The 57,671-nt window shown below is 68.3% G+C and carries 53 protein-coding genes and 1 pseudogene (1 of these 54 running past the window's edge); 24 read left to right on the forward strand and 30 right to left on the reverse strand.

Annotated elements, in window-relative coordinates; translation table 11 throughout:
• The first annotated feature begins 1,006 nt into the window (after positions 1-1,006).
• Genes A5767_RS12010 through A5767_RS23730 form a run of 9 tightly spaced genes read left to right on the forward strand, consistent with a single transcriptional unit; the run spans position 1,007 to position 8,726 of the window.
• Entirely contained in the window at positions 1,007-1,819 is an 813-nt protein-coding gene (locus A5767_RS12010; RefSeq protein ID WP_197483241.1) for a ThiF family adenylyltransferase, read from the forward strand.
• 25 nt (positions 1,820-1,844) lie between these two features.
• A complete protein-coding gene (locus tag A5767_RS12015; RefSeq protein WP_230826425.1) occupies positions 1,845-2,819 on the forward strand; it encodes an iron-containing redox enzyme family protein in 975 nt (324 codons plus the stop codon).
• Positions 2,816-3,526 (forward strand): 2OG-Fe dioxygenase family protein, encoded by a 711-nt coding sequence (locus A5767_RS12020; RefSeq protein WP_006551232.1) that lies wholly within the window; start codon positions 2,816-2,818, stop codon positions 3,524-3,526. The genes A5767_RS12015 and A5767_RS12020 overlap by 4 nt, the downstream gene beginning before the upstream one ends.
• A 22-nt stretch (positions 3,527-3,548) precedes the next feature.
• Positions 3,549-4,496 (forward strand): N-acetyl-gamma-glutamyl-phosphate reductase, encoded by a 948-nt coding sequence (gene argC / locus A5767_RS12025; protein ID WP_006551231.1) that lies wholly within the window; start codon positions 3,549-3,551, stop codon positions 4,494-4,496.
• Complete coding sequence (gene dapF, locus A5767_RS12030) at positions 4,483-5,343, forward strand: diaminopimelate epimerase (protein ID WP_019289094.1); 861 nt, start codon at positions 4,483-4,485, stop codon at positions 5,341-5,343. The genes argC and dapF overlap by 14 nt, the downstream gene beginning before the upstream one ends.
• Positions 5,340-5,849 carry a GNAT family N-acetyltransferase gene (locus A5767_RS12035; RefSeq protein ID WP_006551229.1) on the forward strand — a complete coding sequence of 170 codons (510 nt, stop codon included), beginning with the start codon at positions 5,340-5,342 and terminating at the stop codon, positions 5,847-5,849. The genes dapF and A5767_RS12035 overlap by 4 nt, the downstream gene beginning before the upstream one ends.
• A complete protein-coding gene (locus A5767_RS12040; RefSeq protein WP_019289092.1) occupies positions 5,846-6,946 on the forward strand; it encodes a pyridoxal phosphate-dependent aminotransferase in 1,101 nt (366 codons plus the stop codon). Before A5767_RS12035 ends, A5767_RS12040 begins: the two co-directional genes overlap by 4 nt.
• Positions 6,943-8,427: an MFS transporter gene (locus A5767_RS12045; protein WP_006551227.1), complete on the forward strand. Its 1,485-nt coding sequence runs from the start codon at positions 6,943-6,945 to the stop codon at positions 8,425-8,427. The genes A5767_RS12040 and A5767_RS12045 overlap by 4 nt, the downstream gene beginning before the upstream one ends.
• Positions 8,424-8,726 carry a hypothetical protein gene (locus A5767_RS23730; protein ID WP_231913179.1) on the forward strand — a complete coding sequence of 101 codons (303 nt, stop codon included), beginning with the start codon at positions 8,424-8,426 and terminating at the stop codon, positions 8,724-8,726. The genes A5767_RS12045 and A5767_RS23730 overlap by 4 nt, the downstream gene beginning before the upstream one ends.
• 467 nt (positions 8,727-9,193) lie before the next feature.
• Here A5767_RS23730 and A5767_RS12055 read toward each other — a convergent pair whose 3' ends face one another.
• Complete coding sequence (locus A5767_RS12055) at positions 9,194-9,499, reverse strand: hypothetical protein (RefSeq protein WP_231913180.1); 306 nt, start codon at positions 9,497-9,499, stop codon at positions 9,194-9,196.
• A 248-nt stretch (positions 9,500-9,747) separates the two neighbouring features.
• Here A5767_RS12055 and A5767_RS24010 point away from each other — a divergent pair, with 248 nt between their 5' ends.
• On the forward strand, positions 9,748-10,005 hold the full coding sequence (locus tag A5767_RS24010) for a hypothetical protein (protein ID WP_264721985.1): 258 nt from the start codon (positions 9,748-9,750) through the stop codon (positions 10,003-10,005).
• A gap of 297 nt (positions 10,006-10,302) precedes the next feature.
• Positions 10,303-10,536 carry a hypothetical protein gene (locus A5767_RS24015; protein ID WP_052039964.1) on the forward strand — a complete coding sequence of 78 codons (234 nt, stop codon included), beginning with the start codon at positions 10,303-10,305 and terminating at the stop codon, positions 10,534-10,536.
• Between the two features lie 76 nt (positions 10,537-10,612).
• On the opposite strand, the gene A5767_RS23090 is transcribed toward A5767_RS24015, so the two are convergent.
• The gene (locus A5767_RS23090) at positions 10,613-10,768 is read right to left on the reverse strand and encodes a hypothetical protein (RefSeq protein ID WP_024100467.1); all 156 of its coding nucleotides are present in this window, start codon (positions 10,766-10,768) and stop codon (positions 10,613-10,615) included.
• Between the two features lie 190 nt (positions 10,769-10,958).
• Here A5767_RS23090 and A5767_RS23095 point away from each other — a divergent pair, with 190 nt between their 5' ends.
• A complete protein-coding gene (locus A5767_RS23095; RefSeq protein ID WP_156665151.1) occupies positions 10,959-11,255 on the forward strand; it encodes a hypothetical protein in 297 nt (98 codons plus the stop codon).
• Between the two features lie 335 nt (positions 11,256-11,590).
• On the opposite strand, the pseudogene A5767_RS12070 reads toward A5767_RS23095, so the two are convergent.
• The 11 genes and pseudogenes from A5767_RS12070 to A5767_RS12120 form a co-directional block, all read right to left on the reverse strand.
• Positions 11,591-11,881, reverse strand: a pseudogene (locus A5767_RS12070) (amidohydrolase family protein); the annotation flags it as partial.
• Between the two features lie 87 nt (positions 11,882-11,968).
• Positions 11,969-13,537 (reverse strand): signal recognition particle protein, encoded by a 1,569-nt coding sequence (ffh, locus tag A5767_RS12075; protein ID WP_024100624.1) that lies wholly within the window; start codon positions 13,535-13,537, stop codon positions 11,969-11,971.
• A 128-nt stretch (positions 13,538-13,665) separates the two neighbouring features.
• Positions 13,666-16,179 (reverse strand): [protein-PII] uridylyltransferase, encoded by a 2,514-nt coding sequence (locus A5767_RS12080; protein ID WP_024100623.1) that lies wholly within the window; start codon positions 16,177-16,179, stop codon positions 13,666-13,668.
• Positions 16,169-16,507 carry a P-II family nitrogen regulator gene (locus A5767_RS12085; protein WP_006551220.1) on the reverse strand — a complete coding sequence of 113 codons (339 nt, stop codon included), beginning with the start codon at positions 16,505-16,507 and terminating at the stop codon, positions 16,169-16,171. The genes A5767_RS12080 and A5767_RS12085 overlap by 11 nt, the downstream gene beginning before the upstream one ends.
• A 63-nt stretch (positions 16,508-16,570) precedes the next feature.
• The gene (locus A5767_RS12090) at positions 16,571-17,878 is read right to left on the reverse strand and encodes an ammonium transporter (RefSeq protein ID WP_006551219.1); all 1,308 of its coding nucleotides are present in this window, start codon (positions 17,876-17,878) and stop codon (positions 16,571-16,573) included.
• Positions 17,879-18,099: 221 nt separating this feature from the next.
• A complete protein-coding gene (ftsY, locus tag A5767_RS12095) occupies positions 18,100-19,707 on the reverse strand; it encodes a signal recognition particle-docking protein FtsY (RefSeq protein ID WP_064852394.1) in 1,608 nt (535 codons plus the stop codon).
• 12 nt (positions 19,708-19,719) lie between these two features.
• Positions 19,720-23,346: a chromosome segregation protein SMC gene (gene smc, locus A5767_RS12100; RefSeq protein ID WP_064852395.1), complete on the reverse strand. Its 3,627-nt coding sequence runs from the start codon at positions 23,344-23,346 to the stop codon at positions 19,720-19,722.
• A gap of 36 nt (positions 23,347-23,382) precedes the next feature.
• On the reverse strand, positions 23,383-24,327 hold the full coding sequence (locus A5767_RS12105; RefSeq protein ID WP_082937680.1) for an SMP-30/gluconolactonase/LRE family protein: 945 nt from the start codon (positions 24,325-24,327) through the stop codon (positions 23,383-23,385).
• 88 nt (positions 24,328-24,415) lie between these two features.
• Entirely contained in the window at positions 24,416-24,703 is a 288-nt protein-coding gene (locus A5767_RS12110) for an acylphosphatase (protein WP_019289083.1), read from the reverse strand.
• A gap of 3 nt (positions 24,704-24,706) precedes the next feature.
• Positions 24,707-25,144 (reverse strand): OsmC family protein, encoded by a 438-nt coding sequence (locus tag A5767_RS12115; protein ID WP_064852397.1) that lies wholly within the window; start codon positions 25,142-25,144, stop codon positions 24,707-24,709.
• Entirely contained in the window at positions 25,137-26,108 is a 972-nt protein-coding gene (locus tag A5767_RS12120; protein WP_006551213.1) for a LysR substrate-binding domain-containing protein, read from the reverse strand. Before A5767_RS12120 ends, A5767_RS12115 begins: the two co-directional genes overlap by 8 nt.
• Positions 26,109-26,202: 94 nt before the next feature.
• Between A5767_RS12120 and pcaH the strand changes: the two genes are divergently transcribed.
• Complete coding sequence (gene pcaH, locus A5767_RS12125) at positions 26,203-26,934, forward strand: protocatechuate 3,4-dioxygenase subunit beta (protein WP_006551212.1); 732 nt, start codon at positions 26,203-26,205, stop codon at positions 26,932-26,934.
• Entirely contained in the window at positions 26,931-27,614 is a 684-nt protein-coding gene (gene pcaG, locus A5767_RS12130; RefSeq protein ID WP_006551211.1) for a protocatechuate 3,4-dioxygenase subunit alpha, read from the forward strand. Before pcaH ends, pcaG begins: the two co-directional genes overlap by 4 nt.
• 37 nt (positions 27,615-27,651) lie before the next feature.
• Here pcaG and mutM read toward each other — a convergent pair whose 3' ends face one another.
• The 10 genes from mutM to A5767_RS12180 form a co-directional block, all read right to left on the reverse strand.
• Positions 27,652-28,515, reverse strand: coding sequence for a bifunctional DNA-formamidopyrimidine glycosylase/DNA-(apurinic or apyrimidinic site) lyase (gene mutM / locus A5767_RS12135; protein WP_006551210.1), 864 nt, complete (start codon positions 28,513-28,515; stop codon positions 27,652-27,654).
• A gap of 6 nt (positions 28,516-28,521) precedes the next feature.
• Positions 28,522-29,325, reverse strand: a complete 804-nt coding sequence (rnc, locus tag A5767_RS12140; protein WP_064852398.1) for a ribonuclease III — start codon at positions 29,323-29,325, stop codon at positions 28,522-28,524.
• An 11-nt stretch (positions 29,326-29,336) separates the two neighbouring features.
• Complete coding sequence (gene rpmF / locus A5767_RS12145) at positions 29,337-29,519, reverse strand: 50S ribosomal protein L32 (protein ID WP_006551208.1); 183 nt, start codon at positions 29,517-29,519, stop codon at positions 29,337-29,339.
• Positions 29,520-29,521: 2 nt separating this feature from the next.
• A complete protein-coding gene (locus tag A5767_RS12150) occupies positions 29,522-30,136 on the reverse strand; it encodes a YceD family protein (protein WP_006551207.1) in 615 nt (204 codons plus the stop codon).
• A gap of 101 nt (positions 30,137-30,237) precedes the next feature.
• The gene (locus A5767_RS12155; protein WP_006551206.1) at positions 30,238-30,996 is read right to left on the reverse strand and encodes a DivIVA domain-containing protein; all 759 of its coding nucleotides are present in this window, start codon (positions 30,994-30,996) and stop codon (positions 30,238-30,240) included.
• 138 nt (positions 30,997-31,134) lie between these two features.
• Positions 31,135-31,626 carry a pantetheine-phosphate adenylyltransferase gene (gene coaD, locus A5767_RS12160; protein ID WP_006551205.1) on the reverse strand — a complete coding sequence of 164 codons (492 nt, stop codon included), beginning with the start codon at positions 31,624-31,626 and terminating at the stop codon, positions 31,135-31,137.
• Positions 31,623-32,189 carry a 16S rRNA (guanine(966)-N(2))-methyltransferase RsmD gene (rsmD, locus tag A5767_RS12165; protein ID WP_064852399.1) on the reverse strand — a complete coding sequence of 189 codons (567 nt, stop codon included), beginning with the start codon at positions 32,187-32,189 and terminating at the stop codon, positions 31,623-31,625. The genes coaD and rsmD overlap by 4 nt, the downstream gene beginning before the upstream one ends.
• Positions 32,186-35,587 (reverse strand): pyruvate carboxylase, encoded by a 3,402-nt coding sequence (locus A5767_RS12170; RefSeq protein ID WP_064852400.1) that lies wholly within the window; start codon positions 35,585-35,587, stop codon positions 32,186-32,188. Before A5767_RS12170 ends, rsmD begins: the two co-directional genes overlap by 4 nt.
• 182 nt (positions 35,588-35,769) lie before the next feature.
• Positions 35,770-38,061 (reverse strand): ATP-dependent DNA helicase RecG, encoded by a 2,292-nt coding sequence (gene recG, locus A5767_RS12175; protein ID WP_033096481.1) that lies wholly within the window; start codon positions 38,059-38,061, stop codon positions 35,770-35,772.
• A 45-nt stretch (positions 38,062-38,106) separates the two neighbouring features.
• A complete protein-coding gene (locus A5767_RS12180) occupies positions 38,107-39,795 on the reverse strand; it encodes a DAK2 domain-containing protein (protein ID WP_033096480.1) in 1,689 nt (562 codons plus the stop codon).
• Between the two features lie 233 nt (positions 39,796-40,028).
• On the opposite strand from A5767_RS12180, the gene rpmB reads away from it, so the two are divergent.
• Together rpmB and A5767_RS12190 are read left to right on the forward strand one after the other, a co-directional pair.
• Positions 40,029-40,220, forward strand: coding sequence for a 50S ribosomal protein L28 (gene rpmB, locus A5767_RS12185; RefSeq protein ID WP_006551201.1), 192 nt, complete (start codon positions 40,029-40,031; stop codon positions 40,218-40,220).
• An 88-nt stretch (positions 40,221-40,308) separates the two neighbouring features.
• Positions 40,309-41,124 carry an enoyl-CoA hydratase/isomerase family protein gene (locus A5767_RS12190; protein WP_006551200.1) on the forward strand — a complete coding sequence of 272 codons (816 nt, stop codon included), beginning with the start codon at positions 40,309-40,311 and terminating at the stop codon, positions 41,122-41,124.
• A gap of 22 nt (positions 41,125-41,146) precedes the next feature.
• Here A5767_RS12190 and A5767_RS12195 read toward each other — a convergent pair whose 3' ends face one another.
• From A5767_RS12195 to A5767_RS12205, 3 genes are read right to left on the reverse strand one after another with little or no spacing between them, the layout of a single operon-like run.
• A complete protein-coding gene (locus A5767_RS12195) occupies positions 41,147-41,875 on the reverse strand; it encodes a uracil-DNA glycosylase (RefSeq protein ID WP_024100611.1) in 729 nt (242 codons plus the stop codon).
• Between the two features lie 3 nt (positions 41,876-41,878).
• On the reverse strand, positions 41,879-42,406 hold the full coding sequence (locus A5767_RS12200) for a gamma carbonic anhydrase family protein (protein WP_064852401.1): 528 nt from the start codon (positions 42,404-42,406) through the stop codon (positions 41,879-41,881).
• Between the two features lie 45 nt (positions 42,407-42,451).
• Complete coding sequence (locus A5767_RS12205) at positions 42,452-43,423, reverse strand: thiamine-phosphate kinase (protein ID WP_024100609.1); 972 nt, start codon at positions 43,421-43,423, stop codon at positions 42,452-42,454.
• A 96-nt stretch (positions 43,424-43,519) separates the two neighbouring features.
• Between A5767_RS12205 and A5767_RS12210 the strand changes: the two genes are divergently transcribed.
• Positions 43,520-44,134, forward strand: coding sequence for a DUF3515 domain-containing protein (locus A5767_RS12210; RefSeq protein WP_039586923.1), 615 nt, complete (start codon positions 43,520-43,522; stop codon positions 44,132-44,134).
• 75 nt (positions 44,135-44,209) lie between these two features.
• On the opposite strand, the gene A5767_RS12215 is transcribed toward A5767_RS12210, so the two are convergent.
• A complete protein-coding gene (locus A5767_RS12215; RefSeq protein WP_033096702.1) occupies positions 44,210-45,751 on the reverse strand; it encodes an acetyl-CoA hydrolase/transferase family protein in 1,542 nt (513 codons plus the stop codon).
• A 349-nt stretch (positions 45,752-46,100) separates the two neighbouring features.
• Between A5767_RS12215 and A5767_RS12220 the strand changes: the two genes are divergently transcribed.
• The 5 genes from A5767_RS12220 (at position 46,101) to A5767_RS12245 (ending at position 51,804) form a co-directional block, all read left to right on the forward strand.
• Positions 46,101-48,287 (forward strand): RecQ family ATP-dependent DNA helicase, encoded by a 2,187-nt coding sequence (locus A5767_RS12220; protein WP_064852402.1) that lies wholly within the window; start codon positions 46,101-46,103, stop codon positions 48,285-48,287.
• A 216-nt stretch (positions 48,288-48,503) separates the two neighbouring features.
• Positions 48,504-49,010, forward strand: coding sequence for a diaminobutyrate acetyltransferase (ectA, locus tag A5767_RS12230; RefSeq protein WP_006551193.1), 507 nt, complete (start codon positions 48,504-48,506; stop codon positions 49,008-49,010).
• 61 nt (positions 49,011-49,071) lie between these two features.
• Positions 49,072-50,361 carry a diaminobutyrate--2-oxoglutarate transaminase gene (gene ectB, locus A5767_RS12235; RefSeq protein WP_039586920.1) on the forward strand — a complete coding sequence of 430 codons (1,290 nt, stop codon included), beginning with the start codon at positions 49,072-49,074 and terminating at the stop codon, positions 50,359-50,361.
• Positions 50,362-50,420: 59 nt separating this feature from the next.
• Positions 50,421-50,819 carry an ectoine synthase gene (locus tag A5767_RS12240; RefSeq protein WP_006551191.1) on the forward strand — a complete coding sequence of 133 codons (399 nt, stop codon included), beginning with the start codon at positions 50,421-50,423 and terminating at the stop codon, positions 50,817-50,819.
• Between the two features lie 49 nt (positions 50,820-50,868).
• Positions 50,869-51,804: a D-isomer specific 2-hydroxyacid dehydrogenase family protein gene (locus tag A5767_RS12245; RefSeq protein WP_024100603.1), complete on the forward strand. Its 936-nt coding sequence runs from the start codon at positions 50,869-50,871 to the stop codon at positions 51,802-51,804.
• A gap of 38 nt (positions 51,805-51,842) precedes the next feature.
• Here the strand turns inward: A5767_RS12245 and ligD are convergent, their stop codons facing one another.
• Positions 51,843-52,781: a non-homologous end-joining DNA ligase gene (ligD, locus tag A5767_RS12250; RefSeq protein ID WP_064256379.1), complete on the reverse strand. Its 939-nt coding sequence runs from the start codon at positions 52,779-52,781 to the stop codon at positions 51,843-51,845.
• A gap of 135 nt (positions 52,782-52,916) precedes the next feature.
• Here ligD and A5767_RS12255 point away from each other — a divergent pair, with 135 nt between their 5' ends.
• A complete protein-coding gene (locus A5767_RS12255; RefSeq protein WP_064852412.1) occupies positions 52,917-54,455 on the forward strand; it encodes an ATP-dependent DNA ligase in 1,539 nt (512 codons plus the stop codon).
• Between the two features lie 5 nt (positions 54,456-54,460).
• A complete protein-coding gene (locus tag A5767_RS12260) occupies positions 54,461-55,306 on the forward strand; it encodes an NAD-dependent protein deacetylase (RefSeq protein ID WP_064852404.1) in 846 nt (281 codons plus the stop codon).
• Positions 55,307-55,311: 5 nt separating this feature from the next.
• Here the strand turns inward: A5767_RS12260 and proB are convergent, their stop codons facing one another.
• Together proB and obgE are read right to left on the reverse strand one after the other, a co-directional pair.
• Positions 55,312-56,415: a glutamate 5-kinase gene (proB, locus tag A5767_RS12265; RefSeq protein ID WP_006551186.1), complete on the reverse strand. Its 1,104-nt coding sequence runs from the start codon at positions 56,413-56,415 to the stop codon at positions 55,312-55,314.
• Between the two features lie 51 nt (positions 56,416-56,466).
• Positions 56,467-57,671, reverse strand: the 3' portion of a protein-coding gene (obgE, locus tag A5767_RS12270) for a GTPase ObgE (protein ID WP_019289071.1). It continues 253 nt past the right edge of the window; only the last 1,205 of its 1,458 coding nucleotides appear in the window; its start codon lies off the right edge, out of view — the gene reads right to left on this strand; the stop codon is at positions 56,467-56,469.

Genomic DNA, 57,671 nt, shown 5'->3' on the forward strand with positions numbered 1-57,671 from the left:
ATACGAGACCATCATGACCACACCAGCCACTCAGGCTGCGTGACCGAACCTGTCACCTGATCGTGCAGCAGTCCCGCGGGACGGCGCTGTGACCTTCAGGGAGGTCACGGCGGTTAGGGCAGAAACGTCCGCGAAAGACGAATGGAATCGTGAGTGGGTCCGACCGCCTGTAATGCCTAGGTACGGGCTGTGCGCAAGCGAACCTCGGAACTCGAACCGAACTGACGATCATTCGACAGGCATCGAGTTTCCTGGGCCAGGGACACACCTAGCTCTCCGCATCGACCCGCTCATCGACCGACGTCGGGACTCCCCTCGACATATGCTGCAGAGCGCTCGGAGTATCCCAGCGGGGCCCCTGTCGATCCAGGTGGCGGCCCGCGTCGGCAGCCGAGTTGCACCGGCATTAGCCGCCCGGTTTGATCCGGGAAATCCACGTCGCCCCTCGCGGTGCCTACAGCCACCGCCGCATGCCCGCCGACCCAACCATGGCTATGGGTGTCACGTGCAGCTCGGTTGCGACCGAACGAGTTGTAGGTCAGCAGCAGTCCCCTGAGCGCTTCGTGCCAGGTGGTTCCCCCACCGAACATACGACGCGCGCGGGAAGGTGTTCTGTGTCGTGATCCCGGACGCGTTCAGTCGGCGGATCAGAGTGGAAGAGCGACTCGCGACACTGTTCTGCATCCGTCATCTGGTGGGTGCGCCTTTGTTTCGGAAACAGCCTGTCGGGCGCCTCACCTTGAGTCCGGTGGGTTATCCGGTCAGCGATCCGTGACGAGTCACCAACTACAACTGAGGGCGAAAGCCCGAGCCTAGCGATCCGTTTTGTTGCACTTGCGAAGCCCCGATCGGGCGCTATAGTTGCCCGAAAGAAACCGCTCGGATGGTTTCTTTTCGATGTCCGGGGGCCATCACCACAGCATCTGTTCCGCCTGCTCGTGCACGTCTCGACGCAGGTTTGGTCCATGCCGGGTTCTTTGCCTTCGACGTGATCAGAGGGGGAAATGTGTATTCAAGGGAAGTGCTGTTCGGGCGCATGCTGGGGTTGGTTACAGAGGAACAGCTGCGCGCACTGGGCAAGGCCACAGTGGCGATACCCGGTTGCGGCGGAACGGGGTACACGTATGCGGAGTGCCTCGCACGGATGGGCATCGGCAACTTCCGCCTCTCGGATACGGACCGTTTCGGGCCGGAGAACATGAATCGCCAATTCGGTGCGACAGTGGACACCGTCGGACGTCTGAAGTCCGAGGTGCTGGAAGAGCGCTTGCGCTCGATCAATCCGGAGATCACCGTCACGCGGTTCCCGGACATCGACGAAGACAATGTCTCCGACTTCGTCGCCGGCGCCTCGGCGCTCTGCGACACCATCGACTTCTTCGCCATGAACGAGCGTCGGATGCTGCACCGTCAGGCTCTCATTCACAAGGTGCCCACCGTTTTGTGCTGCCCGGTCGCCTACGGCGTGACGGGGCACTACTTCAACTATCACGAGAACGATCGAATCGACTTCGACGTCCTGTTCCACCAGTCCGATTCGAACGACGAGCAGCAGAACCTCGAGAACTTCGGAAACACACTCGCTCCGAACGCGTTGCATCGCGCCTATCTCGACGATCCGAATCTCGACTTCGAGAACCACAAGGTCGCCTCAGTGAGCGCCTCGTGCCTGCTGGCCACCTCGTGGGGGTCGATGCAGGCCGTGTGCGCAATCCTCGGACTGCCGTCCCAGTTCCGTCCCGTTCCCGAGATGTACGAGTTCGATCTTCGTGCAATGCAATTCGTTTCCAGCTCCATGTCCACGGCTGTTCTCGGCTGATCCCTTAGCGACCTTCGGAGATCTCATGGCATCACTCTCTTCTGGCCTGCTCGAGCAGCCCGCCGAAATCAACGACCTACCCGAACTCCTCGACCGCGCATACACGTATGGCGACAGTGACGCCTTGCTGCGGGTTCAGCAGCGCCTTGCGGACGTTCATGCGCGTTCGTTCGAAATTCCTTCTTCCGTGCCCCGGACCGGCTTGGACACCTTGCGTTCCGACCTGCACTGTGCGTTGCAGATCGAAGAGCGCATGCTCTCATACGAGGACCGATTCATCGACCACGCCGCATGCCCGTCAACGTCCGGGGGCGGGCTCGAATTCGTGCGCAGTCTGAAATCGATCGTTCGCGAGCACCCAGCGAACCGGCACCCGTTCTACATCGAATTCCTGCCCGACAGTGCTGAAATCGGCGACATCGCCTACTACCTTGCGCAGGAGTCGGCGCTGGATCCGCGGTTCGACGACTTCATCGCTCTGATGCAAATCGGGATGTCCGTACGCCCGAAACTCGAACTGGCCGGCAACTACTGGGACGAGATGGGAAACGGTACCGAACCGCGCGTGCACACCGTGATGTTCCAGAACGCTCTCAACGAGGTCGGTGCCACCGACGACTTCATCCGCGAGAATCTCAGTGTCGACGCCATGGTATGCGGGAACCTCTCAGCCATGCTGGCATTGCGCAGGCCTTTGATCTTCCGTGCCGTGGGCAGCTTCGCCGTGACCGAATTCCTGTTTCCGCGCCGGTGCGCGCAGCTGCTCGAGGCGTGGCGGCGTAACGCGCTCTCCGTCGAGGGAATCGAGTACCACCGCGAGCACATCGGCATCGATGCGCGCCATGCGTCGGGGTTTTTCAAGAACGTCATCATTCCCTTGGTCGAGGAACGTCCCGAGGTGGCACCCGAGATCTATTGGGGCGCCGTGGCGCGCCTCAACTCGTCGCAGCGCTACCTCGACTCCACTCTGCAGACCCTGACCTACGGAAGTGCCCGATGAACACAGATCTCGCACAGCGCGGCTACGCACTCGTGGACGGCTTGTTCGCCACCGCCGAGCAACTGATCTCCTATGAGAACTGTCCGCACGATCCGTTCATGGGCAACGGCACCCGATACAAGCGGTTTTCCCAGTTCAAGCTCGTCCACGATAGCGATGGTTGGGGCACCGAGTTGCTGCCGGCACGCGCCTACACCGCGCCAAAGGAGTTCAACCCGGTCGGTGGCGGATTCAAGCGCCCGTACGAGCCGCTCGAGGTGGACTTCAGCGGGATCGTCACCGAACTGGCGGACCAGCTCGGCCTCGACCGCACGACCGCCTGGCAGATCAACGTGCACCAGAACCGGAGCATCGCCGAACCCCGGCGCTCCGGCCAGCTGACTCCGGAAGGCCGGCACAAGGACGGTCACGAGTTCGTCACCATCAGCGCGTTCGCCCGTTCGAACGTCACCGGCGGCTGCACTCGGGTGTGGAGTGACGAGGAGGCCGGACAGCCGCTATGGGAACACACGATGACCCCCGGTCAAACGTTGCTGCTCGACGATCGGGCGGTCCTGCATGATGTGACCGACATCCAGGCGGCCACCGATGTCCGCGGCACCCGGGACATCCTCATCGTTGCCTACTCACGGTGGGACGAACGGTGGTACGGCGACGAGCACGACACGGCCGTGCTCGAACCGCACGTTGTCCCGGGCCGGATGTGATCGGCCGGCGAGGACATCACTTATGAGCATCTCCTTGTTCCTCGACGGGGCAGCCGGCACCACAGGTCTTCTGATCGAAGACCTGCTGCGACGCCATCACCCCGAGTTCGAAATCCTGCACTTGTCGGAGGACGATCGAAAGGATCTCGCCGCCAAGCGCGCTCTCCTCGCCGAGGCCGAATGTGCGGTGCTGTGTCTTCCCGACGCCGCTGCGATGGAATCCGCTGCTCTGGCAGACGAACTGGGTGTGCGCGTGCTCGACGCCAGCAGTGCACACCGGGTGTCGGACGGTTGGGCATACGGGCTGCCCGAACTGGACCGCGGTGCCCAGCGACATCGGATCAGTGGTGCGTGGCGGGTAGCCAACCCCGGGTGCTACGCCACTGGGGCGCTCCTGTTGCTCAACCCGCTCTCGCGCGCCGGTCTCCTCCGCCGGAATGCGCACGTTCCCATCTTCGGAATCTCCGGCTACAGCGGAGGCGGTCGCGCGATGCTGCAGCGCTTCGAACGCGCCGGCGAGACCTTGCGCACCGGCAGCTACACCCACGACCACGAGCACAAGCACGTGCGCGAGATCGTGAGACACAGCCCACTCGGCCGCAAGCCACAGTTCGTACCGTCCGTCGGTGCCTTCGAACGCGGGATGTCGGTGACGATCACCCTCGGTCGCGAAGCCCTGACCGACGAGACCGACGCCGTCGCCGTCCTGAAGCAGTACGAACAGTCCTATGCGGACGAGCAATTCGTCCAGGTGCGCACCGCGCAACCGGATGACCCGAACGGTCTGCTCATGGTCGACGACGTTGTGGGCACCAATAACGCTGCCGTCTACTGCTTCGACGACGGCACCGACCTGACCTTGGTGTGCCACCTGGACAACCTCGGCAAGGGCGCGTCGCTGGCCGCAATTCAGAATCTGAACATCATGTTCGGCTACCCGGAAGGGCTCGGTATCGATGACCAGCACTGAGCATCTCCCTTTCACGAAGTACACCGCGCTGGGCAACGACTACCTCGTCTTCGACGGCGGTCACTTCGGCACGACCTTGGACGTACAGCAGATCGTCAGGCTGTGCGATCGCCGATTCGGTGTGGGCGCCGACGGTATTCTCGTCCACTGCCCGTCCCTGGCGAGCGGGCCGTTCCGAGTGCGCATCTTCAATTCCGACGGCAGCGAATGCGAGCGCAGCGGCAACGGATTGCGCATCTATGCTCAGTGGCTGCTCGATATCGGCGCAGTCGATCGCGATCGATTCGAGATCGACTGCCTCGCCGGAACGTCCCCGATCGAGGTCAACAACGATGGCACGCTCACTGTGGCAATGGGACCGGCGGTGTTCGAGCCCCACGCGATCGGGCTGACCGACCCCTCGATCGATCCACAGCGGTTCGTGCTCGATACTTCCGCCGGCGCTCTCGACGTGACCGCATTGTCCGTCGGAAATCCACATACGGTCGTGTTCACCCCGGTCGAGCCCCATATCCAGAACACCCTCGGACCGCAGATCGCCACTCATCCTCTGTTCGCCTCCGGCACCAACGTCCAGTTCGTCGCACGGAACGACGCAGCCGGGATGGACATCGACATCTGGGAGCGTGGATCCGGCCGTACTCTCGCCTCGGGTAGCAGCGCGTGCGCCGCCGCGGCGGCCGCACTGTCGCGCGGTTCGACCACCGCCCCGGTGACCGTTCGGATGCCCGGTGGCCAGCTCACCGTCGATCGGCGCGGCACACAAATTTGGCAGACCGGACGGGCGCACCATGTGTTCGCGGGCACCGTCCGACCCCCCTCCCCGAAGGCGGTAGCTGCATTATGACCACACTGACCGTCCGTCACGCCACAGTCGCCGACGCGCAGCGCATATGCGAGATCTACAATCACGCAATCGAATCGCGTGCCAGTACGTGTGACCTCGAGTCGCGTGGCGTGCACGATATCGAAGGATGGTTCTCCGGAAGAGATTTCGGGTCCCGACCTATTTATGTGGCTGTCGACGATGGCACGGTCACCGGATATCTGTCCGTATCCGATTTTTGGAACGATCGTCCCGGTTACCGCGTCACCGCAGACTGCGGCGTCTATCTCGATCCGGCCTTCCAAGGTCGCGGGATCGGATCGACGTTGCTACGCACCTTCCTGGACGACGCTCCTCGCCTAGGCATCCGCACGGTCGTCACCAGCATGTTCGCCGACAACGCTGCGAGCGTCCAGTTGTTCGCCAGATTCGGTTTCGATCGCGTCGGCATGTGCACGGGGGTGGCGGACCTCGAAGGTGTCCGGAAGGACCTCGCTATCGTCCAACGAAGGATCACACCAGCATGACACTGACGATGCAGCAATGGATCTTCGTCGAGAGCTACGGTCGTTACACCCTCGATCTTGGTGACAGCAACGTCGAACTCGCGGACATTACCACTGTCCCGGGCTTCGCCGAGATCACCACCGTGCCACTCGGATATGGTCACCAGGCCGGGCTGCCCGAACTGCGTGCAGCTATCGCTGCGCGCTACCACAATGTCGACCCGGCAGACGTTCTTGTCTGCCACGGTGCCCAAGAGGCATTCTCCCTTCTGGTCCGCAGCCTCGAAATCACCGATCGCAGCGAAGCGGTAGTGATCGGGTCGGGCTGGAGCCAGCACACCTATTATCCGGCCGAGGTCGGGCTCTCGGTTGTGACGGTCGCACTCGATCCGTGTGAGCACACTCTGCTGGCTGCGGTCGCGGAGGCCGTGACCTGGCGAACGAAGGTCATCGTCGTCGCCACACCGGAGAACCCGACCGGTTGGACCGCGTCCCGCGACTTCATCGAAGCGGTCGCCGACATCGCCGATGCCTACGACGCCGTGCTCGTGGTCGACGAGGAGTATGTTTGCGATCCCGATATGTCGGCGGCGGGGATCTCCGACTGCGTTGCCGTCATCAGCGGGTTGTCGAAGCTGCACGGTCTGCCGGGGCTTCGTATCGGTTGGTGTATCGCCACTGCTGACCTGGTCGACCGCTGTACGCAGCGGAAGCACCTGACCACCATCTCCAACTCGGTACTGTGCGAGTCCATCGCGACGGCCGTCCTGCGCGACGGCGACCGGTTTCTCGCCCGAGCCCGCACCCTCTGTCGAAGTGGTGCTCGCACTCTGCAGGAATGGGCGTCTGTGCTCCCGCAGGTCAGCATCGTCAATGCTCGGGACGATCTGCCATTCGCGTGGCTTCGGATCGACAAGTCCCTCGACAGTCTCGCCGTGGCCCGACGGGCGCTTGATGAGGGTGTACTCGTCATCCCCGGGGAGGTGTTCGATCGGCCCGGGTATCTGCGTGTCGCCATCGCTCGGCCTCCCGTAGATCTCGACCGCGGCTTGAAGGTTCTGGCCCGAGCCGTGTGCGGTCCTCGATTGGATCTCCTCACGGCCGGAGGCCGCGCATGAACGATTCGGAACCGACCGCGTCATCCGGGACCATCGAACCAAGCGAGTCCGGCTGGGACATACGTTTATGGGCAGTCCTCGTCGTGGTGTGTGGTGCGTTGTTCCTCGATGGCCTCGACAGCGCCATGATCGGTGTGGCTGTACCGTCGATACAATCCGAGTTTGCGACATCAGCCAGCGCCGTGCAGTGGACCGTCAGCGCCTACGTTCTCAGCTTCGGCGGTCTGCTGCTGTTCGCCGGCAGGCTCGCCGATGCGATCGGCCGCCGTGTGGTCCTGCTCGTCGGCGTGGCGATCCTGCTTGCTGGATCTCTGCTCGGAACGTTCGCTACCACCGTCGAGTTGATCATCGTTGCCCGGTTCGGTATGGGTGTGGGCGCAGCGCTGACCGCACCAGCCGGGCTCGCGATCATCACCACGACTTTCCCTGAAGGACCAGCCCGAAATCGTGCCGTCGGCATCTACACGGCCTGCGGAGCCGTCGGCTTCTCGGCCGGCCTTCTCGGTGGCGGCCTGCTCAGCAGTGTCGGGTGGCGCTGGGTATTCGCGCTGTCAGTGGTGATGGCCGCTGTAGTCTGGGCCGGCGCAGTGACCTTCGTCCCCCCTGATCGACCAATCCGCACCGAGCGGAGAACATTGAACCTGCCCGGATCGCTCGCTCTTACTGCGACGATGCTGCTGCTTGTCTACACCGTGGTTGAAGCGCCACAAGCAGGCTGGACCTCGACGTCGACACTCGCCCTGGCAACCGGTGTGCTCGTTCTCGCCGCAGGGTTCGCATACACGGAACGGCGTAGCGTCGCACCTCTGTTCCCCCGGCACCTGTTCCGCGGGGGGGACTTGCTCTCCGCCGCTCTGTTCAGCGCTGCAATCATGGGAACCTACACAAGCTTTCAGTTCCTCAGTGCGCTATATCTGCAGCAGAACCTGCACTGGTCACCGCTGCAGATGGCGCTTGGGTTCCTCCCGTTGAGTGTCCTGGTGGCAATCATCGGACCTAAGGTCGGCGTATTGATCAGCGCTGTGGGAACCCGCCTCGTCATCGCTACCGGTTTCGGCATCTATGCAGTCGCGTACCTGTTGTTCCTGCGAATCGGCGGTGGGGGTTCGTTCTGGGATCTCGTCCTTCCCACTGTGGTGCTTGTCGGTTTCGCTTTCCCGATGAGTTTTACCGGCGCTTATGTGCAAGCCACCTCCGGAGTTCCCGATCGGGACCAGGGCGTGGCTGCCGCGGTTGCCCAGACCGGCTATCAGTTGGGCTCAGCGCTTGTGCTGGCGGTCGTGACACTCCGGCTCCCGCAGGGAACTTCGGTCGGTGTCGTAGCCACACCCGCCGACTATCGCGACGGGATGATTGTCGTCTGTGCTGTCGCTTTTGCTGCCTTCGCCTGTGCAGTTCTCCGCGTGGTCCGACCTCACCGGCGGGCTCACGCCGTCAGGGTGTCGGAGGACGTGTCCGCAGCAAAGGTGATGCCACGATGACCAACGAGCCGCTCTGCCACGTGCTGTCCGTGTTCGACATCGAGGCCGAACCGGTCACCGACGGCATTCTGCGGCGGCGCATTCATCGTTCGGATTTCGCGTCGAGTTGGCTGATCGAATTCGCCCCCGGCAGTTGTTGGCCCGAGGTCGGTTGTCACACCGGGAGGAATGGTACTACGTTCTTCGGGGCGAAATCCTTGAAGGAAATCGGTGTCATCCCGCAGGAACGTACGTCCGGTTCCTTCCCGGCTCCTCCCACCGTCCCCGCAGCCGTACCGGAGCTGTCATTCTCGGGATAACCCAGGAGCAAGCGGACTATCGGTCGGAGTAGTCACGGTACCTCTGAAAATCGCGAAACCGGCGGAGCACTGTTCGATCGGGTGCCCGTTGAGCGATCCCGACCTCTGGAGCCGCGTTGTAGGGGTCCCACGCACGAGTCGTGAACTCGTACCGGCCGGAATCGCTGGACACCGGGGAAGATGATCATCCGGGGAGACGACATCATGAAGCGCAGTACATTCATAATGCAACGCCATTTAACTGCATCGATGACACGTCCCCGCGCCATCGACGGTGGCAGTGCGGTCGCGTGCGCGGCACCCGCACGCCACGGCGATGAGCCGAATCACGGTCAGCAGACCCGCGCCGACACCGGGACCTGCCTGACCGGAAGCGGCGAACCACATCGCGAAGGCGACCTACAGCACCGCGATCATCATTCCGGTGGCGGTACGCGGCCGGAGCGGCGTCACATCGTCGGTGGGCATCACCACGGTTCCGGATGGGCTCGGGACGCAGCAGGGACATCGAGATCACGGGGCGGTACGGCGGTTTCCGTCACCGGGGGAACAGCGCGCACGGTCGAGGACCACCGCAGCCGACCGGCGCGCACCCCTTCATACTTGCGGCCTTGGGCGCGGGTGATCTCCCGCAACCGGTCCGCCTCGGCGAAGTGCACTAGCTGCCAGTCGCCGGTGACGAGTTCGGCGATCACCGGCGCCGGACCCCGACCGACACCGCCTATGCGGCGCGCGGTCTCGGCGAGAGCGTGCACATCGACCGAGTTTGCCACCGGATTCGATCCGGGTACCGAGAAGTGCTCCCGGCTCGTCCGCATTCCGTACATCCCCGCTCCTCGCTCCACGGACTCGACCGGAGCCGGGCCGTCTCCGGTCTGCACTTGCAGGTGCACAGTGTCGCCTCCACAGTCCTGCCGAGACGAGGGCGGGTCGATACCCGATCCGCACCGCCGCCGACAGCGCCTCTCTCGGTCCATGTCTGCATCGTGCACGACGTCGTTGTTCGCTACCGTGCCGAAGCATGGGCACGACCCTGCACGCACCTCACCCCTGGCCTGCCATCACCGCGGCCCTGCGCCGGCCCGGACCCCGGCGCGTCGCCATCGCCTACCTCGACCACACCGCGCCAGACCTGCTGCCGCTGCGCAGCGAGGGCCAGTTGATCGTCGACACCGCCCGCGCCGCCGTGCGCGCACACGCCACCTCCCCACCACCCTCGCCCACTTCCTCGACGCCGGCGTGCAGGTGCTGTCGACTGCGAACCTGCACACCGGCCTGATCGTCACCGCAGAGAAGGTGATCGTCGGCCCGGCCAGCGCCTCGCACGCCTCCACCGTCGCCGACAATACCGCGCTGATCGCCGACGATCCCGGCGCCATCGCAGCAGCACATGCCTTCCTCGACCGTCTCGAGGACACCGTCGTCGACGAGGTGTTCCTCGACAGCGCCACCGCCATCTGGCAGATCGGCCGCGTCGTACCCCTGGCCGGGATCGGACCCGGGCTATCGCACCCACTGGGTCCGCGAGGACAACCCCGGTCCCGACCGCCGCACCCGTCTCCAGCCCGGCGACGTCGTGATCCGGATCAGCAACGACGACACCCGGCTGGACCCACCGGCCGTCGTCGCAACCGGCCCCCACCGCATCCCCCACACCCGCCACGCCCGCGCCGACCTCGACCCCATCGCCATATCCGACGCCACGCGCATCCTCACCGACCGCGGTCACTCGAACCCGCGCCTGCACCGCGACCACCGCATCATCTCTGCGAGCCTGCGCGCCGCGGTGCTGGCTCTGTGGAAGATGTGACCATCTTTGGACCGTTGACCGGCGGCCCACCCGGTACACCCCCACTGACATGCGTAAATGGCACGTCCCCTGCGCCTTACACTGCCGGCTGCATCGCCTCGGCGGCGAAGGCTTGTGTCCACCACTGGTCGACGTTGGCGTGCTCTTTCGGTAACGCCAGGGCCGGGGCGACGACGAAGTACCGCTCGACGGTCGGGAACACCGGGCCACGTTCGTGCTGGTAGACACGCACGATTTCCATCGTCCCCGATGTCCGGGCGAACCTTGTTCTGTGCGGCTCCGTCGGCCGCGAAGCGACCGAGGATGTTGTGCATGCTGGCCCGGGAGCCGCGGCCGCGGATGCGGACCGAGCGGGCGGCATCGCCGAGTTCGGTCGGGTCGGTCTTGCGGGGCCGCAGAATGCGGCGAATCTCGTAGATAGCGTGCTCGTGGCTCTCGAGGATTGCCTCGACGGCATCCAGGACGTTGTCGAGCTGGTGCTCGCGGAGCATCTCGATCAGGCGGCGGCCGCCGACGAGGCCCTGCGCTGGATTGAGCGCGAGTGCGAGGTGTTCCATCAACAGGGTTCTCGCGCCGACTTCGGGTGCTTCGGCATAACGAGCGAAGTTCTCGGCGCGACTGCTCTTGTTGGCAAAGCTGAACGGACAGAATGTGCACGCGCTCCTACCGACGCTGGTGCCGAGGATCGAGCGGGTGTAGTCGATCACGTCGGCGCGTGACCACCCCCAGTCGATCAACGGGTACTCGCCGGTGCGTCGGTCGGTGTTGAAGAGTGCCGCACCGACGACCGCGGCCGCCGCACCGACACCAGCGATCTCGGATCCGGGGCACCCATCGAGCGCCATTCCCACAGCGCCGGTGCTTCATCACCAGCGAGGCGAAACCACCATTGTGAAGTCACGAAAGGCCCCAGTTGCCGAGTGCGGGACATGACCGCCCATCCGCAGAACACGTATGCGGACCCATACACGGGCTTCCCGCGGTCAGGGATGTACTTCCGTCCTTCCCATCATCGAGGGATCGGCTACCTTAGCGGGCTACATCAGCGAGCGCTGGGCAGGGCGATGTGCCGGCCGGCCCGGATGATCCGGGACAGGTCCGTCCGCTGATCGAGGGCCCGGGTGTCGACAGGCGACCCGGCGTCGCGGAGCAGCAGGACACCCGCGTCGCGTTCGGTGACGGCCTGCGCGAGCGGACCCTCCTCGGCCTCCGCTCCCCCACCGAACCGGAGGCCGACATGGCAGTGCGCGTCGACGAGGCCCGGCAGGATCCAGCCGTCGGCGCAGAGCACCTCGGCGTCGCGGCCGGGCTCGGCCGTGAACGCTCCGTCGGCCCCGACGAACAGTTCGGCGGGTTCGCCGTCGGCCGACGACCGGCCTCACACGACGAAGGAACGCGCATCACCCTCGGTCACGGTCATCCCCGGACCGGCTCAGTTCTTGGGGAACTTCAGCTTCGACAGGTCGAAGTTCTCGAGTCCCGGAGGAAGCTCGTCGAGGCCCTTCGGCATCTTCGACAGGTCGGGCATCCCGGCGGGCATGCCGCCTGGGAGACCGGGGAAGCCGCCGGGCATACCGCCCCGCACCTTCGGCGGCGTCGGTCCGCGACCGCCCTTCTTCCCCTTCTTGCCCTTCTTGCGCTGATTCTTGCGTGCGCCCGGCATGCCCATCTGGCCGGCCATGGCCGTCATCATCTTCCGGGCCTCGAAGAACCGGTCGACGAGCTGGTTGACGTCGGAGACCTTCACACCGGAACCGTTGGCGATGCGCAATCGCCGCGAGCCGTTGATGATCTTCGGGTTGGCGCGCTCCTCCGGCGTCATGCCGCGGATGATCGCCTGGATGCGGTCGAGCTGCTTCTCGTCGACGTTGGCGAGGGCGTCCTTCATCTGCCCGGCTCCGGGCAGCATGCCCAGGAGATTGGCGATGGGGCCCATCTTCCGCACGGCCATCATCTGCTCGAGGAAGTCCTCGAGGGTGAGCTCGCCGGAACCGATCTTGTTGGCGGTGGCCTCGGCCTGCTCGGCGTCGAAGACCTGCTCGGCCTGCTCGATCAGGGTGAGCACGTCGCCCATGCCGAGGATGCGGCTGGCCATGCGCTCGGGGTGGAAGACGTCGAAGTCCTCGAGCTTCTCACCGGTGGAGGCGAACATGATCGGCTGGCCGGTGAGCTCGCGGACGCTGAGCGCGGCACCTCCGCGAGCGTCGCCGTCGAGCTTGGTGAGCACCACGCCGGTGAAGCCGACGCCCTCGCGGAACGCCTCGGCTGTGCTCACGGCGTCCTGACCGATCATCGCGTCGAGGACGAACAACACCTCGTCGGGCTGCACTGCGTCGCGGATGCCCGCGGCCTGCGCCATGAGTTCCTGGTCGATACCGAGGCGACCGGCGGTGTCGACGATGACCACGTCGTACTGCTTGTTGCGCGCCTCGGCGATGCCCTGCTCGGCCACGGCGATCGGGTCGGCGGCGGTGACTCCGAGTTCGTTCTCGCCTCCGCCGATGGAGGTGCCGGGATGGGGCGCGAAGACCGACACGCCGGCACGCTCACCGACCACCTGCAGCTGGGTCACAGCGCCGGGGCGCTGGAGGTCGCAGGCGACCAGCATCGGGGTGTGCCCCTGCGCCTTGAGCCACTTCGCGAGCTTACCCGCGAGCGTGGTCTTACCGGCACCCTGCAGACCGGCGAGCATGATGACCGTCGGCGGGTTCTTCGCGAACTGCAGACGACGGGTCTCGCCGCCGAGGATCCCGACGAGTTCCTCGTTGACGATCTTGACGACCTGCTGGGCCGGGTTGAGCGCGCCATGCACCTCGGCGCCCTTGGCGCGCACCTTGATCTTCTTGATGAACTCGCGCACGACGGGCAGCGCGACGTCGGCCTCGAGCAGGGCGAGGCGGATCTCACGGCAGGTCGCGTCGATGTCCGCGTCGGACAGCCGCCCCTTGCCGCGCAGGTCCTTCAGGACCCCTGTCAACCTGTCGGAAAGGGATTCGAACACCGAATGCGCTCCTGAGCTCTGACGAAGATGCGGACATTGCTGCGAACCAGGGTAACCGCTCCCGATCCCTCGCGATCGCGGGTGGCCACACCACAGCGCGGGCCACCCGCGCTGTCACGATCCGTCGGTCACGCTCTGTCGACGGGTGCGGGCGGCTCGGGAGCAGGCAGGACCGACAACAGTTCCTTCTCGAGATGTTCCCGGGAGACACGGGTGTGGGCACCGGCGAGATCGACGCAGAACGAGTCGATCACCGTCGAACCCAGCGTGCTCACCCGCGCCCACCGCACGTCGGCTCCGACACGCTCGAAGACGTCCGCGAGACGGCACAGCAGACCGATCCGGTCCTCCGACCGGATCTCGAGCACGACCTGGTCCGATTCGGATCCTTCGAACCAGATGATCCGCGGCGGCGCGAGAGCGGCGCTGACCGGAACCGCCCGGGCCGTTCGCTCGGGAAGCCGGCTCTCCCGTTCGGCGCGGTCCTTGGCCTCGAGGGCACCGAGGAGGTCGAGATCGCCGGAGCGCGCCCGCACGAGTTCCTGCCGGAGCAGGGCCGCTTCGGGCGGTGAACCGAATCTCGGAGCCACGACGAAGCTGTTGACCGTGCTGCCGGCGTGACTGCCGATCGAGGCCGACAGCACCCGCAGACCGTGCAGGGAGAGCACACCGGCCTCGTCGGAGAGCACGCCCCGCTCGTCGGGCGCGACGAAGGTCGCGGAGAAGCTGCGGCCGTCCTCGCGTGGTTCGAGCGCGACGTGCAGGGCGCCGTCCTCGGCGAGGTTCGCGAGGGCGGGATCGATCGGATCCGGTGCCGGCAGCTCGTCCCCCGCCATCATCATGCGGCAGCGGCGCACGAGTTCCCGGATCAGCGACGCCTTCCAGTCCCCCCACACCCCCGGGCCGGTGGCCTGCGAATCCGCCTCGGCCAAGGCGTGGAGCAGGTCGAGCAGCACCGGATCCCCGTCGAGGGCGCCGACGACCGCGGCCACGGTCTCCGGATCGTCGAGGTCGCGGCGGGTCGCGGTGTGCGGCAGGAGCAGATGGTGCCGCACCATCGAGGTGAGCAGCGCCAGATCCGAAGGCCACAGGCCCATCCGCCGCCCGATCTGCAGGGCCAGTTCGGCACCGACCACGCTGTGGTCGCCGCCGCGTCCCTTCCCGATGTCGTGCAGCAATGCGCCGAGGACGAGCAGGTCCGGACGGGAGACCCGCGTCGTCAGTTCGCTCGCGTACACGGCGGTCTCGACGAGGTGCCTGTCGACGGTCCACGTGTGGACGGCGTCGCGGGGCGGCAGGTCGCGCACCGCACCCCATTCGGGGAGCAACCTCCCCCACAGTCCGGTGCGGTCCAGCGACTCGATGACGTCGACCGCGCGACGTCCCGAGCCGAGCAGCACCAGGAAGTCGTCGAGGGCTTCCCGGGGCCAGGGTTCGCGCAGCTCCGGTGCGTGATCGGCGAGTCGGGTGAGCGTGGCCGCCGAGACGGGCAGTCCGGCCTGCGCAGCGGCCGCCGCGACCCGCGTGATCAGGCCCGGATCGCGACGCGGATGCGCGTCGCGTGCGAGGGCGACCTCTCCCCCGTGCTCGACGACCCCTTCGTCGAGCGGACGCCGCACCGGTCCGCGGCGCAGACGCGACAGACCCTTGCGCGGCAGCGAATTGGCCGCGGTGCGCAGACCGACGTCGACGGAATAGCTGATCGTGCGGGCCGATTCGGTGAGCACCCGCGCAAGATCGAAACGGTCGCCGATCCGCAGCGCCGCGGCGATCTCGTCGGCGTCCTGCGCGCGCAGCTGGTCGCGGGAGCGGCCGGCGACGCGGTGCAGCTCGGTGCGTACATCGAGCAGTCGCCGGTGGGCGGCCGCGAGCCCGCCGCCCGGGACGTCGGGTCCGAGTCCTGGCATGCCGTCGGTGAGCTGCGCAACGGACAGGGCATTGAGCAACTGCACGTCCCGCAACCCGCCGCGACCGCTCTTGAGGTCGGGTTCGGCCCGGTGGGCGATCTGCCCGCTGCGCTGCCATCGCACCTCGGTCGTCTCGATGAGTTCGTCGAAGCGGGACCGGATGCCGGTGCGCCACTGCCGTCGCACACCACCGATGAGCAGATTGCTCAGCTGGGCGTCGCCCGCGATGTGCCGCGCCTCGAGCATTCCCAACGCGGCCGTCAGATCGGACGAGAACACCTGGAGGGCCTGGGGCACCGTCCGGACACTGTGGTCGAGCTTGATGTGCGCGTCCCACAGCGGGTACCAGAGCTCGTCGGCGACCTTCGACACGACGGACGGCGCCATGTCGTCGTGGAGGAGGATGAGATCGAGATCGGAGTACGGGAGCATCTCGCGGCGTCCGAGACCCCCGACGGCGACGATGGCGAAGCCTCCCTCGCGCTTGATGCCGAGTTCGGAGCCCTTCGTCGTCAACCAGAATTCGTGCAGGTCCACGAGGGCGTGGCGCAGGGCCACGGTGTCGAGGCGGCGGCTGCGGGGGCCGCCGGAGAGCAGGGTGTCGCGGGCGGCCGCCAGATCGGCGGCGCCCGCCGGTGCGGTTGTGCGGGCCGAGGACACCGAAGGCCCCGATCCCGCTGCCGAAGCAGCGCGATCAGGGCCTCGAGTGCCGGACCCCTGGGGGTCAGAGCGCATCCGAACCTCGTTCTCCGGTGCGGACCCGGACAACGGCTTCCACGGGCGTGACCCACACCTTGCCGTCGCCGATCTTGCCGGTACGGGAGGCCTCGACGATGGTCTCGACGACCTTGTCGACAGCGGAGTCGTCGATGACGACCTCGACACGGACCTTCGGCACGAAGTCGACGGAGTACTCGGCTCCGCGGTAGACCTCGGTGTGGCCCTTCTGACGGCCGTACCCCTGCACCTCGCTGACTGTCATTCCCAGCACACCGGCCTGCTCCAGGCCTGCCTTGACGTCCTCGAGCGTGAACGGCTTGATGATCGCCGTGATCAGCTTCATATCCTCATCCTTCCCAGAGCCCGCTGGCCGCTGTCATCCCTGCTCACTGTCGTGGTCTTCTTATCACTTGAGAGCCGGCGCGAAGTCGTATGCGGATTCCGCATGTTCGGCTTCGTCGATACCGCGGGCCTCTTCCTCGTCGCTCACACGCCAGCCCATGGGCTTGAGTGCGAAGGCGATCACTGCGGTGACGACGGCGGTGAACACCAGGGCGACGACTGCGATGACGATCTGGATGACGAGCTGCTTGTAATCGCCACCGTAGAACAATCCGGTCTCGGTGCCGAGGAAGCCGATGGCGACCGTGCCCCACAGGCCGGACACGAGGTGGACACCCACGACGTCGAGCGAGTCGTCGTAACCGAACTTGTACTTCAGACCCACCGCGAGGGCGGACAGGACACCGGCGATGACGCCGAGGGCGATCGATCCGACCGGGCTCAGCGAGCCTGCAGCGGGGGTGATGGCGACCAGGCCGGCGACGGTACCGGACGCGGCACCGAGGCTGGTGGCCTTGCCGTCACGGATGCGCTCGGTGAGGAGCCAGCCGAGGATGGCGGCGGCGGTGGCGGTGGTGGTGTTGACCCAGGCCAGGCCGGCAGTACCGTCGGCGGCGAAGGCCGAACCGGCGTTGAAGCCGAACCATCCGAACCACAGCAGCGCGGCACCGAGCATGACGAACGGCAGGTTGTGCGGACGGAAGGCGGTGCGACCGAAGCCGGCACGCTTGCCGATGACGACGGCCAGGACGAGAGCGGCGATACCGGCGTTGATGTGGACGACCGTGCCACCGGCGAAGTCGATCGGCTCCACCGCGGCGCTGACTTCTCCGCCGTCCTCGACGGTGCCGAACATGGCCGCTGCGATGCTGTCCTCGGAGCCCGAGAGCAGGCCGCCACCCCACACCATGTGGGCGAGCGGGAAGTAGGCGCAGGTGACCCAGATGGCCGCGAACGCCATCCACGTACCGAACTTCACGCGCTCGGCCAGCGCACCGCTGATCAGGGCGGTAGTGATGATCGCGAAGGTCACCTGGAAACCGATGTCGATGATCTGCGGGTAGTTGCCCGAACCACTTGCAAGGAACTCACCATCCTCGCCGTACATGGCTCCCTGCAGACCGAACTGCTCGAAGGGGTTCGCGAAGATCCCGAGTACGCTCTCGTTGCCGTAGGACATCGACCAGCCCCACAGGACGTAGATGACCCCGATCACGGCCATCGCGCCGAAGGACATCATCATCATGTTGAGCACGGACTTGGAACGGGACATCCCGCCGTAGAAGAACGCCAGGCCCGGGGTCATCAGAAGCACGAGCGACGCTGCTATCAGCATCCACGCTGCGTCGCCGGTGTTCACCACTTCCTCCACTTGCAACCTCCCTGTAGGCCGCGCCGAGCGGCGCGTTGTCGAGGGAAAGCTTGCTGCCCGGATGTTTCCGTGGGGGCGCCGCGCTGTTTCGTGGGCGTGAACGCAGGAACCGACCTTGTTTCATCCTTGTTTCACACTTTTCGGACACCGCATCCCCACCGACGGAACCGGCCGCTGCCCGCATGAGCGGACAGCGGCCGGAACAACGGACGCGGTGCGGATCAGCCCAACAGGGCGTCCACGAAGGCTTCCGGTTCGAAGGGGGCGAGATCGTCGGCGCCCTCACCGAGACCCACCAGCTTCACCGGGACGCCGAGTTCGTGCTGCACCTGGAAGACGATGCCGCCCTTGGCGGTTCCGTCGAGCTTGGTGAGCACCACACCGGTGATGTCGACGACCTCGGCGAACACGCGGGCCTGCATCAGACCGTTCTGGCCGATCGTCGCGTCGAGGACGAGCAGAACCTCGTCGACGGCGGCCTTCTTCTCCACGACGCGCTTGACCTTGCCGAGCTCGTCCATCAGGCCGGTCTTGGTGTGCAGGCGGCCGGCGGTGTCGACGAGGACCGCGTCGACACCGTTGTCGATGCCCCTCGCGACGGCATCGAACGCCACCGCGGCCGGATCGGCGGCCTCCTTGCCGCGGACGACCTCGGCGCCGACGCGTTCGGCCCAGGTCTGCAGCTGGTCGGCGGCCGCGGCACGGAAGGTGTCGGCGGCACCGAGCAGCACCCGGCGTCCGTCCGCGACGAGCACGCGGGCGAGCTTGCCGGTCGTCGTGGTCTTTCCGGTGCCGTTGACACCGACGACGAGCAGCACCGCGGGATGGTCCTCGTGCGGGAGGGCCCGGATGGAGCGGTCGAGCTCGGGGCGGAGCTCATCGACAAGCACGCTGCGCAGCACGGCGCGGGCGTCGGCCTCGCTGCGCACGTTGTTCACGACCATCTCCTCACGCAGACGGTCGACGATCTTGGTGGTCGTCGCGGCACCGAGGTCGGCCACGAGCAGCGTGTCCTCGATCTCCTCCCAGGAGTCCTCGTCGAGATCGCCACCACCGAGCAGGCCGAGCAGGCTCTTGCCGACCGCCGACTGCGAGCGGGCCAGACGGCCGCGCAGGCGGACGAGGCGACCTGCGGTGGGTTCGATCTCCTCGATCGGGGCTGCCGGAGGAACAGCGGCCGGTCCGGCCGGTTCGACGATTTCCGGTTCGACGACCTCGGGTTCGGTGACCTCGGGTTCGGCAACGGTCTCTGTCGCCGGGGCGGGCTCGACCTCGGGCTCGACGGGCTCGGGAGCGGGACGCTCCGGCTCCGGGGCGACCTCGGGCTCGACGGGCTCGGGAGCGGGACGCTCCGGCTCCGGGGCGACCTCGGGCTCGACCGGCTCCGGTTCGGCAGGCTTCGGCTCCGCAGGCTCCGGCTCGGGCTTGGGCTCGACCTTCGGCTCGGGCTTCGGTTCCGCCTTCGGCGCAGGCGCAGGTTCCGCCTTCGGCTCGGCGGGTGCGGGTGCGCTCGGCGGAGCTTCGGTGATCTCCTCCGGCAACGGCACCGTGCGGGGCGCCGGCTCCGGCTTCACCGCAGGCTTCGGTGCCGGTTTCGGCGCAGGTCGGGGGGCCGGCGCCGGTGGCGCGGCCGTGCCCTGCGAGAAACTGAATCCGCTCTGCGCCTTGTAACCGCCCGAGCGGTCCTTTGTCTCGGCGGAATCGAGCTGCGGGGTCTCGGGCGCCTTCAGCGACACCTGCCGCCGCCGGTAGAGGGTCAGACCGACGACGAGCGCGACGAGAACGACCGCCAGCGCGGCGGCGATGACTATCCAGGCTCCGGTACTCACGCACCCATACTGTCAGGCCTGGAGCTCTTCCTCCGGTTCGGGGACCGGTGTCGCGATCTCGCGTCCGCGCAGTCGCTGCGAGATGACCCGGGTGATGCCGTCGCCCCGCATGCTCACGCCGTACAGCGCATCGGCGACCTCCATCGTCGGCTTCTGGTGGGTGATGACGATGAGTTGGGACTTCTCGCGCAGCTGCTCGAACAGCCCGATCAACCGTCGCAGGTTGGTGTCGTCGAGCGCGGCCTCGACCTCGTCCATCACGTAGAAGGGCGACGGACGGGCCCGGAAGATCGCGACCAGCATCGCCACCGCGGTCAGGGACTTCTCGCCGCCCGACAACAGCGACAAGCGCTTGACCTTCTTGCCCGGCGGGCGGGCCTCGACCTCGATGCCGGTGGTGAGCATGTCGCTCGGGTCGGTGAGCACGAGCCGCCCCTCACCGCCGGGGAACAACTTCGCGAAGACCTGTTCGAACTCGCGCTCGACGTCGGCGTACGCCTCCGTGAACACCTGCAGGATTCGCGCGTCGACCTCCTCGACGACAGCGAGCAGGTCCTTGCGGGCGCTCTTGACGTCCTCGAGCTGGGTAGACAGGAAGTTGTACCGCTCCTCGAGCGCCGCGAACTCCTCCAGTGCGAGCGGGTTGACGCGTCCGAGCGTCGCGAGATCCTTCTCGGCGCGCTTGGCCCGCCGCTCCTGGGTGACCCGGTCGTAGGGCATCGGTTGGGGAGCGACGACCTGTTCGCCGCGTTCGCGGGCCTGCTCGTACTCGGCCATCTCCAGCGGCGTCGGCGGCAGCGGCACGTCGGGGCCGTACTCGGCCACGAGGTCGTCGAGGGCGATGCCGTGCTGCTCGAGGATGGTCTGTTCGAGTTGCTCGATCCGGAGCGAGGCCTGCGCCCGGGCCACTTCGTCGCGATGCACCGCGTCGGTGAGCTGGTCGCGCTGCACGGACAGTTCGCGGACGAGTTCGCGGGCCCGTTCGAGTTGCTCGGCGCATTCGGCGCGGCGCCGGTTCAGGTCGTCGCGCTGTGCGAGTGCCGTCGTCACGGCCACCTCGAGTTGTTCGGCGAGTCGCTGCCCTGATTCGGCCACCGCCGCGGCGACGGCCGCCGCCTGACGACGCGCGACGCGGGCACGTTCGGCACGAGCGCGGGCCTCGCGCTCGGCTTGCGCGGCGCGGCGGAGCGAATCCGCTTTGCCCCGAAGCGCTTCGGCACGTTCCTCGGCCGTGCGTGCCGCGAGTCGCGCCTCGACCTCGACGGCCCGGACCTCGGCGAGCGCGGTCGCGGCCATCTCCCGCTCGGCGGCGGTGTGATCGGTGCCCGCACCGTCGCTACTTCCGGCCGAGTCGTCCTCGGCCAGGCGCAGTCGCTCCTCGAGCTCGACCAGCTTCTCCCGTGCCGCGTCGCGTTCCTTCTCTGCCTCCGTGCGTTGGGCTGCGAGGCGTCCGGATTCGGCGTGAGCGGTGCGTGCCGCCTGGCCGAGCCGACCGAGTTGTTCGTAGACGGCCGACATCGCCGCGTCGGACTCGTTGAGCGCGGCAAGGGTCTGTTCGACGTGTTCGGCGCGTTCGGCCTGTTCCGCGAGTGCGCCCGCGAGGGCTGCGGCCAGTTCCTCGGAGCGACGTTCGGCCTGTTCGAGGCCGGCACGGGAAGTATCGATCGCCGCCTGGATCTCGAGGGTGCTCGGGGCGCGGTGCGAGCCGCCGACCACCCAGCCCGCGCCGGCGAGGTCTCCTCCGCGCGTCACGGCGCGCAGATCGGGCCGGGCAGCGCAGACCCCGAGGGCAATGGGCAGGTCGTCGACCACGACGGTGCGGGCCAGCAGGCCGTCGACGCCTCCGCGCAGGTCTGCGGGGCACTCGACGACCTCGCGGAGCCATCGGGCACCGGACGGCAGGTCGCCGGTGTCGGTGGGACCGGCAGTGCCGGGCAGGACGAATGCCACCCGGCCCTGGTCGGCTTCGGCGAGCGCTGCGACCGCCGAGATCGCGGCGTCGGCCGACTCCACCTCGAGGGCGTCGGCCGCGGCGCCGAAGGCAGCTGCGACGGCGGCCTCGTATCCCGAGGACACCCGGAGCCGGTCGGCGAGGCGCCCCACGAGTCCGTCGCCGGAACGCGTGTCGATCAGCCAGGCCGCGCCGTCGGTGCGTTCGAGTCCCAGCGACAGGGCTTCGATACGGGCGCCGAGCGAGGCGACCACCTTGCCCGCGGCGCGTTCTGCCTCCTGGAGTTCGGTGACCCGCTCGTCGGCGAGCCGCTGTGCTTCCAGCGCTCGTTCGTGCTGCGCGTCGGCGTCGATCTCACCGGCGTCGAGATCGTCGATGCGTGCCTGAGCGGTCTCGAACTCGGCCTGTGCGGCGACGCCGCGGAGCCGGGCCTCCTCGATGGCGACGGTCAAGCGTGCGATCTCCGCGTCGATCGATTCGGCGCGGGTGCGCATCGTCTCGACCTGGCCTGCGAGACGCGCGAGGCCCTCGCGCCGGTCGGCGACGGCACGCACCGCGGCCAGATGTGCGCGTTCGGCGGCCGCTGCGGCCTCCTCCTGCGCGGCGAGCTGCTCGCGGGCCGCCTCGAGGGCTCCGTGCGCGATCTCGACGGCCTCGACCAGTTCCGCTTCCTCGGCGGCGATCCGGTCGGCGCGGGCTTCCATCTCGTCGGGATCCTGACCGGAGCGGTCCTCGGGTTCGGCGTGCAGGTGCCGGGCGCGTTCCTGCGCGACCCGCACGGTCGCCGAGACGCGCTCGGCGAGGGCGGACAGGCGGAACCAGGTCTGCGACGCCGCTTCGGCACCGGGAGTGAGCTGCGCGAGGGCCTGTTCGTGGCGGGCGAGTTCGGCGTTAGCGTCGTCGAAGGCCGCGAGCACGGTGTCGAGCCGCTCCCGGACCATCTTTTCCTGCTCGTCGTGCCCGGCGAGTTCGGCGCGGCGCGTGACGAGGTCGTCGGCGGCCAGACGTAACCGCGCGTCGCGCAGGTCGGCCTGGATGGTCTGGGCGCGACGCGCGACCTCGGCCTGCCGGCCGAGCGGTTTGAGCTGGCGGCGCAGCTCGGCGGTGAGGTCGGTGAGGCGCGCGAGGTTGGCCTGCATCGAGTCGAGCTTGCGCAGCGCCTTTTCCTTGCGCTTGCGGTGCTTGAGGACGCCGGCGGCCTCCTCGATGAAGGCGCGTCGGTCCTCCGGGCGGGATTCGAGGATCGCGGCGAGGCGGCCCTGACCGACGATGACGTGCATCTCGCGGCCGATACCGGAGTCGGACAACAGTTCCTGTACGTCCATGAGACGGCAGGAACTGCCGTTGATCTCGTATTCGCCCGCGCCGTCGCGGAACATACGGCGGGTGACGGAGACCTCGGAGTACTCGATGGGCAGCGCGCCGTCGGAGTTGTCGATGGTGAGCGTGACCTCGGCGCGTCCGAGCGGCGGGCGGCCGGCGGTTCCGGCGAAGATGACGTCCTGCATCTTGCCGCCGCGCAGGGCTTTGGCGCCCTGCTCCCCCATCACCCAGGTGAGTGCGTCGACGACGTTCGACTTGCCGGACCCGTTGGGGCCCACCACACAGGTGATACCCGGTTCGAAACGGAGAGTCGTCGACGAGGCGAAGGACTTGAAGCCCTTCAACGTCAGACTCTTGAGGTACATGGGTGAGAACTCTACCGGCGGGTTGTGACCGCTTTCCTAGGCCGGGTGCACCGCGCGGACCGTCCCGTCGAAACCGGTCGTGTACAGGACGTTCGGGTCCCAGCCCGGTCCCGAACCGAAGGCGAGCGAGGACATCAGTGGGATGCCCTCGGCGATGCGGCAGCTGTGCCCGGTCGCCGGATCGACCCGCAGGACCGCGCCGGCGAGGTTGAGCGCGATGTACAGCGCGCCGTCGGGACCGATCGTGAGGTCGTCGGGCATAGAGAGCAGCCCCGGCCCGGGCAGGTCGATGCTGCGCACGGGTCCTTCGAGGTCGCGTGCGTCGAGGATGTGGAGCCGGTTGACGTTCTCGAAGGTCGTCACGGTGTAGACGGTGTCGCCGTCGACGGCGATGCCGTTGACGGATCCGAGATCGGTACGGACGACGCGGGCCTCGCCACCGCCGGCGGGCACGAGGGTGAGTCCGACCTCGCCGAGATCGCGTGAGGTGAGCATCGATCCGTCCGACAGCCGGCCGAGGCCGTTGGGCATGACCAGCCCGGTGCCGTGGGTGCCGCGTTCACCCGTGTCGAGGTCGAGCGTGTCGATCGTGCCGTCGGCGATCCCGGCCAACCCCGAGACGGTCGTGTTGCCCACGTTCAGGTACACGGTGGGAACGTCGACGACGATGCCGCCCGGACCGGTCACCTCGGACAGCACGGTGGTCACGCTGCCGTCGGGAGTGATCCGGCGCAGCGCTCCGGGGCCGACGAAGGAGGTGTCCGAGACGAGCAGACCGCCCCGCTCGTCGAACGCCAGGTTCTCGAGGACACCGAGCCCCGACGCGACCGTCGTGACGGACCGCGGTGCGCAGGCAGCCGGAACGAACGCCGCCGGTGCTGTGGCAGTGGGACCGGCCGCCGCCGGTGCTGCGGCCAGGGGTGCCACTGCCACAGCGGCGGCTGCTGCCGCCACCATCGTCGAACGTGCACGCCTGCCCATATGTCTCCTCCTCGCCGACCGCGACCCCCCGGCCGCTTGCACCCGATCGCGGCAGGATACCAAGCCGAACGGACAAACAGGACGGATGTCAGCGTTCGACGAAACCGTCGAGGTCGCCGCGCGCGGGATCCCACGATTCGACGACGAGCCGCACCTCACCGGGGGTGTCGCCGGATCGCAGCCACGCGAGGAGCTGTTCGAGTGCCGGCCGGGGGCCTTCGGCCACGACCATGACGCGACCGTCGGGATGATTCGTCGCGTGCCCGACGAGACCGAGTTCGAGTGCGCGGGCACGCGTGAACCAGCGGAAACCGACCCCCTGGACGCGGCCGTGCACCCACGCCGTGAGCCGTTCGACGTCTGCGGGGGCGCTCATCGATCAGTCCTCGGGGGTGATCGTCAGCGAGACCTCGGTGCCCGCCTCGAGGGTGCGGCCCACCGTGCACACCTTGTCGACGGAGCGTTCGACGAGGGCGATGAGGCGGTCCCGTGCGTCTGCGTCGAGCTCCGACAGGTCGAGGACCATCTCCTCCTCGAGGTGCGGGTAGACCTCGTTCTCGCGGTCGGCGGCACCGGAGACGCGGATCGTCGCGTCGTAGTCGTCGCCGAGCCGGCGGGACAGCGGGAAGTCCGAAGCCATGCCGGAGCACGCGGCGAGCGCGATCTTGAGCAGCTCGCCCGGGGCGAAGACGCCCTCGACGCTCTCCGAGCCGATGAGCACCTCGGCGCCGCGGGAGCTGCGTCCGGTGTAACGGCGCGTGCCGGTGCGCTCGACCCACAGCTCGGTGGTGGGAAGGTCGGAAGTCTGGTCAGCCATGGAGGAAATCCTGCCATGTCCCGTCGACCGGGATGTCGCGCAGGATGGTCACGAAGTCCTCGACCTCGGCGGACGACGCGTCGGCACTGCGTCGCAGCACTCCGACCGGTTCGACGGTGCCCGCGGTGGGTAGGTCCAGGCGCCGGACCACGCCGTCGGCGAGGTCGTCCCGGGCCGCGCGTTCGGTGGTGATCCACACGGCGTCGCTGCGCCGCACCACCCCGCGTGCCACGGCGAGGTCGAGTGTCTCGATCAGCCCGACCGGCAGTCGCAGGCCGTGACGTTCGAACAATGCCTCGGTCGCGTGGCGCGGTACGGTTCCGCTGGTCGCGACCACCAGGGGGTGTTCGAGCGTGTCGGCGACGGAGACGGAACGCCCGGCGAGGGGGTGGCCGGGCCGGACGACGAGGATCAGCGTCTCGGCGTACAGGAGCTCGAACGACAGCCCCACCATCCGGGACGGTTCGGCCATGCGCCCGAGGACGACGTCGAGGGCGCCGGCGGCGAGCGCCGACAGCAGGACGGCATTGGGGTCGGTGCGGATCCGGATGTCCAGATCGGCGCGCACGCGGCGCAGCTCCGCCAGAGCTTCGGGGAGTACGTACCCGGCCACGGTGGGTAGGGCCCCGATCCGCAGCGGCTCGCGGGCGGGTTCGGCCGCTCCCGCCAGTGCGGCCACAGCTGCGTCCAGTGAGGTGGTGACGTCCTGCGCGTATCGCAGGAAGCGGTGACCCGCCGCGGTGAGGCGCGCACCGTGTCGGCCGCGGTCGAGGAGTTTCGCTCCGGCGAGCACCTCGAGCTCGTTGAGTGTCTTCGTGACGGCCGGCTGACTCAGCTGCAACAGCTCGGCGGCCCGACCGACCTGACCCTCGCGCGCGACGGTGACGAAACATCTCAGGTGCCGGAGGCGGATGCGTCGCACCTGCTCCGGGACGGACGAGGACGGACCGAACGCGGATTGCATTACTGAAAGTTATGAATCAACTGCCGTTTTGTCAATTTACATGAGTTTTTATTCACCTTATGGTTGTGTCCACAGCTCAGAGATCGGAGATCGCATGTCCACCGGCGAATACGTCGAGCGCGACCACACACTGCACCCACCCGCGCTCACCCCCGGCTACCGCACGTCGGTGCTGCGCGCACCGCGCAACGCGCTCATCACGCCGAAGCCGACCCTGTCGGAGATCACCGGACCTGTCTTCCGCAGCGACGAGCTCGGCGCCCTCGACAACGACCTGATCCTGAACTTCTCGAAGGACGGCCTGCCGATCGGTGAGCGCATCATCGTCCACGGCTTCGTCAAGGACGAGTTCGGCAATCCGGTCGAGGGCGCACTCGTCGAGGTGTGGCAGGCCAACGCCGGTGGCCGGTACCGCCACAAGAAGGACACCTATCTCGCTCCCATCGATCCGAACTTCGGCGGTTGCGGGCGGATGCTCACGGACGCGAACGGCTACTACCAGTTCCGGACGATCAAACCCGGCGCATATCCGTGGGGCAACAGCCGCAACGCCTGGCGCCCGGCGCACATCCACGTGTCGATCCTCGGCCGTGGGTGGGCCCAGCGCCTGATCACCCAGCTGTACTTCGAGGGCGACCCGCTCATCGAGAAGTGCCCGATCGCGCGGACGATCCCGACCGTGGATCAGCTCCGCAGCCTGATCGCCCAGGAGGACCCCGCCTCCAACGCGCCGTTCGACGCCCGCGCCTACCGCTGGGACATCACCCTGCGCGGTCGCCGCGCCACCTTCTTCGAGAACACCGACCTCCCGGGAGCCCCGCGATGAGCCTGCCCACCGATCCCTACCGGCCCGTGCCCCCGCTGCTCCCCCGCGCGATGGTCACGCGTTTCCCGGAAACGCCCTCGCAGACCGGCGGCCCGTACGTCCACATCGGGCTCGCGCCGCAGCAGGCCGGCTTCGACATCTTCGACAACAACTTCGGCAACGTCCTCGTCACCGACGAGACCGAGGGCGAGCGAATCGTGTTGGAGGGCCGCGTCATCGACGGCACCGGCACCCCGGTGCGCGACGCCCTGCTCGAGAGCTGGCAGGCGAACGCGCACGGCCGGTACGCACATCCGGACGACGCACAGGACAAGGATCTCGATCCGAACTTCCGCGGCTGGGGACGCACCGGCGGCGACTTCGAGACGGGCGTGTTCACGATCGAGACGATCAAGCCCGGGGCCGTCACCAACCCCGACGGCTCCGTCTCGGCACCCCACATCCTGCTGGTGATCTTCGCGCGCGGAATCAACCTCGGGCTGCACACGCGGGTCTACTTCGAGGACGAGGCCGGGCTCAACGCCGAGGATCCCGTCCTGAAGGGCATCGAATGGGAGGTGCGGCGCAACACCCTGATCGCGTCGCGTTCCGAGCGCGACGGACGCACCGTCTACACGATCGACATCCGGCTGCAGGACACTCCGGACGGTGGCGCCGAGACGGTCTTCTTCGACATCTGAACCACCACCTTTCCGAACGGCCCGGTATGCGCGTGCGCTACCGGGTCGTTCGCGGTCGTGGCTGACACTTCGGGCAGCTGTACGACGAGCGGTTCATGAACTTCTCGCGGCGGATCGGCGCGCCGCAGCGTCGGCACGGCTCGTTCTCGCGTCCGTAGACGTTCAGGGAACGCTCGAAGTAGCCGGACTCCCCGTTGACGTTGACGTACAGGGCGTCGAACGACGTACCACCCTGCCCGAGGGCCTCCGCCATCACCTCGGTGGCCGCATCGAGAGCCGACCGGAGCTTCGGACGCGACAGCGCGTCGGTGGGCCGGTTGCCGTGAATCCTTGCGCGCCACAGCGCTTCGTCGGCGTAGATGTTGCCGATGCCGGAGACGACGGTCTGGTCGAGCAGCGCACGCTTGATCTCGGTGTGCTTGGTGCGCAGCACGGCCACGACAGCATCCGGGTCGAACCGGGGATCCATCGGGTCGCGGGCGATGTGCGCGACCGGCAGCGGCAGACGATCACCGTCCACCTCCACGAGCGGGGCCAGGGCCCAGCCTCCGAAGGTGCGCTGGTCGACGAAACGCAGATCGGCACCGTTGTCGAGGACGGCGCGGATACGCAGATGCTTCTCGTCCGGCACGGTCGGAGGCTGCACGAGCATCTGCCCGCTCATCCCCAGATGCACCACGAGAGCCAGATCGGCCGGTTCGAGCACGAGCCACATGTACTTGCCGCGGCGCTCGACCGAAGCGACCTTCTGACCGGTCACCTGCAGTGCGAGATCGCGCGGGCCGGGCTCGTGCCGTCGGACGGCACGCGGATGCAGCACCTGCACCGAGTCCACAGTCGCGCCGACGACGTGCGCGTCGAGTCCGCGACGGACCACCTCGACCTCGGGAAGTTCGGGCACCTGCGGTCAGTTGTCCTCGGTGGGCGTGTCGGCGGATCCGGACTGCTGGTCGGGAGCCCCGGCATCACCGGTCTCGGTAGCAGTGCCCTCGGTCAGCGCGTTCCATGCGGCCGACGCGGCCTTCTGCTCGGCTTCCTTCTTGGTGCGTCCGACACCGGTGCCGTAGGGATTGCCACCGATGAGGGCGGTGGCGGTGAATTCCTTGTCGTGATCCGGACCGGTGGCGGTGATCTCGTAGGCGGGAACACCGAGACCGCGCTCGGCGGTGAGTTCCTGCAGACTCGTCTTCCAGTCCAGACCGGCACCGAGGCGCGGGCCGCGTTCGAGCAGTGCGGCGAACAGGCGCAGAACCACTTCGCGCGCGACGTCGATGCCGTGCGCGAGATGGACGGCGCCGAGGAGCGATTCCATTCCGTCGGCCAGGATGCTGGCCTTGTCGCGTCCGCCCGTCAGTTCCTCGCCCTTGCCGAGCAGGAGATGCACTCCGAGCCCGCCTTCTCCGAGGCCGCGCGCCACCTCGGCGAGCGCGTGCATGTTGACAACGCTCGCGCGGATCTTGGCGAGTTCGCCCTCGGACTTGTCCGGGTGGGTGAGGTAGAGCTTTTCGGTCACCGCGAGCCCGAGGACGGCATCGCCGAGGAACTCGAGACGTTCGTTGGTGGGCAATCCGCCGTTCTCGTAGGCGTACGAGCGGTGGGTGAGCGCCAAGGACAGGAGTTCTGCGTCCAGAGGCACGCCGAGGGCGGCGAGGAGAGACTCGTGGCTCTCTTCGCCGCCCTCGGTAGCTGTTTCGGAGGACTTGCTCGTCACGTGAATACCGATTAGACGGGCGCGGTCACCTGACGGCCGTTGTAGGTGCCGCACGACGGGCACGCCACGTGGGGCAGCTTCTTCTCTCCGCAACCCCGGTTCGGGCAGGTGACGAGCGTCGGCGCAGTGGTGTTCCACTGGCTGCGCCGCGACCGGGTGTTGGAACGCGACATTCTGCGCTTGGGGACGGCCACGTCTACTTCTCCTCGTTGTTCGAGCTGTCGATTTGACTGCTGGGTTCTTCGGAGCCCGCGCCGAACTTGGCTGCCAACCCAGCCCAGCGAGGATCCATTGTCTCATGACGGTGCCCGGATTCTGCAATCGCCAGGCGAATGCCGCATTCGGGGCACAATCCCGCACAGTCGTCACTACACAACGGCTGCAGCGGAAGTTCCAGACCAACCGCGTTCACGAGGACCGGTTCGAGATCGATCAGATCGTTCTCGACGCGGTACACCTCGTCGTCCTCGGTGGTCTGCTCAGTGACGCTGTTCGGGTAGGCGAACAGCTCGGTGAGGTACACGTCCACCGGCTCGGTGAACGACTCGAGGCATCGAGAGCACTCACCGAGGGCGTCGACACGAACACTACCGGTGACCAGGACGCCCTCGGACACCGACTCCAGGCGGAGATCGAGATCGATCTCGGAGCCTTCCTCGATCGCGATCAGATCGAGCCCGATGCGCGAGGGTGACGGCACCTTCCGCTCGACCGTACGCATCGAACCGGGCCGGCGGCCCAGGGAGAGCGTGTCGAACACCAGCCCCGAGTCCCGGCCGGAACGGGACGTGCTGGAATCACGGGTGGACACGGGGAACTCACCTTCTTCGGACGACGCAGGACACGACTCGGTCGTGATAGGGCAACCGCTCCATGATACGGGATGGGCGGCAGGAGCGAAAATCCCGCGGGTCAGCGGCGACGGCTCGCCCGGTGGTCGGCCTCCGCGAAGTCGGGAGCACCCGACAGCCGCAGCTGCTGCCGGCCGCGGCCGACGGACCGCAGCGTGGTGCCGAGCAGTTCCTCGAACTCTCCCAGCTTGCCGTCGATGTACTCGTCGCACTCCGTCCGGAGACGGTCGGACTCGGCGTGGGCCGAATCGATGACACGCGCCGACTCGGCGTGTGCGGCCTGCACGACCTCGGTCTGCGACACCAGACGTGCCTTCTCGGCCTCGCCCTCGGCCACGGAACGCTCGTAGGACGCCTGCCCGGACTCGACCAGACGGTCGGCCTCGACGCGGGCACGCCCGGTCACGCTCTCGTACTGCTTGTTGCCCTCGGCGACGAGATCGTCGGCCTCGGCCTGCGCATCGCGCACCAGTTCCTCGGCGTGGGCGCGGGCCTCCTTGACCATCCGGTCCGCTTGGGCCTTCGCGTCCGCGAGCATGCGGTCGGCGTCGGCGCGCGCGTCCTCGAGGAGGGTGCGTGCCTCCTCGTCGGCGTCCCCGACCGTCTTGTCGGCCTGAGCCCGCGCGTCGTTGATCAGCTTGTCACGGTGATCGAGGACGTCCTGCGCGTCGTCGAGTTCGGGCGGCAACGCATCGCGCACGTCGTCGAGCAATTCGAGGACATCGCCGCGCGGTACCACGCAGCTCGCCGTCATCGGAACGCTACGTGCCTCTTCGACGATTGCGACCAGCTCGTCGAGTGCCTCGAATACCCGGTACACGCCCAACCCCAATCACTCGCTCGACACGACCGGTGCGGCCGCGCCGCCGTCCAGTCTGCCGCAGCGCAGGGCACGCTCGTGTGCCCTGCGCTCGGTGTGTCGGGATACGGCCGTCACAGGCCGTGCGGAGGGTCCGGTCTATTTCGCGGCGGCCCGCTCGGCCAGGCGCGTGAGCAGACGATCGTGCACGGAGCCCGGCAGCATCTCGGAGACGTCGCCACCGTAGGTCGCGACCTCCTTGACGAGCGAGCTCGACAGGTAGCTGTAGACCGGGTTGGTGGCGACGAACAGCGTGTCGACGCCGGTGAGCTTGTGGTTCATCTGCGCCATCTGCAGCTCGTAGTCGAAGTCGTTGGCGCCGCGCAGACCCTTGACGATCGCGGTGATCCCCCGCTCGCGGGCGTAGTCGACGAGCAGGCCCTGCCAGGCGTCGACCGTGACGTTCGGCAGGTGCGACGTGGCCTCGGTGAGCATCTCGAGGCGTTCGTCGATCGTGAACATCCCCTGCTTGTTGGGATTGATCGTGACGGTCACGACGACCTCGTCGAACTGGGCCGAGACCCTGCCGATGACGTCGAGGTGTCCGTTGGTGACCGGGTCGAAGGATCCTGGGCAGACCGCGCGGCTCATGACCCAGCACCGTAGCAGGTGGCGATTTCCACTCTGGTCTCGCCGTAGCGCTTCGACCTGCCGACCTCGAATCCCTGCGGCCACACCGTTTCCGGTGATCGCGACGACCGTTCGACCACGACGATCGAGCCGTCCTCGACCCAGCCTCCGGACACCAGCGTCCCGAGCACGCCGGTGACGGCCTCCTCGGTCACGGCGTAGGGCGGGTCGGCCAGGACGAGGTCGTAGACGCGGTCGGGGGTGCCCGCGAGCACGGCGGATACCGGTGCGGTGCGCCGCACCGCACCGGACAGTCCGACCGTCGCGATGTTCTCGCGGATCACGCCCGCCGCCTTCGCGTCGGACTCGACGAGCATCGCGTGCTCGGCGCCGCGGGACAGCGCCTCGAGGCCGAGCGCCCCCGACCCCGCGTAGAGGTCGAGGACGGCGGCCCCGTCGATGTCCATGCGTGCGTCGAGCGAACTGAACAGGGCTTCGCGCACCCGTTCGGAGGTGGGCCGGGTTCCGCGGGGCGGCACCTTCAGGCGCCGCCCCCCGGCCCGGCCGGCGACGATCCGTGTCACTCGGCGCTGTCTCCCGTGGACACCTCGACGAGCAGGTCGCCACCTTCGACCTGTTGCACCGGTCCGATCGCGACCCGCGTGATGCGTCCGCCGCGCGGCGCGGTGATCGCGGCCTCCATCTTCATGGCCTCGATCGTGGCGACGGTGTCGCCCGCCGAGACGCTGTCGCCCTCGGACACGACGAGGGTGACCATGCCGGCGAACGGCGCCGCGACGTGACCGGGATGGTTGCGGTCGGCCTTCTCCGCGGCAGGGGTCTCCGCGGCCACCGAGCGGTCGCGCACCGACACCGGGCGCAGCTGCCCGTTGAGGATGCACATGACCGTGCGGTAGCCCTTCTCGTCGGCATCGGAGATCGCCTCGAGGCCGATGAGCAGTTCCACACCCTTGTCCAGGCGCACCCGGTGCTCGTCGCCGTGCCGCAGACCGTAGAAGAACTGGTTGGCCGACAGCTCGGTGGTGTCGCCGTAGGTCTCGCGATGCTGCTCGAACTCCTTCGCGGGGCCCGGGAAGAGCAGGCGGTTGAGCATGCGGCGACGCTCGTCGGACGAACCGCCGAGGGCCTTCTCCTCCTCCGGCGCGAGCGGGGTGATCGGCTTGGGCTCGGCGCGGCCCGACAGCGCCTTGCTGCGGAAGGGCTCGGGCCAGCCGCCGGCCGGGGTCCCGAGATCGCCGCGCAGGAAGCCGATCACCGAATCGGGGATGTCGTACTTGCCGGGCTCGGCGGCGAAGTCGTCGACCGAGACGCCCGCGCCCACGAGGTGCAGCGCGAGGTCGCCGACGACCTTGCTCGACGGCGTGACCTTGATCAGGCGGCCCAGGAGGCGGTCGGCGCCGGCGTAGGCGGCCTCGACTTCTTCGAATCGGTCGCCGAGGCCCAGCGCGATGGCCTGCTGGCGCAGGTTCGACAGCTGACCGCCGGGGATCTCGTGGGTGTAGACGCGGCCGGTCGGTGCGGGCAGCCCCGACTCGAACGGTGCGTACACCTTGCGCAGCGCCTCCCAGTACGGCTCGAGATCGCACACGGCCTGCAGGTCGAGACCGGTGTCGAACTCGCTGTTCGCCGCGGCGGCGACGATCGCCGACAGGGCGGGCTGGCTCGTCGTACCGGCCAGCGCCGCGGACGCACCGTCGACGGCGTCGGCACCGGCGTGCCAGGCCGCAAGGTAGGTGGCGAGCTGACCGCCCGGGGTATCGTGTGTGTGCACGTGCACCGGCAGATCGAAGTTGCTCCGCAGCGCCGACACGAGCGTCGCGGCGGCCGGGGCGCGCAGCAGACCCGCCATGTCCTTGATGGCCAGGACGTGCGCACCGGCCTCGACGATCTCCTCGGCCAGACGCAGGTAGTAGTCGAGCGTGTAGATCGACTCGTTCGGGTTCGACAGGTCGCCGGTGTAGGACATCGCGACCTCGGCGAGGGTGGTGCCGGTCTCGCGCACCGCGTCGATTGCCGGACGCATCTGGTCGACGTTGTTCAGCGCGTCGAAGATACGGAAGATGTCGATGCCGGTGTCGGTGGCCTCCTGCACGAAGGCGCGGGTGACGGCCTCCGGGTAGGGGGTGTAGCCGACGGTGTTGCGTCCGCGCAGCAGCATCTGCAGGTTGATGTTCGGGATCGCCTCGCGCAGCGCCGCGAGCCGCTCCCACGGATCCTCGTGCAGGAAGCGCAGTGCGACGTCGTAGGTCGCGCCGCCCCACGCCTCGATCGACAGCAGTTGCGGCGTCATCCGGGCCACGTGCCCGGCCACCGTCAGCAGGTCCTTGCTGCGCACGCGGGTCGCGAGCAGCGACTGGTGGGCGTCGCGGAAGGTGGTGTCGGTGACGCCGATCGCCTTCTGGTCACGCAGCGCACGGGCGAAGCCCTCGGGTCCGAGCTCGAGCAGACGCTGACGCGAACCGGCCGGCGGCTCGGCGTTCAGGTCGATCGCGGGCAGCTTGTCGTGCGGGTAGACCGTCGTGGTGCGCTCGCCGTGCGGCTTGTTCACCGTCACGTCGGCGAGGTACCGCAGGATCTTGGTGCCGCGGTCGGCGGACGAGCGCAGAGTCAGCAGGTGCGGGCGCTCCTCGATGAACGAGGTGTTGACGTTGCAGCCGCGGAAGTCCTCGTCGTCGAGCACCGCCTGCAGGAACGGGATGTTCGTGGCGACACCGCGGATACGGAACTCGGCGACCGCGCGGCTCGCGGGGGCGACGGCGGTCTCGAAGTTGCGGCCGCGGCAGGTGAGCTTGACGAGCATCGAGTCGAAGTGGGCGGAGATCTCCGCGCCGACCGAGGTGCCGCCGTCGAGACGGATACCGGCACCGCCCGGAGTGCGGTAGCCGGTGATGCGGCCGGTGTCCGGACGGAACCCGTTGGCCGGGTCCTCGGTGGTGATGCGGCACTGCAGCGCCGCGCCGCGGATGGTGATGCCCTCCTGCGACAGGCCCAGTTCCTCGAGCGACTCGCCTGCGGCGATGCGCAGCTGGGACTGCACGAGGTCGACGTCGGTGATCTCCTCGGTGACCGTGTGCTCGACCTGGATACGCGGGTTCATCTCGATGAACACGTGGTTGCCGCGTTCGTCGACGAGGAACTCGACGGTGCCCGCGCACTGGTAGCCGATCTCCTTGGCGAAGGCGACGGCGTCGGCGCAGATGCGGTCGCGAAGCTCGGGATCGAGATTCGGGGCGGGGGCGAGCTCGATGACCTTCTGGTGGCGGCGCTGCACCGAGCAGTCGCGCTCGTACAGGTGGATGACGTTGCCGTGCTTGTCGGCGAGGATCTGCACCTCGATGTGCCGCGGGTTGACCACGGCCTGCTCCAGGAAGACGGTGGGATCACCGAAGGCCGCGTCGGCCTCGCGGGAGGCGGCTTCGATGGCCTCGCGCAGTTGGGAGGGCTCGGCGACCCGGCGCATGCCGCGTCCGCCACCGCCGGCGACAGCCTTGACGAAGACCGGGAAGTTCATCGTTTCCGAGGCGGCGACCAGCTCGTCGACGTCCGACGACGGCTCCGACGACGCCAGCACCGGGAGGCCGGCGGCCTTCGCCGAGGCGATCGCGCGGGCCTTGTTGCCCGTCAGTTCGAGGATCTCCGCCGACGGACCGACGAAGGTGATGCCCGCTTCGGCGCACGCCGCGGCGAGGTCCGGATTCTCGGAGAGGAAGCCGTAGCCGGGGTAGATCGCGTCGGCACCGGCCGACACGGCCGCTTCGACGATCTTCTCGACCGACAGATATGCGCGGACCGGGTGCCCCTCCTCACCGATCTGATAGGCCTCGTCGGCCTTCAACCGGTGCAGGGAGTTCCGGTCTTCGTACGGGAACACCGCGACCGTCCCGGCGCCCAGTTCGTAGGCGGCACGGAATGCGCGGATCGCGATCTCGCCACGGTTGGCGACAAGCACTTTCGAGAACATTGGTCGACGGTACCGCGACGTAACATGCCGCCTTCGACGCGCGTTCCACATCGTGGGACAAGGCGCCCGGATGGCACGACTGGAACGATGCAGTCGGCCCCGTCGTAACACGGCGTCAACATGCCGGGCACGGCCACCGAAACCTCACCGCGGGTTCTGCGGCACGGTGTACGGAACGTAACTCAGGACTTGTCGAGATAGGCGACGCGCTCGGCGTCGAGCGCGGCCCGCACCATGCTTGCGAGCCCCGGGTGGTGTTCGAGGCCAGGATCCTTCTCCGTCACCGTCCGGGAGAAGTCGCGAGCCGCCTCGATGACGTCGGCGTCGTCGACGAGCGAGAGTAACCGCAGCGTCGACACGGTGCCGGACTGGGCGACGCCGAGGACGTCACCCTCCCGGCGCAACTGCAGGTCGAGCTGGGCGAGTTCGAAACCGTCGGTGGTGCCGGCGACGGCCTCGAGCCGCATCATCGTCGGGGTCGCGGGCTTCGCGTCGGTCACGAGCAGGCACAGGCCCTGATGGCCGCCACGACCGACGCGACCCCGCAGCTGGTGCAACTGGCTGACACCGAACCGGTCGGCATCGACGATCACCATCACGGTCGCGTTCGGCACGTCGACACCGACCTCGACGACGGTCGTGCACACGAGCACGTCGAGCTCCGCGGCGTTGAAGGCCTGCATCACCGCGTCCTTCTCGTCGCCGGGGAGGCGACCGTGCAGCAGCCCCACCCTCAGATCCCGCAGCGGACCGGAAGTGAGGAACTCGAACTGCTCGAGCACAGAGACGGTTTCGGGCGGGGCCTGCTTGCCCTTCCCCGATCCCGACGGCTCGGGCCCGTCCGGATCGAAGAGCGCGTCGTCGTCGGAATCGCCGTCGCCGATGCGGGAACACACCACGTAGGCCTGCCGCCCCTCGGCGACCTCCTCGCGGATGCGTTCCCACGCGCGGTCGACCCACTTCGGATGCACCTTCGCCGGCACCACGCGGCTGACGATCGGCGACCGTCCTCTGGGGAGTTCGCGCAGGGTCGAGACCTCGAGGTCGCCGAGCACCGTCATCGCGATGGTGCGCGGGATGGGTGTTGCGGTCATCACCAGCACGTGCGGGGACGCGCCGTCGCGACCCCGCGAGCGCAGTGCGTCGCGCTGTTCGACACCGAAGCGGTGCTGCTCGTCGATCACCACCAGGCCGAGGTCGAAGAACTGCACCGTGTCCTCGATCAGCGCGTGCGTGCCGATGACGATGCCGGCATCGCCCGTCACCGCCTCGTTGAGCGCGGCCCGCTTGCGTGCGACCCCCATCGAGCCGGTCAGCAGGGTCACGCGGGTCGCGAGTTCGTGAGCGCCGAGTTCGCCCGCCGCGGCGAGATCGCCCAGCATCTTCGTGAGCGAGCGCGCGTGCTGCGCCGCGAGCACCTCGGTGGGTGCGAGCAACGCGCACTGCCGACCGGAGTCGATCACCTGCAGCATCGCCCGTAGCGCCACGATGGTCTTGCCGGAACCGACCTCGCCCTGGAGCAGCCGGTTCATGGGGTGTTCGCGTGCGAGATCGGCCGCGATCTCGTCGGCCACCGAGAGCTGCCCGGCCGTCAGTTCGAAGGGCAGCCGCCGGTCGAACTCGTCGGCGATCCCGCCCTCGCGGCGCGGGCAGGACGGCGCCGACCGCACCTCGACGTCGTGCCGGCGTCCGGCGAGCACGAGCTGCACCGCGGCGGCCTCGTCGAACCGCAGACGGTCGCGTGCCCGGTCGATCTCCTGCTTCGTGTCGGGCAGGTGGATCGAGCGGAGCGCCTCGTCGAGGCCCACGAAGCCGTGCTCGTCGCGCACCCACTCGGGCAGCGGATCGTCGACGTGGTCGAGCTGGTCGAGCACCTGCCGCACGCAGCGCATGACGGTCCACGACTCGACCTCGCGGGTCGCGCGGTACATCGGGATCAGCGCGCGGTCGAAGACCGACATGTCGACTCCCGATCCGTCCTGCGCGGTGCGGGCGAGACCCGCCAGGGCGCCGGCGCCCCGCACCCGCGCGGGGGTCGCCGAGACCAGGTCCTCGGCGTCGCGCGGTTCGGGCAGCACGAGATAGCTCGGATGGGTCAGGCTCCACTTGTCGCGGAAGTACTTCACGGTGCCGGAGAACATCGCGCGCACGCCGGGCTTGATGTTGTGCTTGACCCGGTGCGGGTTGAAGAAGGTGACGTCGATGCTGTGGCGATCGGAGCGCAACCGCACCGCGAGGCGTTTGCCGGCGCGGGATTTCATCGGCACCTCCTGCGCCGACTCGACCCGCGCGATGATCGTGATGTGCTGGCCCTCCGCGGGCTGGCTCTCGCCGAGTTCGGCGCCCTGGGTGGCGTAGCGGTGCGGATAGTGCCTCAGTAGATCCTCGACGGTGGTCATCCCGAACGCGTCGTGCAAGGCGTCCGCCGTCTTGCGGCCGAGGACATGATCGAGCCGGTCCGCGAGTGTCGCCACTGCCGTCCCTTCCGCTACTCCTGCGGTGGCCTCGCGGCGCACCGGCTACTCGACGCCGAGCTGCAGCAGGTCGCCGCGCTGACCGCCCTGGTAGACCACCACGTCGATCTCCGGGTGACGGCGATCGAGGTGGGCGGCCAGTTGCTCGACGAGTCCGTCGGGGGCGTCGGCGCCGACCAGCATCGTCACGAGCTCGCCGCCCGCGGCGAGAATCCTGTCGAGCAGCGACGCTCCCGCTGTCACCAGATCATGCTCGATCACTACGACATCATGGCCGGCCAGTCCGAGACTGTCGCCGGGCTCGCACGTTCCGACCCAGGTCAGCGCGCGTTCGTTCGCGTACCGCAGCGATCCCCAGCGCACGCACGACGCCGCCTCCGACATCGCGAAGGCGTCGTCGACCGTCGCGCGCATCGGATCGTGCACGGCCAACGAGGCCAGCCCCTGGACGACGGAGGAGGACGGCAGGAACATCACGTCACGGTCGTCCCGCCGCGCCCGGGCGCCCACGGCGACGACGTCCTGCGCGGAGAGCGCACCGTTGGGCAGCACCAGGACGTCCCGGCTCGGCAGTGCCCGGATCGCCTCGAGCAGTTCGTCCGGGGCTGAGATCTCCTCGGCCCGCAGCACCCGGGCACCCTCCGCCTCGAACAGTTCGGCCGCGCCCTCGCCGCCCACCACTGCGAGGACCGCCCGGGACTGTTCCTCCGCCGACTCGGCACGGACCCGGGCGGGAGCCGTGCCCAGCGCCACGGGACCGTCGCCGCACCCGCGACGCGCGGACTCGAGCGCGAAGCACGTGATGTCGATGCGGCTCAGCGAACCCGCCGCGAGACCGGCCTCCACGGCAGCTCCGGGCTCGCAGCAGTGCACGTGAACGGACCAGCACCCCGATCCCCCGGAAACGATCGCGACCGAGTCGCCGAGCGCGTCGAGGGAGGACCTCAAGGCATCCATGCGCGCGTCGTCGGAATTCCCGACGAGATACATCACTTCGTACTCCTGCTGGTCGCTGTCGTGACGTTCGTCGACGATCTCGGGTTCGACGACAGGCCGCGAGGTGCCGGCGAGCACCATCCGGCGATCGGGCCGTATTCCGGTGGTGACCTCCACCAGGCAGTCGAGCAGCACGAGCAGGCCGAGGCCGCCGGCGTCGACGACCCCTGCCTCGGCGAGGACGTCGAGCTGGGTGGTGGTGCGCTGCAGCGCGTCGGCGGCGGCGTCGGCACTCGCGACGGCGACATCGCACACGGTCGCATCCGTCTCCGAGGCGACGCGGGTCGCGCCCTCGGCCGCAGCTTCGAGGACGCTGACGATGGTGCCCTTCGCGGGTGCGCTGAGCGCTCCGGTCACGAGCGTCGCGGCGTTGGAGAAGGCGGCGGCGAGGTCCCGGGCGCCGACCGTCGTCAGTCCCGCGATCGCGTCGGCGAGACCGCGCAGTGCCTGTGCCAGGATGATCCCGGAATTGCCCCGCGCCCCGGCGAAAGCACCACGCGCGAGCCCTTCGGCGACGTCGGATGCGGTGAGCGCGCCGTCCACGGGCCCGCCGATCCGGGCCGCCGCGGCCTGCAGGGTGATCAGCAGATTGTTTCCGGTGTCCCCGTCGGGCACCGGGAAGACGTTGAGCGAGTTGATCTCCGCTCGGCGCTGTTCGAGCGCTTCCACACCGAACTCGACCCACCGGCGCAGCGCCCGCCCGTCCACCGTGTCCTCGGCTCCGAGCAACGATTCCACCCCCTTCGCCTCGTCCTGCGGGCATCGTCCACCTCTGCGATCGGTACCGTTGCGCACGGTGCCGAGCCCTGGCGAACAGGTTAGCCGCGAGTCGTCGCACCGTCCGGTTTGGCCAACCGCCCTCGAGTTCGCTAAGCTTGCCGGGTTGCCTCGCACGGGCGGCTCGTTCCCCGTGTTCGCAAGGCGAAACAACAGACAGAAGATCTATCCACTAGACACAAGGAGTTCGCGACATGGCTGCCGTCTGCGACGTATGCGCCAAGGGCCCCGGCTTCGGGAAGTCGGTCTCGCACTCGCACCGGCGTACCAACCGTCGCTGGAACCCGAACATCCAGAGCGTGCGCGCTCAGGTTGCACCGGGCAACACCCGCAAGATGAACGTGTGCACCTCCTGCCTCAAGGCCGGCAAGGTCGTCCGCGGCTGATTCCCGGTCGAGTCGTCGCGAAGGCCCCCTGCGCTGATTGCGCAGGGGGCCTTCGCCGTTCGATCCTGCGGCCGGATATCGTGCGGGAATGACCGAGAACCAAGTTTCCTTCCCCGACAGCGACTCTCTCCGTTCACTGGTGAGCGTGGAGGACCGCGTCCTGCGGATCGCCGTGGCGACCTCCGAGCACGGCACCTCCCTGTCCCCCGCAGGGATGGAGCAGGGTATCGCAGCCCTGCGTGCGGCAGGCCCGGAGATCGGCGCCGTGCTGCTCGTCGGTGAGGGTGCGAACTTCTGCGCGGGCGGCAACGTCCACGGATTCGCCGCGGCCGAGGACCGTGGCGCCCACCTGCTCGAGATCGCGAACCTCTTCCATGACTTCGTGCGCGCACTGGAGAAGGCGGCCGTGCCGGTCGTCGCCGCCGTGCACGGCTGGGCCGCCGGCGCCGGCATGAGCCTGGCGCTGCTCGCCGACATCGCGCTCGCCGGCCCCGGCACGAAGATGCGCGCCGCGTACCCGTCGATCGGCTTCTCCCCCGACGGCGGCATGTCGTGGACCCTGCCGCGGATCGTCGGCCCGTCGCGGGCACGGGAGATCATCATGACCGACGCCGTGATCGGCGCCGACGAAGCCGTGCGCCTGGGTCTGCTCAGCCGGCTCGTCGCCGACGGCGAGATCCAGAGCGAAGGGTTGCGACTCGCACGAACCCTCGCGCACGGCCCCACGCAGTCCTACGCCGCCATCCGCTCGCTCGTGGCGGGCTCGGCCGGACGATCGCTGTCCGACCACCTCGATGCCGAAGCCGCCTCGATCTCCGCGGCCGCGACGACGCCCACGGGTATCGAGGGTGTCGACGCCTTCGTCGCCAAGCGGCGTCCGGACTGGGATTCGGCCCGCGCCTGACATCCGGGCGGCGGATCGGTGGTCAGGGCAGTCGCCAGTCCACCGGTTCGCCGCCCTGCTCGACGAGCAGGGCGTTCGCGCGGCTGAACGGACGCGACCCGAAGAACCCGCGTGAGGCCGACAGCGGGGACGGGTGCGCCGACTTCACGGTGGGCACACCACCGAGCATGGGTTCGAGGGTCGCCGCGTCGCGGCCCCACAGGATCGCGACGAGCGGGGTACCGCGCGCGACCAGCGCGCGGATCGCCTGCTCGGTGACGGCCTCCCAGCCCTTGCCGCGATGCGAGGCCGGCTGGCCCGGCGCGACGGTGAGGACCCGGTTGAGCAACAGGACACCGTGCTCGGTCCACGGCGACAGGTCGCCCGTGGAGGGCTGCGGCAGACCGAGATCGTCGGTGTACTCGCGGTAGATGTTGGCGAGACTGCGCGGGATCGGCCGGACGGCCGGAGCCACCGAGAAGCTCAGTCCCACAGCGTGACCCGGAGTGGGATAGGGATCCTGCCCGACGATCAGGACGCGGACGGACTCGAACGGCTGTGTGAAGGCACGCAGCACGTTCGGACCGGACGGCAGGTAACTGCGGCCCGCGGCGAGTTCGGCGCGGAGGAACTGCCCCATCGCGGTGATGTCACCTGTGACGGGTTCGAGTGCTCGCGCCCAGCCCGGGTCGACGAGTTCGGACAGGGGCCGACCGGCACGGGGCTCGTCCGCTCCCCCGTCCGCGGACTGTGTGTCGACGGTGTCGGCCACCTGTCACTCCTGGTCGATGCGGCGGAGAGCGGTCCGGTAGTAGGCGGCGTTCGCCGCATACATCTCGGCGTTGGGGTCGAATTCGTTCTCGGGGATCTCGTAGCCCTCGCGGACCTTCGCGGGGATGCCCATCGCCATGCGGCGGGGCGGAAGTTCGAAGCGCGGTGGGATCAGGGCGCCGGCGGCGACCTGCGCCCCGGCGCCGATGACTGATCCGTTGAGGACGAGCGAACCCGAGCCGATCAGCGCGCCGTCACCGATCGTGGAGCCCTCGATGTGCGCGTTGTGCCCGACGACGCACCGCGCGCCGATGACGGTGGCATCGATCGCGGTGCAGTGGATGATCGTGCCGTCCTGGATGTTGGTCTTCTCCCCCACGGTGATCGTGCCGTAGTCCCCGCGCAGCACCGCCGAGGGCCACACGGAGACACCGGCACCGAGGGTGACGTTGCCGATCACGACCGCGTCGGGGTGAACCCACGCGTCGGGATGGATATCGGGGACACGCTCGCCGAGTGCGTAGACAGCCATGACTGCAGAACCTATCTCGAGCGAACCCCACCCGAAGTGGTCGCCCTAGTGACCAGCGCCCGCCGCAAAGCTCTCCCAGCCTCCGGATCCGTCGCGGCGCTGCCCGTCGACGGTGACGCCGAAGCCTTCCAGGACCACGCCGATCGGCCGCCATCCGTCCGGCAGTGCGACCTCGCGAGGGAAGCACGCTGCGAGGGCATGGTCCTCGCCGCCGGTGAGGATCCATTCCCACGGGTCGGCCGCCAGCACCCGACCGGTCTCGCGGAGTTGCGTGTCGGGAGCGAGCGCACCGGAGTCGAGGTCGATCGCGACCTCCGAAGCCGTGCAGATGTGCTCGAGATCGGCGACGAGACCGTCGGAGATGTCGGTGCATGCGTGGGCGCCTGCTGCGGCCGCTGCAGGACCTGCGGCGTAGGGCGGAGTGGGCACACGATGCGCCGCGACGAGTTCGGGGAAGTCCCGGTTGCCGGACAGCAGCAGGGCCAGACCCGCCGCGGAGCGTCCGGTGCGACCGGCGAGGGCGACGACGTCGCCGGGGCGGGCGGTGGAGCGGAGCAGCGGTGGCCGTCCGTCGAGTTCGCCGAGCACGGTGACCGAGACGATCACCTGACCCGCTTGCACGAGATCGCCTCCCACGACTCCGGCGCCGATCTCCTCCGCAGCCTCCCCGATGCCCGCCGAGATGCCGTCGAGCACGGCGACGGGAGTCTCGGGCGGACAACCGAGGCCGACGACGAAGGCCGTGGGGCGGGCGCCGACCGCGGCGACATCGGCTCCGTTCTGGGCGACCGCCTTGCGTCCGACCTCTTCCGGGCTCGACCAGTCGAACCGGAAGTGACGTCCTTCGACCAGCATGTCGGTCGAGATCGCGATGCGCCCGTCGGATGCTGTCACGACCGCTGCGTCGTGGCCCGGCCCGACGAGTGTGCTGTCGGGTTGCCGCCGTGCTCTCACCGCGCGCTCGATCACGGGGAATTCGCCGATGTCGGCGACGGTGGGTCCGCTCGGGTTCGTCACGGTGACGGTCGCCTCTTTCTCGGTCGGCGGTGGGAGAGAGCCGGCACGTGCCCTGCTACGTTCGATCACGCTACCGCCCCCTGTCCCCGAGCCCGGATGCTGGACACGATGAACGACACCTCTGCTTCCGATCGCGAACCTTCCGACGACGTCGCCGTCGAGGCACCCGGATCGGACGGGATGCGACGCAGTCCCGCTCTGATCGCCACGGCGATCGCACTGCCCGTCGCCCTGCTGGTCGGAGTGGTGGTGGCGGCCGTGATCGTGTCGCAGTCACCGGTGAATACACCCGTGGGTCTCGGTCCCGTGCCCGCTCCGGAGGCGGAATCCGAATCCTGCTCGCAGTTGCTCGACGCGCTGCCGGAGGAGCTCGGCGACTACACGCGCGCCGAACTGGCCGATCCGGCACCGGTGGGTGCTGCGGCCTGGCAGTCGGACGACGGCGAGGAGGTCGTCCTGCGTTGCGGTCTCGACCGGCCCGACCAGTTCGACCGAGCGGCGGCGCTGCAGGTGATCGACGACGTGCAGTGGTTCGAGGTGTCGGGCGCCGAGCAGGGCATCCCGGCGAGTACGTGGTTCGCCGTCGACCGTCCGGTCTACGTGGCCTTGACCGTGCCCGACGGATCCGGGCCGACCCCGCTGCAGGACATCACGGCGACGATCTCCGCGGCGCTCCCGCAGCAGGAGATCGATCCGGCGCCGATCCGCTGAGCCGGACGGACGAGAAAGGTCGGCCCCGGCACCGTGATGTGGTGCCGGGGCCGACCGTGTTCGTCGCCGCGTCGATCAGGACGCGTGCATGGTCCCCGTGCGCTGGTAGCGCTCGTGGAAGGAGAACGCCTCACCGAGCAGGTGCGGGGTGTGACCTGCTCCGGGGGTGGCTTCTGCGCGCTCGATGTAGTCGAGCAGTTCGGCGCGGTAGTCGGGATGCGCGCAGCGCTCCACGACGACCCGCGACCGACGGCGGGGGGACAGTGCGCGCAGATCGGCGAGACCCTGTTCGGTCACGATGACCTGCACGTCGTGCTCGGTGTGGTCGACGTGCGGCACCATCGGGACGATCGACGAGATCGCGCCGTCGCGGGCCGTCGACGGGCTCAGGAACATCGACAGGTAGCCGTTGCGCGCGAAGTCGCCGGAGCCACCGATGCCGTTCATGATGCGGGTGCCCATCACGTGGGTGGAGTTGACGTTGCCGTACACGTCGGCTTCGAGCATGCCGTTCATGGCGATGATGCCGAGTCGGCGGACGATCTCGGGGTGGTTGCTGATCTCCTGCGGCCGCAACATGATGTGGTCGCGGTAGAAGTCGATGTTCTCGACGAAGTCGTTCAGCCCCGCTTCGGACAGTGCGAGGGAAGTCGCCGAGGCGAACCGGACGGTGCCGTGTTTGACGAGGTCGAGCATGCCGTCCTGGATGACCTCCGAGTAGCAGGTCAGCCCCCGGTACGGTCCGCTGTCGAGACCGGCGAGAACGGCGTTGGCGACGTTGCCGACACCCGACTGCAGCGGAAGCAGCGTGTCGGCGGGCAGCCGTCCCGCGGCGACCTCGTGCGCGAAGAAGTCGAGGACGTGGTCGGCGATGGCCCGGCTGGTGGCGTCGGGCGCCGTGAGCGCGGTGGCGCTGTCGGGACGGTCGGTCTCGACGACCGCGACGACGCGTTCCGGATCGATCCGGAAGTAGGGCTGGCCGATGCGGTCCTCGACGTCGGTGAGGTCGATCGGACGACGGTTCGGGGGAAGCGCGGTGCCGTAGTAGACGTCGTGCACGCCGTCCATGGCGGCGGGGATCCACGAGTTGACCTCGAGGATCACCTTCTCGGCGACGTCGAGCCAGGTCTTGTTGTTACCGATGGACGTGGCGGGGATCAGCTCGCCCGTCTCCGTGATGCCGGAGATCTCGACGACGGCGACGTCGATGTGTCCGTAGTAGCCCTCCCAGACCTGCTGGGCGACGTGCGACAGGTGTATGTCGACGTAGTCCATCCGGCCTTCGTTGATCCGCCCTCGGGCGGTGGGCTCTGCCTGGTACGGCATACGCAGCGCGATTCCGTCGACGTCGGCGAGCATGCGCTCGGTGTCGGAGGCCACCGACGCTCCGGTGAGCAGGTTGATCCGGAAGTCGCCGCCGGTCGCCCGCGTGCGCCGGATGTGTTCGGCGAGCGCCGGGGTCACGGCCTTCGGGGTACCTGCGCTGGCGAAGCCGCTGATGGCGACCGTGTCGCCGGGGCGGATCCACTGGACGGCGTCCTGAGCCGACACGATCTTCTTGCGGTAGGTCTCATGACGTACCCGAGCCTCGGCCGGGGTCACGACGACCGACTCCACAGACGGTGCTGCGGGGGATGAAAGGGCTGCGTACATGACGACGACCATAGCGGCGCGGATGATCCGCTCATCACACTCGGGCCGGACCGGCGATCGCCGTCACCAATTCGGACACAGAGTGTCACGAGTCGCACTCCAAGATCGATGTAATCGGAAGTTGTTGTTTCGCAAGATTTTACATGATGATTTCCGCCACGCGGACTGACACTGGGTGCCTCCACCTTCCGCGAGAGCCACTCCGTCGCCATCTCTACGGTATCCCCGTTCGCCGCCGCATCAGTACCGTTCGCCGCCCCCGGAGAACCGTTCACCGCCGCCGTGACGGAACGCTGTCGGGCACGATTGCAGCATGACGAACTCCACCGACCTGTTGCGCGACGATGCCGAGCACCTTCTCCGCGAGCTGGCGGGCCCCGATGCCCGGCTCCGCGACGACCAATGGGTCGCGATCGAGGCGCTGGTGGTGCACCGTCGCCGCGCTCTCGTCGTCCAACGCACGGGCTGGGGGAAATCGGCCGTCTACTTCATCTCCGCCAAGCTGCTGCGGCGGCAGGGTCGCGGTCCCACGGTGATCGTCTCGCCGCTGCTCGCCCTGATGCGCAACCAGGTCGCGGCCGCCGAGCGGGCGGGCGTCCACGCCGCGACCATCAACTCCGGCAACGTGACGGAATGGGCGGCGATCCACGAGCGGATCGCGGCGGGCGAGGTCGACGTCCTCCTCGTCAGCCCCGAACGCCTCAACAACCCCGACTTCCGCGACCAGGTGTTGCCCTCCCTCGCCCGCGACGCCGGACTGGTGGTCGTCGACGAGGCGCACTGCGTGTCGGACTGGGGTCACGACTTTCGGCCCGACTACCGCCGCATCCGCACCCTCGTCGCCGAACTCGGCGACGACATCCCGGTCCTGGCGACGACCGCGACCGCCAACGACCGGGTGGTCGCCGACATCGCCGCCCAGCTCGGTGTCGGCGGGAGCAGCGACCTCGGTGGAAGCAGCAGTGCCGGTTCCGGCGGCACGCTCGTACTGCGCGGCGGTCTCGACCGTCCGTCGCTGCACCTATCGGTGGTGCGGATCGACGAACCGGCACGACGCGCGGCGTGGCTCGCGCAGCATCTGAAGGATCTGCCGGGCTCGGGCATCGTGTACGCGCTGACGGTCTCCGCCGCCCGCGACCTCGCGGCGCTGCTCACCGACCACGGCTATGCAGTGGCGGCATACACCGGTCAGACCGAACCGACCGAACGTGAACAGCTCGAGGCCGATCTCCTCGACAACAAGGTCAAGGCGCTCGTCGCGACCTCGGCACTCGGCATGGGCTTCGACAAGCCCGACCTCGGCTTCGTGGTGCACCTCGGCGCTCCCTCGTCCCCGATCTCCTATTACCAGCAGGTCGGGCGTGCGGGTCGCTCCACCGAACGCGCCGAGGTGGTTCTGCTCCCCGGCCCGGAGGACCGCCGGATCTGGCAGTGGTTCGCCTCGGTCGCCTTCCCGGACGAGGCACTCGTACGACGCGTGATCGCGGCGCTCGATACCGAACGGCCGGTATCGACACCCGCGCTCGAACCGCGGGTCGACCTCACGCGCTCCCGCCTGGAGATGGTCCTCAAGGTCCTCGACGTCGACGGAGCGGTGAAGAGGGTCAAGGGTGGCTGGATCGCCACCGGGCAGCCCTGGATGTACGACGAGGAGCGCTACGGGCGGCTCGAGGAGGCGCGCGCCGCGGAACAGGAGGCGATGCTCGAATACGAACGCACCACCGAATGCCGCATGGTCTTCCTCCGCCGTCAGCTCGACGACCCCGATCTCGACACCCGGACCCCCGGCTGCGATCACACCGCCGGAGGCCCCGGCTGCGATCACACCGCCGGAGGCCCCGGCTGCGGCCGGTGCGACAACTGCATCGGCTCCCGGTGGGAGACGTCCGTCGGCGACGACGAGGTCGCCCGCACCCGCGCCCGGCTCGAACGCCCCGGTGTGGATCTGCCGCCGCGCCGGCAGTGGCCCACGGGAATGTCGACCCTCGGGATCCCGCTGTCGGGCCGGATCACGGACGGTCCGCACCCCGGGCGAGTGCTGGGCAGGCTGTCGGATCTGGGATGGGGACCGCGACTGCGCGAACTGCTCGACGGACCGGACCGCGAAGTGCCGAAGGCGGTGGTCGACGCGTCGATCGCGGTGCTCGCCGCGTGGGACTGGGAGGAGCGGCCCACCGCCGTCATGGCCATGGACTCCCCCACACATCCCCTGCTCGTCGAGTCACTCGCGTTCCGATTGGCACAAATCGGACGATTACGAGATCTAGGTGTATTGCGACGCCGAAGCGGGAATACGGAGCCGACGGCAGCGAACTCGGCATATCGGGTCGCCGCACTGATCGATGCGTGGGAGCGACCCGACAACCTCGGGTCGAGTGGTCCGATCCTTCTCGTCGATGCGGTGACCGACACCGGCTGGACGTTCACGATGGCGGCGAGAACTCTCGTCGCCGCGGGAGCCGACGCGGTGTTGCCGTACGCACTCGCGAGCCCGAAGTAATCGCCACGAGGAGGACCGACGTAACATGTTTGTGACCGGCATCACAACATGCGCTCGACCTGCACGGACCACAGGGTTCCGATCCCGATTCCGGACACGGGCGTGATCTCGACACCGGAAGTTGTTAGGTTGAAAGGACATATGAGGCCCGTCAAGGAAAGAAGTACCCCGACCCCCGACTCGGCTGAATCGAACACCGCGACCACCTCTTCGGAGGTGGCCGCCACCGAGTCCGGTAGTGAGCCGGCTGCAATCGAATTCCGGCGTCCGCGTATCGCCGACGGTAGACGACTCTGGCAGATCGCGCGTGATTCGCAGGTTCTCGACGTCAATTCCGGTTACGCATATGTGTTGTGGTGTCGCGATTTCGCCGACACATCGGTCGTCGCAACGGATGACACCGATCGCCCCGTGGGATTCGTGACCGGCTACCGCCGCCCCGACTCCCCGAACACCCTGTTCGTCTGGCAGGTGGCAGTCGACGCAGACCAGCGTGGACGTGGAGTGGCCGGCCGTATGCTCGACGCTCTGCTCGACCGACTCGAGCCGCTCGGCGTGACCCGTCTGGAAACGACGGTGAGCCCCGACAACGAAGCGTCGATCGCAATGTTCACCGCTCTCGCACGTCGCCGCGGAACGCATATCACTCGCACCGAGTTGTTCGCGCCCGACGATTTCCCCGATTCACATCTGGCCGAGGATCTCTACACCATCGGCGAATGACCGCAGCGCGTGTGCGCACGACATCTTCATAATTCTCGAATAATCACAGGAGGACCACGACATGACCATCCTGGAAAACAAGCCCGAGACCACCGGTAAGCCCGATACTGCGATTTTCTCGCACCTCGAATCCGAGGTCCGGAGTTACAGCCGCGGCTGGCCCGCCGTTTTCGACAAGGCATCGGGATCCTGGCTGCGCAGCGAGGACGGCAAGGACTACCTCGACTTCTTCGCCGGCGCCGGAGCCCTGAACTACGGCCACAACAACCCGGTGCTCAAGTCGGCCCTGGTCGACTACATCATGAGCGACGGCGTCACCCACGGCCTCGACATGTACACCGTCGCCAAGCGCAAGCTGCTCGAGACCTTCGAGTCGCACGTGCTCGCGCCGCGCGGCCTGGACTACAAGGTCCAGTTCCCCGGCCCGACCGGCACGAACGCCGTCGAGGCGGCGCTCAAACTCGCCCGCAAGGTGACCGGTCGCGAGTCGATCATCAACTTCACCAACGCTTTCCACGGCATGACCCTGGGTGCGCTGTCGGTGACCGGTAACTCGATGAAGCGCGCCGGCGCGGGTATCCCCCTCGTCCACGCCACGCCGATGCCGTTCGACAACTACTTCAACGGCGTCACCGAGGACTTCCAGTGGTTCTCGCGCGTCCTCGACGACGCGGGCAGCGGCCTGAACCGTCCGGCCGCGGTCATCGTCGAGACCGTGCAGGGTGAAGGCGGCGTGAATGTTGCTCGCCCCGAGTGGCTTCGCGCTCTGGCCGACCTGTGCAAGGAACGCGACATCCTGCTGATCGTCGACGACGTGCAGATGGGCTGCGGCCGCACCGGCCCGTTCTTCTCGTTCGAGATCGCCGGCATCACGCCCGACATCGTGACCCTGTCGAAGTCGATCGGCGGATACGGAATGCCGCTGGCGCTCACCCTGTTCAAGCGTGAGCTCGACGTGTGGGGCCCGGGCGAGCACAACGGCACCTTCCGCGGCAACAACCCGGCTTTCGTGACGGCGGCTGCCGCCCTCGAGCACTACTGGGCCGACGACAAGCTCGAGCGCGACACCCTGCGCAAGGGCGAGCGCATCCGCCAGACCTTCATGAACCTGTCGGACATGTTCGACGGCGTCTCGACCCGCGGCCGCGGCCTGGTCCAGGGCCTGGTCTTCGACAAGCCGGAGGACGCCGACAAGGTTTGCGCCCTGGCCTTCGAAGAGGGTCTGCTCGCCGAGACCTCCGGTCCGTCGGACGAGGTCGTCAAGCTGCTGCCGCCGCTGACCATCACCGACGACGAACTCGAGTTCGGGCTGAACATCCTGGCGGAAGCGACCGCCAAGGTCCGTTCCTGAGCGGTCCCCCGCTCCGCCCGTTCCGAACCCACTTGCAGAAGAAGGACCTTTCGACACCCATGATCGTTCGTACGACAGAAGAGATCACCGGCACCGAGCGCGACGTCGTCTCGGAGGACGGCCAGTGGCGCAGCAAGCGCATCGTCCTCGCCGGCGACAAGGTGGGCTTCTCGTTCCACGAGACCACCATCGAACCCGGCACCGTCAACGAGTTCCACTACGCCAACCACGTCGAGGCCGTGTGGCTCGTCGAGGGCACCGGCAAGCTCCAGGACCTCGACAACGACGTGGAGTACGACCTCGCTCCGGGCACGATGTACCTGCTCAACGGACACGAGCGTCACCGCGTGCTCCCCGAAACGCGCATGCGCATGCTGTGCGTCTTCAATCCCCCGGTCACCGGCCGTGAGGTGCACGACGAGAACGGTGTGTACCCGTTGATCGTCGAACCCGCCTGAGCGCGGTAACCACGTGACCGATGAGGGGCGGACGCTTAGAGTCGAGACCATGACTCCCGAGCGTGCGCCCCGCATCGCTGTCGGCCCCGAGCGCGACCCCCGTTTCGAACGGGCGGTCACGGGCGGGGGCGGCGTGCCCTGCGGACTCGAGGAGACCCCCGACGCGCTCGTCTGGACGGCCGGGCCGCAGGACTTCCCCGAGGTCCTCCCCGCCTCCGTCCGCTGGGTGCAGCTACCGTCCGCCGGTGTCGAGTACTGGCTGTCGCAGGGCGTCGTCAAGGCCCATCCTCGCGTCACCTGGACGTCGGCGGCCGCGGCCTACTCCACGACCGTCGCCGAGCACGCGCTCCTGCTCCTGCTCGCCGGGGTCCGGGCCCTGCCGGCCCATCTGGCGGCCACCTCGTGGACACCCGAGAGTCTCGCGCCGGTCGTCGGCACCCTCCGCGGCGCGACGGTCGGGATCATCGGCGCCGGGGGTGTCGGCCGGGCGCTGATCCCGATGCTGGCCGCGCTGGGGGCGCGCGCGCTCGCCGTCACCCGCAGCGGTCGTCCCGTGCCGGGAGCCATCGAGACGTTCCCCGTCGAACGTATCGACGAGATATGGCCTCTGGCAGATCATTTCGTCATCTCCGCGACGGCCACTCTCGACGTCGAGCAGCTCGTCGGCGCAACCGAGCTCGCAGCGATGAAGTCCACGGCGTGGGTCGTCAACGTCGCCCGGGGCGATCTCGTCGACACCGACGCTCTCGTCGCCGCTCTCCGATCCGGCGCGATCGGTGGTGCAGGGCTCGACGTCACCGATCCCGAACCGCTCCCCGAGGATCATCCGTTGTGGACGCTCCCCAACGCCGTGATCACTCCCCACGACGCCAATCCACCCCCGCTGCGCATCCCGGCCTATCTCGAGCACGTGATCGAGAACGTCACACGCTTCGCATCCGGCCTCGTGCCGATCGGGGTCGTCGATCCCAGCGCCGGTTACTAGGCCACGTCTACCGGGCCACCGTTACCGGGCCATAGGGCTCACTCCGACGGCTTCTCGTCGCGTTCCGCCCATTCCAGGAGCGGATCGAGGGAGAAGACCGCGTCGTCGATACCCGAGTGCAGGTCGCCGAGTTCCTCGAACCGCTTCGGCACGGTCCGGATCGTGAAGTCCCGCGGTTCGAGGTCGTCGATCTCCTCCCACCGCACCGGAGTGGAGACCGTCGCCTCCGACACACCGCGGACCGAATAGGCACTGGCGATCGTGTGGTCGCGCGAGTTCTGGTTGTAGTCGACGAAGACCGCCGACGGGTCGCGTTCCTTGCGCCACCATGCCGTCGTCACGTCGCCGGGCGCGCGTCGTTCCACCTCCCGCGCGAAAGCCCATGCGGCCCTTCGGACGTCGTCGAACTCCCATTCCGGCGCGATCCGGACGTAGACGTGCAGGCCGTCGCCGCCCGAGGTCTTCGGCCAGCCCACGGCACCGAGTTCGTCGAGCACCTCGTGCGCCACCTTCGCGACACGCCGGACCCGGTCGAAATCGCAGTCGGGCATCGGATCGAGGTCGATCCTCCACTCGTCGGGTCGCTCCACGTCGCTGCGCCGCGAGTTCCACGGATGGAACTCCACGGTGGACATCTGCACGGCCCACACGACGTCGGCGAGATGGGTCACGCACAGTTCGTCGGCATCGCGGTCGTAGCGCGGGAAGTGCACCCGCACGGTCTCGACCCAGTCCGGAGCCCCGCGCGGCAAACGCTTCTGGTGTACCTTCCGCCCTTCGAGCCCGTCGGGAAACCGGTGCAGCATGCAGGGCCGTTCGCGGAGTGCCCGGACGATCCCCTCCCCCACGCTCAGGTAGTAGTTCGCGAGGTCGAGCTTGGTCGCCCCGATCTCGGGGAAGTACACGCGCTCGGGGTGCGAGATGCGCACCGTGCGACCGTCCACGTCGAGTTCGACTGCATCGGCGTCCTTGCTCATCCGCGTCTCCCGTCCCTCCCTGCGTGGAGGCGTCCTGTGCACCATCCTGGCCTCTCGATTCCCACCCCCGTGCGGAAATACACCCCGGCGCACGATTCCCTCCGCGTGGCACGTCCGGGCGCTAACGTCGAAGCGATGCTGCTGCACTCGGTTGTCGACACCTCCGTCGCCGTCGCCGCCACACGGTCACGACGCACCAAGATCGATCTGCTGCGGGAACTACTCGGGCGCGCCGAACCTCACGAGGTCGAAGCGGTGGTCTCATGGTTGTCCGGAGAGATGACCCAGGGTCGCCTGGGTGTCGGTTTCCGCACCCTCGCCGGCCTCTCCGCACCGGTCGCCGACGATCCCGTGCTCGACGTCGACGAGGTGTCCGGCTTCCTCGACCGCCTCGCCGGCATCTCCGGTTCCGGATCCACCGCCGCGCGGCAGCAACTGCTCCTGGATCTGTTCGGACGGGCCACCGAGGCCGAGCAGCGTTTCCTCGTCGCGCTCCTCGGCGGTGAGCTGCGGCAGGGCGCGCTCGAAGGGGTGATGACCGATGCGGTCGCAGCGGCAGCCGGTCTCCCCGTCGAACCGGTCCGTCGGGCGGTGATGTTGTCGGGCCGACTCGCGCAGGCCGCAGCGGCGGCCTTCGAGGGTGGTGTCGACGCGCTGGCGGAGTTCGGCCTGGAGCTCGGCCGACCGGTCCGGCCGATGCTCGCCTCACCCGCCGAGTCGCTCGAGGCGGCACTCATCGAGTTCGACGGGGCGGTGAGCGTGGAGTACAAACTCGACGGTGCACGCATCCAGGTGCACCGCCACGAGGACGCGGTGTGGATCTTCACCCGCACGCTGCGCGACATCACCGCATCGGTCCCCGAACTGGTCGAACTCGTCCGGGCGCTGCCGTGCCGCAGTGTCGTGCTCGACGGCGAGACACTCGCGCTCACCGATGCCGGCCGTCCCCGACCGTTCCAGGAGACCATGAGCCTGTTCGGTGCCCGCTCCGAACGCGAACTGCTTCTCCACCCGTACTTCTTCGACTGCCTGCACCTCGACGGCGCCGACCTGCTCGACGAGCCGCTGTCGGTGCGTCGCGACCATCTCGCCCGCGTCGCGGGTGAGCACCGCATCCCCACGCTCGTCGCTCCGGACGCCGACAGTGCCGAGGCGCACCTCGGTGACTCGCTCGGCAACGGTCACGAGGGCGTCATGGTGAAGTCGCTCACATCGACCTACACCGCCGGCCGCCGGGGCCGAGCCTGGCAGAAGGTCAAACCCGAGCACACCCTGGATCTCGTGGTGCTCGCCGCCGAATGGGGTTACGGGCGCCGCACCGGCTTCCTGTCCAACCTGCACCTCGGTGCCCGCGACCCCGACGGTGGTCCGCCGATCATGGTCGGGAAGACGTTCAAGGGACTCACCGACGCGCTGCTGCAGTGGCAGACAGAGGAATTCCCACGCCACGAGACACACCGCGACGAGCACACCGTCCACCTGCGACCCGCGATCGTCGTCGAGATCGAACTCGACGGAGTGCAGACGAGCAGCCGCTATCCGGGCGGGGTGGCGCTGCGCTTCGCACGGGTGCTGCGGTACCGGCCCGACAAGTCGGCCGCCGACGCCGACACCATCGATGCGGTCCGCGCGCTGCTGCCCGCGGCACCGGTTCCCGGAAGCGGCCTACCGTAGAAGGAGTGATCGACGTTCCACTCCGTTCCGACGACCTGCCCACTCTCCTGCACGGCCGTCGGATCGCTGTTCTCACCGGCGCCGGGCTGTCGACGGACTCCGGTATCCCCGACTATCGCGGACCGGACTCGCCGCCCCGCAACCCGATGACCTACCAGCAGTTCGTCGGCGACGCGGAGTTCCGGCAACGCTACTGGGCCCGCAACCACGTCGGCTGGAAGCACATGGACGCCGCCCGCCCGAATCCCGGGCACCGGGCGCTCGCGGCCCTCGAACGCGCCGGTTCGGTCGTCGGCGCGATCACCCAGAACGTCGACCTGCTGCACACGAAGGCCGGCAGCCGGCAGGTCGTCGACCTGCACGGCACCTACGCGCAGGTCCGATGCCTGTCGTGCGAACACCGCATCTCGCGGTTCACGCTGCACGAACGGCTGTGCGCGGCCAATCCGGGATTCGACGATCGGATGCGCGCGACAACCGGTCTCGAGGTCGCCCCCGATGCGGACGCGGTGGTCACCGACACCGAGGACTTCGTCGTCGTCGACTGCGAGCGCTGCGACGGGATGCTCAAACCCGACATCGTGTACTTCGGGGAGACGGTGCCGCGCCCGCGCGTCGATCTCGCCTTCTCGGTGGTGGACGGTGCCGACGCCCTGCTGGTCGCCGGGAGTTCACTGACGGTGCAGTCGGGGTTGCGGTTCGTACGTCGCGCCGTGCAGCGGAACATCCCGGTGGTGGTGATCAATCGTGGCCCCACCCGCGGGGATGCGCTGGCGACCCTCAAGCTCGAGGCGGGTACCTCGGAGACCCTCGCCTTCCTGGCCGACGCGGTGACCGCACCGACTTCGTGAGGTTCTCAGACCACCCGGACGAGGTCGTCGGCGTGCACGACGGGTCGCTGGAGATCCGGCGGCAGCTGACCGGTCGAGAAGCCGATCATGAAATCGAGTTCGGACGCGTCGTAGGCCACCACCCCGCGCGCGACCGTGCGGCCGTCGGGCGCGACGATGCCGACGACGTCGCCGGCGTGGAAACCACCACTGGTGCCGGTGATTCCGGCGGCGAGCAACGAGCGTCGCCGCTCCATCACGGCCCGCACGGCACCCTCGTCGAGATACAGCGAACCGTGGACGTCGGCGGCGTGCCGCACCCAGAAACGCCGCGCCGACAGACGCTGTGGGCGGGCCGCGAAGGCCGTGCCGACGTCGGCGGCGCCCAGCGCACGATCGGCCTGGGAGGCCGCGGCGAGCAGCACCGGCACGCCGGAGTCCGCCGCGAGACGGGCCGCGGACAGTTTCGACGCCATGCCACCGGTGCCCAGCGCGCCGCCCGACCCGGCGACCACACCGTCGAGATCCTCGGGGGTGCGGACCTCGGGGATGAGGTTCGCGGAGCCCTTGCGGGGATCCCCGTCGTACAAGCCGTCGACGTCGGACAGCAGGATCAGCGCGTCGGCGCCGATGAGATGCGCGACGAGTGCAGCGAGCCGGTCGTTGTCGCCGAAGCGCAGTTCGACGGTCGCGACGGTGTCGTTCTCGTTGACCACCGGCACCGCCCCGAGCGAACGCAGCCGGTCGAGGGTGCGTTGCGCGTTGCGGTGCTGAGTGCGCCGGCCGATGTCGTCGGCGGTGAGGAGCACCTGGCCCACCGTGCGGTCGTAGCGGGCGAAGGAGGTGCCCCAGGCGTGGGCGAGGGTGAGCTGCCCGACGCTGGCCGCGGCCTGCTTCGTCGCGAGATCACGCGGCCGACTCGTGAGACCGAGCGGTGCGAGCCCGGCACCGACCGCACCCGAGGAGACCACGATGACACTCGAACCCGTGCGGATGCGGGCCTCGATGGCATCGACGAGACGATCGAGCCGGCCACGGTCGAGTCCACCCACCAGGCTCGTGATCGCCGACGAGCCGATCTTGACCACTACGCTGCGGGCGTGGGAGACGACCTCCCGGGTGTCGCTCATGTTCTCCTCGGTACGCTTCGGGTTTCCTGAACGGTGGGGACGCGCGGACGGTTACTCGAACTCGTCGTCGGTGGCCAGGCCGCGGCGCACCTTCTTCGCGTGGCGACGCTCGGCAGCGCCGACGCGGTCGACCTGGTCGAGACGGGCATCGGTGCCGCGACCGGTGGGCACGACGTCCACGCCGGCCTGCGTCTGCGGTTCCCACTCGAAGCCGACCTCGCCGATGGTGACCCAGCATCCGGGTTCCGCGCCGAGCTTGACGAGCTTGTCCTCGACGCCGAGACGGGCGAGTCGGTCGGCGAGGTAACCCACGGCCTCGTCGTTGTCGAAGGCCGTCTGGCGCACCCACCGCTCGGGACGGGTGCCCCGCACGATGAATCCGCCGGGCACCTCGGGATCGCGGACCACGGTGAAGGCCTCCTCGTCGCGGGCGACGGGACGGATCACCGGGCGGGTGGGCGCGGCCGGCGGATGCGCCGCCCGGTACTCGTCGACCATCCTCGCGAGGGCGAACGTCAGCGGACGCAGGCCGTCGCGGCTCACGGCCGAGATCGTGAAGACCGGCCAGCCACGGGCCTCGAGTTCGGGGGTGACGAACTCGGCGAGTTCTTTCGCGTCGGGCACGTCGGCCTTGTTGAGGATGACGATGCGGGGGCGCTCGGCGAGGTCGCCGAGTCCGCTGTCGCCCGACAGCGCAGGCTGGTAGGCGGCGAGTTCGGCCTCGAGCGCGTCGATGTCGGAGATCGGGTCGCGGCCGGGTTCGAGGGTCGCGCAGTCGACAACGTGCGCGAGCACGGCGCAGCGCTCGAGATGACGGAGGAAGTCGAGGCCGAGGCCGCGACCCTCACTGGCGCCGGGGATCAGGCCGGGCACGTCGGCGACGGTGAAGGTCGTGTCGCCCGACTGCACCACACCGAGATTCGGCACGAGGGTGGTGAACGGGTAGTCGGCGATCTTCGGCTTGGCGGCCGACAGCACCGACACGAGCGACGACTTGCCGGCCGAGGGGAAGCCCACGAGGCCGACGTCGGCGACGGACTTCAGTTCGAGGACGAGGTCGAGTTCCTCGCCTTCCTCACCGAGGAGCGCGAAGCCGGGGGCCTTGCGTGCCTTAGACGCGAGTGCGGCATTGCCGAGACCACCGCGACCGCCGTGCGCGGCGACGAAACGCGTGCCGGTGCCCACGAGGTCGGCGAGGATGCGGCCGTCGCGGTCGAGTACGACGGTGCCGTCGGGAACCTTCAGGACGAGGTCGC

It is taken from the genome of Rhodococcus sp. 852002-51564_SCH6189132-a (genome assembly GCF_001665495.1).
Taxonomy (GTDB): Bacteria; Actinomycetota; Actinomycetes; order Mycobacteriales; family Mycobacteriaceae; genus Rhodococcus; species Rhodococcus pyridinivorans.

Excerpts from the sequence above, each read along its gene's own strand:
- dapF (WP_019289094.1), top strand. The coding sequence starts at position 4,483 with ATGACCAGCACTGAGCATCTCCCTTTCACGAAGTACACCGCGCTGGGC.
- A5767_RS12040 (WP_019289092.1), top strand. The coding sequence starts at position 5,846 with ATGACACTGACGATGCAGCAATGGATCTTCGTCGAGAGCTACGGTCGT.
- rpmB (WP_006551201.1), top strand. The coding sequence starts at position 40,029 with ATGGCTGCCGTCTGCGACGTATGCGCCAAGGGCCCCGGCTTCGGGAAG.
- A5767_RS12210 (WP_039586923.1), top strand. The coding sequence starts at position 43,520 with ATGCTGGACACGATGAACGACACCTCTGCTTCCGATCGCGAACCTTCC.
- ectB (WP_039586920.1), top strand. The coding sequence starts at position 49,072 with ATGACCATCCTGGAAAACAAGCCCGAGACCACCGGTAAGCCCGATACT.
- A5767_RS12035 (WP_006551229.1), top strand. The coding sequence starts at position 5,340 with ATGACCACACTGACCGTCCGTCACGCCACAGTCGCCGACGCGCAGCGC.
- proB (WP_006551186.1), bottom strand. The coding sequence starts at position 56,415 with ATGAGCGACACCCGGGAGGTCGTCTCCCACGCCCGCAGCGTAGTGGTC.
- A5767_RS12255 (WP_064852412.1), top strand. The coding sequence starts at position 52,917 with ATGCTGCTGCACTCGGTTGTCGACACCTCCGTCGCCGTCGCCGCCACA.
- smc (WP_064852395.1), bottom strand. The coding sequence starts at position 23,346 with ATGTACCTCAAGAGTCTGACGTTGAAGGGCTTCAAGTCCTTCGCCTCG.
- A5767_RS12120 (WP_006551213.1), bottom strand. The coding sequence starts at position 26,108 with ATGCAATCCGCGTTCGGTCCGTCCTCGTCCGTCCCGGAGCAGGTGCGA.
- pcaG (WP_006551211.1), top strand. The coding sequence starts at position 26,931 with ATGAGCCTGCCCACCGATCCCTACCGGCCCGTGCCCCCGCTGCTCCCC.
- A5767_RS24010 (WP_264721985.1), top strand. The coding sequence starts at position 9,748 with ATGGGCACGACCCTGCACGCACCTCACCCCTGGCCTGCCATCACCGCG.
- A5767_RS12045 (WP_006551227.1), top strand. The coding sequence starts at position 6,943 with ATGAACGATTCGGAACCGACCGCGTCATCCGGGACCATCGAACCAAGC.
- A5767_RS12200 (WP_064852401.1), bottom strand. The coding sequence starts at position 42,406 with ATGGCTGTCTACGCACTCGGCGAGCGTGTCCCCGATATCCATCCCGAC.
- A5767_RS12170 (WP_064852400.1), bottom strand. The coding sequence starts at position 35,587 with ATGTTCTCGAAAGTGCTTGTCGCCAACCGTGGCGAGATCGCGATCCGC.
- argC (WP_006551231.1), top strand. The coding sequence starts at position 3,549 with ATGAGCATCTCCTTGTTCCTCGACGGGGCAGCCGGCACCACAGGTCTT.
- ligD (WP_064256379.1), bottom strand. The coding sequence starts at position 52,781 with ATGAGCAAGGACGCCGATGCAGTCGAACTCGACGTGGACGGTCGCACG.
- A5767_RS12085 (WP_006551220.1), bottom strand. The coding sequence starts at position 16,507 with ATGAAGCTGATCACGGCGATCATCAAGCCGTTCACGCTCGAGGACGTC.
- A5767_RS12080 (WP_024100623.1), bottom strand. The coding sequence starts at position 16,179 with ATGCGCTCTGACCCCCAGGGGTCCGGCACTCGAGGCCCTGATCGCGCT.
- A5767_RS12220 (WP_064852402.1), top strand. The coding sequence starts at position 46,101 with ATGACGAACTCCACCGACCTGTTGCGCGACGATGCCGAGCACCTTCTC.
- A5767_RS23730 (WP_231913179.1), top strand. The coding sequence starts at position 8,424 with ATGACCAACGAGCCGCTCTGCCACGTGCTGTCCGTGTTCGACATCGAG.
- A5767_RS12020 (WP_006551232.1), top strand. The coding sequence starts at position 2,816 with ATGAACACAGATCTCGCACAGCGCGGCTACGCACTCGTGGACGGCTTG.
- A5767_RS12190 (WP_006551200.1), top strand. The coding sequence starts at position 40,309 with ATGACCGAGAACCAAGTTTCCTTCCCCGACAGCGACTCTCTCCGTTCA.
- A5767_RS12115 (WP_064852397.1), bottom strand. The coding sequence starts at position 25,144 with ATGGCTGACCAGACTTCCGACCTTCCCACCACCGAGCTGTGGGTCGAG.
- A5767_RS12245 (WP_024100603.1), top strand. The coding sequence starts at position 50,869 with ATGACTCCCGAGCGTGCGCCCCGCATCGCTGTCGGCCCCGAGCGCGAC.
- A5767_RS12110 (WP_019289083.1), bottom strand. The coding sequence starts at position 24,703 with ATGAGCGCCCCCGCAGACGTCGAACGGCTCACGGCGTGGGTGCACGGC.
- A5767_RS12240 (WP_006551191.1), top strand. The coding sequence starts at position 50,421 with ATGATCGTTCGTACGACAGAAGAGATCACCGGCACCGAGCGCGACGTC.
- A5767_RS12105 (WP_082937680.1), bottom strand. The coding sequence starts at position 24,327 with ATGGGCAGGCGTGCACGTTCGACGATGGTGGCGGCAGCAGCCGCCGCT.
- coaD (WP_006551205.1), bottom strand. The coding sequence starts at position 31,626 with ATGAGCCGCGCGGTCTGCCCAGGATCCTTCGACCCGGTCACCAACGGA.
- pcaH (WP_006551212.1), top strand. The coding sequence starts at position 26,203 with ATGTCCACCGGCGAATACGTCGAGCGCGACCACACACTGCACCCACCC.
- A5767_RS12015 (WP_230826425.1), top strand. The coding sequence starts at position 1,845 with ATGGCATCACTCTCTTCTGGCCTGCTCGAGCAGCCCGCCGAAATCAAC.